Source organism: Streptomyces chryseus, from assembly GCF_014650755.1.
Taxonomy (GTDB): Bacteria; Actinomycetota; Actinomycetes; order Streptomycetales; family Streptomycetaceae; genus Streptomyces; species Streptomyces chryseus.
Window position 1 is genome coordinate 1 of record NZ_BMVO01000017.1, and the last position, 57,671, is coordinate 57,671.

The 57,671-nt window shown below is 70.9% G+C and carries 48 protein-coding genes and 1 pseudogene (1 of these 49 running past the window's edge); 21 read left to right on the forward strand and 28 right to left on the reverse strand.

Annotated features, from left to right (window positions below; genetic code table 11):
• The 3 genes from IE185_RS22775 to mhpA form a co-directional block, all read left to right on the forward strand.
• Positions 1-863, forward strand: an 863-nt coding sequence (locus IE185_RS22775; protein ID WP_189715863.1) for an acyltransferase domain-containing protein, incomplete at its 5' end; no start/stop codon positions are given.
• 76 nt (positions 864-939) lie between these two features.
• Positions 940-1,737 (forward strand): arylamine N-acetyltransferase family protein, encoded by a 798-nt coding sequence (locus IE185_RS22780; protein WP_138898992.1) that lies wholly within the window; start codon positions 940-942, stop codon positions 1,735-1,737.
• 133 nt (positions 1,738-1,870) lie between these two features.
• The gene (gene mhpA / locus IE185_RS22785) at positions 1,871-3,394 is read left to right on the forward strand and encodes a bifunctional 3-(3-hydroxy-phenyl)propionate/3-hydroxycinnamic acid hydroxylase MhpA (protein ID WP_373303748.1); all 1,524 of its coding nucleotides are present in this window, start codon (positions 1,871-1,873) and stop codon (positions 3,392-3,394) included.
• 74 nt (positions 3,395-3,468) lie between these two features.
• On the opposite strand, the gene IE185_RS22790 is transcribed toward mhpA, so the two are convergent.
• On the reverse strand, positions 3,469-3,915 hold the full coding sequence (locus tag IE185_RS22790) for a winged helix-turn-helix transcriptional regulator (RefSeq protein ID WP_138896962.1): 447 nt from the start codon (positions 3,913-3,915) through the stop codon (positions 3,469-3,471).
• Between the two features lie 205 nt (positions 3,916-4,120).
• Between IE185_RS22790 and IE185_RS22795 the strand changes: the two genes are divergently transcribed.
• Together IE185_RS22795 and IE185_RS22800 are read left to right on the forward strand one after the other, a co-directional pair.
• Entirely contained in the window at positions 4,121-5,548 is a 1,428-nt protein-coding gene (locus IE185_RS22795; RefSeq protein ID WP_138896965.1) for an MFS transporter, read from the forward strand.
• A 140-nt stretch (positions 5,549-5,688) separates the two neighbouring features.
• A complete protein-coding gene (locus IE185_RS22800; RefSeq protein ID WP_138896961.1) occupies positions 5,689-6,789 on the forward strand; it encodes a Gfo/Idh/MocA family protein in 1,101 nt (366 codons plus the stop codon).
• Between the two features lie 86 nt (positions 6,790-6,875).
• Here the strand turns inward: IE185_RS22800 and IE185_RS22805 are convergent, their stop codons facing one another.
• The 4 genes from IE185_RS22805 to IE185_RS22820 are packed head-to-tail and all read right to left on the reverse strand — an operon-like array spanning position 6,876 to position 10,723.
• Positions 6,876-7,640: a DUF2306 domain-containing protein gene (locus IE185_RS22805; protein ID WP_208766344.1), complete on the reverse strand. Its 765-nt coding sequence runs from the start codon at positions 7,638-7,640 to the stop codon at positions 6,876-6,878.
• Positions 7,641-7,687: 47 nt separating this feature from the next.
• The gene (locus tag IE185_RS22810; protein WP_308432796.1) at positions 7,688-7,909 is read right to left on the reverse strand and encodes a ferredoxin; all 222 of its coding nucleotides are present in this window, start codon (positions 7,907-7,909) and stop codon (positions 7,688-7,690) included.
• A 5-nt stretch (positions 7,910-7,914) separates the two neighbouring features.
• Positions 7,915-9,180 carry a cytochrome P450 gene (locus IE185_RS22815; protein ID WP_138896959.1) on the reverse strand — a complete coding sequence of 422 codons (1,266 nt, stop codon included), beginning with the start codon at positions 9,178-9,180 and terminating at the stop codon, positions 7,915-7,917.
• 37 nt (positions 9,181-9,217) lie between these two features.
• Positions 9,218-10,723: an FAD-binding oxidoreductase gene (locus IE185_RS22820; protein WP_138896958.1), complete on the reverse strand. Its 1,506-nt coding sequence runs from the start codon at positions 10,721-10,723 to the stop codon at positions 9,218-9,220.
• Positions 10,724-10,959: 236 nt separating this feature from the next.
• On the opposite strand from IE185_RS22820, the gene IE185_RS22825 reads away from it, so the two are divergent.
• Complete coding sequence (locus IE185_RS22825) at positions 10,960-12,204, forward strand: acyltransferase family protein (protein WP_229843645.1); 1,245 nt, start codon at positions 10,960-10,962, stop codon at positions 12,202-12,204.
• A 110-nt stretch (positions 12,205-12,314) separates the two neighbouring features.
• Here the strand turns inward: IE185_RS22825 and IE185_RS22830 are convergent, their stop codons facing one another.
• The 6 genes from IE185_RS22830 to IE185_RS22855 form a co-directional block, all read right to left on the reverse strand.
• The gene (locus IE185_RS22830) at positions 12,315-13,712 is read right to left on the reverse strand and encodes a class II 3-deoxy-7-phosphoheptulonate synthase (protein WP_189715866.1); all 1,398 of its coding nucleotides are present in this window, start codon (positions 13,710-13,712) and stop codon (positions 12,315-12,317) included.
• A gap of 67 nt (positions 13,713-13,779) precedes the next feature.
• Positions 13,780-14,595, reverse strand: coding sequence for a shikimate dehydrogenase family protein (locus IE185_RS22835; protein ID WP_138895090.1), 816 nt, complete (start codon positions 14,593-14,595; stop codon positions 13,780-13,782).
• Positions 14,592-15,986, reverse strand: a complete 1,395-nt coding sequence (locus IE185_RS22840) for an MFS transporter (RefSeq protein ID WP_138895089.1) — start codon at positions 15,984-15,986, stop codon at positions 14,592-14,594. Before IE185_RS22840 ends, IE185_RS22835 begins: the two co-directional genes overlap by 4 nt.
• A 4-nt stretch (positions 15,987-15,990) precedes the next feature.
• A complete protein-coding gene (locus IE185_RS22845; RefSeq protein WP_138895088.1) occupies positions 15,991-17,109 on the reverse strand; it encodes a SagB/ThcOx family dehydrogenase in 1,119 nt (372 codons plus the stop codon).
• A gap of 375 nt (positions 17,110-17,484) precedes the next feature.
• Positions 17,485-18,141, reverse strand: a complete 657-nt coding sequence (locus IE185_RS22850; RefSeq protein ID WP_170198287.1) for a ScbR family autoregulator-binding transcription factor — start codon at positions 18,139-18,141, stop codon at positions 17,485-17,487.
• A gap of 93 nt (positions 18,142-18,234) precedes the next feature.
• A complete protein-coding gene (locus tag IE185_RS22855) occupies positions 18,235-19,482 on the reverse strand; it encodes an NAD(P)/FAD-dependent oxidoreductase (protein WP_229843646.1) in 1,248 nt (415 codons plus the stop codon).
• A 194-nt stretch (positions 19,483-19,676) separates the two neighbouring features.
• Between IE185_RS22855 and IE185_RS22860 the strand changes: the two genes are divergently transcribed.
• Entirely contained in the window at positions 19,677-21,257 is a 1,581-nt protein-coding gene (locus IE185_RS22860; RefSeq protein WP_189715868.1) for an acyl-CoA mutase large subunit family protein, read from the forward strand.
• A gap of 35 nt (positions 21,258-21,292) precedes the next feature.
• The gene (gene icmB / locus IE185_RS22865; protein WP_138897935.1) at positions 21,293-21,703 is read left to right on the forward strand and encodes a coenzyme B12-dependent isobutyryl CoA mutase small subunit; all 411 of its coding nucleotides are present in this window, start codon (positions 21,293-21,295) and stop codon (positions 21,701-21,703) included.
• A gap of 247 nt (positions 21,704-21,950) precedes the next feature.
• Here icmB and IE185_RS22870 read toward each other — a convergent pair whose 3' ends face one another.
• Genes IE185_RS22870 through IE185_RS22880 form a run of 3 tightly spaced genes read right to left on the reverse strand, consistent with a single transcriptional unit; the run spans position 21,951 to position 25,999 of the window.
• On the reverse strand, positions 21,951-22,418 hold the full coding sequence (locus tag IE185_RS22870) for an anthrone oxygenase family protein (protein ID WP_138897936.1): 468 nt from the start codon (positions 22,416-22,418) through the stop codon (positions 21,951-21,953).
• Positions 22,419-22,442: 24 nt separating this feature from the next.
• Positions 22,443-23,360, reverse strand: coding sequence for an ABC transporter permease (locus IE185_RS22875; RefSeq protein ID WP_138897937.1), 918 nt, complete (start codon positions 23,358-23,360; stop codon positions 22,443-22,445).
• Positions 23,357-25,999 carry an alpha/beta fold hydrolase gene (locus IE185_RS22880; protein ID WP_138897938.1) on the reverse strand — a complete coding sequence of 881 codons (2,643 nt, stop codon included), beginning with the start codon at positions 25,997-25,999 and terminating at the stop codon, positions 23,357-23,359. The genes IE185_RS22875 and IE185_RS22880 overlap by 4 nt, the downstream gene beginning before the upstream one ends.
• A 121-nt stretch (positions 26,000-26,120) precedes the next feature.
• On the opposite strand from IE185_RS22880, the gene IE185_RS22885 reads away from it, so the two are divergent.
• The 3 genes from IE185_RS22885 (at position 26,121) to IE185_RS22895 (ending at position 28,840) form a co-directional block, all read left to right on the forward strand.
• On the forward strand, positions 26,121-26,543 hold the full coding sequence (locus tag IE185_RS22885) for a GNAT family N-acetyltransferase (protein WP_138897939.1): 423 nt from the start codon (positions 26,121-26,123) through the stop codon (positions 26,541-26,543).
• Positions 26,544-26,726: 183 nt separating this feature from the next.
• Positions 26,727-27,905 (forward strand): S8 family peptidase, encoded by a 1,179-nt coding sequence (locus IE185_RS22890; RefSeq protein WP_138894909.1) that lies wholly within the window; start codon positions 26,727-26,729, stop codon positions 27,903-27,905.
• 158 nt (positions 27,906-28,063) lie between these two features.
• Positions 28,064-28,840: a hypothetical protein gene (locus tag IE185_RS22895; protein WP_138894910.1), complete on the forward strand. Its 777-nt coding sequence runs from the start codon at positions 28,064-28,066 to the stop codon at positions 28,838-28,840.
• Between the two features lie 267 nt (positions 28,841-29,107).
• Here the strand turns inward: IE185_RS22895 and IE185_RS22900 are convergent, their stop codons facing one another.
• Positions 29,108-30,226 carry a methyltransferase domain-containing protein gene (locus IE185_RS22900; RefSeq protein ID WP_138894911.1) on the reverse strand — a complete coding sequence of 373 codons (1,119 nt, stop codon included), beginning with the start codon at positions 30,224-30,226 and terminating at the stop codon, positions 29,108-29,110.
• A 681-nt stretch (positions 30,227-30,907) separates the two neighbouring features.
• Here IE185_RS22900 and IE185_RS22905 point away from each other — a divergent pair.
• The 3 genes from IE185_RS22905 to IE185_RS22915 are packed head-to-tail and all read left to right on the forward strand — an operon-like array spanning position 30,908 to position 32,539.
• Positions 30,908-31,168, forward strand: a complete 261-nt coding sequence (locus tag IE185_RS22905; protein ID WP_138894912.1) for a hypothetical protein — start codon at positions 30,908-30,910, stop codon at positions 31,166-31,168.
• On the forward strand, positions 31,140-31,667 hold the full coding sequence (locus tag IE185_RS22910) for a DUF6879 family protein (protein ID WP_138894913.1): 528 nt from the start codon (positions 31,140-31,142) through the stop codon (positions 31,665-31,667). Before IE185_RS22905 ends, IE185_RS22910 begins: the two co-directional genes overlap by 29 nt.
• A 23-nt stretch (positions 31,668-31,690) precedes the next feature.
• A complete protein-coding gene (locus tag IE185_RS22915) occupies positions 31,691-32,539 on the forward strand; it encodes a helix-turn-helix domain-containing protein (protein ID WP_138894914.1) in 849 nt (282 codons plus the stop codon).
• 91 nt (positions 32,540-32,630) lie between these two features.
• Here IE185_RS22915 and IE185_RS22920 read toward each other — a convergent pair whose 3' ends face one another.
• Positions 32,631-33,131, reverse strand: coding sequence for a DUF4291 domain-containing protein (locus IE185_RS22920; protein ID WP_229843647.1), 501 nt, complete (start codon positions 33,129-33,131; stop codon positions 32,631-32,633).
• A gap of 199 nt (positions 33,132-33,330) precedes the next feature.
• Here IE185_RS22920 and IE185_RS22925 point away from each other — a divergent pair, with 199 nt between their 5' ends.
• On the forward strand, positions 33,331-37,068 hold the full coding sequence (locus IE185_RS22925; RefSeq protein ID WP_138894915.1) for an AAA family ATPase: 3,738 nt from the start codon (positions 33,331-33,333) through the stop codon (positions 37,066-37,068).
• A 56-nt stretch (positions 37,069-37,124) separates the two neighbouring features.
• On the opposite strand, the pseudogene IE185_RS22930 reads toward IE185_RS22925, so the two are convergent.
• The 6 genes and pseudogenes from IE185_RS22930 to iolC all read right to left on the reverse strand — a co-directional run.
• Positions 37,125-37,283: pseudogene (locus IE185_RS22930) on the reverse strand (DUF4291 family protein); the annotation flags it as partial.
• A 264-nt stretch (positions 37,284-37,547) separates the two neighbouring features.
• The gene (locus tag IE185_RS22935; RefSeq protein ID WP_138894917.1) at positions 37,548-39,047 is read right to left on the reverse strand and encodes a CoA-acylating methylmalonate-semialdehyde dehydrogenase; all 1,500 of its coding nucleotides are present in this window, start codon (positions 39,045-39,047) and stop codon (positions 37,548-37,550) included.
• A 31-nt stretch (positions 39,048-39,078) separates the two neighbouring features.
• Positions 39,079-40,959 carry a 3D-(3,5/4)-trihydroxycyclohexane-1,2-dione acylhydrolase (decyclizing) gene (iolD, locus tag IE185_RS22940; RefSeq protein ID WP_138894918.1) on the reverse strand — a complete coding sequence of 627 codons (1,881 nt, stop codon included), beginning with the start codon at positions 40,957-40,959 and terminating at the stop codon, positions 39,079-39,081.
• Complete coding sequence (gene iolB, locus IE185_RS22945) at positions 40,956-41,831, reverse strand: 5-deoxy-glucuronate isomerase (protein ID WP_138894919.1); 876 nt, start codon at positions 41,829-41,831, stop codon at positions 40,956-40,958. Before iolB ends, iolD begins: the two co-directional genes overlap by 4 nt.
• Positions 41,832-41,858: 27 nt before the next feature.
• Positions 41,859-42,725 (reverse strand): Cgl0159 family (beta/alpha)8-fold protein, encoded by an 867-nt coding sequence (locus IE185_RS22950; protein WP_439333876.1) that lies wholly within the window; start codon positions 42,723-42,725, stop codon positions 41,859-41,861.
• Between the two features lie 14 nt (positions 42,726-42,739).
• Positions 42,740-43,744, reverse strand: coding sequence for a 5-dehydro-2-deoxygluconokinase (gene iolC / locus IE185_RS22955; protein ID WP_138894921.1), 1,005 nt, complete (start codon positions 43,742-43,744; stop codon positions 42,740-42,742).
• A gap of 126 nt (positions 43,745-43,870) precedes the next feature.
• On the opposite strand from iolC, the gene IE185_RS22960 reads away from it, so the two are divergent.
• The 5 genes from IE185_RS22960 (at position 43,871) to IE185_RS22980 (ending at position 48,674) form a co-directional block, all read left to right on the forward strand.
• Positions 43,871-44,782, forward strand: a complete 912-nt coding sequence (locus IE185_RS22960; RefSeq protein WP_138894922.1) for a sugar phosphate isomerase/epimerase family protein — start codon at positions 43,871-43,873, stop codon at positions 44,780-44,782.
• A gap of 230 nt (positions 44,783-45,012) precedes the next feature.
• Positions 45,013-45,210, forward strand: a complete 198-nt coding sequence (locus IE185_RS22965) for a helix-turn-helix transcriptional regulator (protein ID WP_138894923.1) — start codon at positions 45,013-45,015, stop codon at positions 45,208-45,210.
• Positions 45,211-45,471: 261 nt separating this feature from the next.
• The gene (locus IE185_RS22970) at positions 45,472-45,690 is read left to right on the forward strand and encodes a hypothetical protein (protein ID WP_167518847.1); all 219 of its coding nucleotides are present in this window, start codon (positions 45,472-45,474) and stop codon (positions 45,688-45,690) included.
• Positions 45,691-45,938: 248 nt separating this feature from the next.
• On the forward strand, positions 45,939-46,247 hold the full coding sequence (locus IE185_RS22975; protein ID WP_138894925.1) for a heavy-metal-associated domain-containing protein: 309 nt from the start codon (positions 45,939-45,941) through the stop codon (positions 46,245-46,247).
• A gap of 114 nt (positions 46,248-46,361) precedes the next feature.
• The gene (locus IE185_RS22980; RefSeq protein ID WP_189715870.1) at positions 46,362-48,674 is read left to right on the forward strand and encodes a heavy metal translocating P-type ATPase; all 2,313 of its coding nucleotides are present in this window, start codon (positions 46,362-46,364) and stop codon (positions 48,672-48,674) included.
• A 340-nt stretch (positions 48,675-49,014) separates the two neighbouring features.
• On the opposite strand, the gene IE185_RS22985 is transcribed toward IE185_RS22980, so the two are convergent.
• From IE185_RS22985 to IE185_RS23005, 5 genes are all read right to left on the reverse strand, one after another.
• Positions 49,015-50,304: a citrate synthase gene (locus IE185_RS22985; RefSeq protein ID WP_138897941.1), complete on the reverse strand. Its 1,290-nt coding sequence runs from the start codon at positions 50,302-50,304 to the stop codon at positions 49,015-49,017.
• Between the two features lie 196 nt (positions 50,305-50,500).
• On the reverse strand, positions 50,501-52,768 hold the full coding sequence (gene recD2, locus IE185_RS22990; RefSeq protein WP_138897940.1) for an SF1B family DNA helicase RecD2: 2,268 nt from the start codon (positions 52,766-52,768) through the stop codon (positions 50,501-50,503).
• A gap of 268 nt (positions 52,769-53,036) precedes the next feature.
• Positions 53,037-53,858 carry a sugar phosphate isomerase/epimerase family protein gene (locus tag IE185_RS22995; protein WP_189715874.1) on the reverse strand — a complete coding sequence of 274 codons (822 nt, stop codon included), beginning with the start codon at positions 53,856-53,858 and terminating at the stop codon, positions 53,037-53,039.
• On the reverse strand, positions 53,855-55,000 hold the full coding sequence (locus tag IE185_RS23000) for a dihydrodipicolinate synthase family protein (protein ID WP_138898916.1): 1,146 nt from the start codon (positions 54,998-55,000) through the stop codon (positions 53,855-53,857). Before IE185_RS23000 ends, IE185_RS22995 begins: the two co-directional genes overlap by 4 nt.
• Positions 54,997-56,148 (reverse strand): Gfo/Idh/MocA family protein, encoded by a 1,152-nt coding sequence (locus IE185_RS23005; RefSeq protein WP_138898917.1) that lies wholly within the window; start codon positions 56,146-56,148, stop codon positions 54,997-54,999. Before IE185_RS23005 ends, IE185_RS23000 begins: the two co-directional genes overlap by 4 nt.
• A 94-nt stretch (positions 56,149-56,242) precedes the next feature.
• Here IE185_RS23005 and IE185_RS23010 point away from each other — a divergent pair, with 94 nt between their 5' ends.
• Positions 56,243-57,319 (forward strand): LacI family DNA-binding transcriptional regulator, encoded by a 1,077-nt coding sequence (locus tag IE185_RS23010; protein WP_189715876.1) that lies wholly within the window; start codon positions 56,243-56,245, stop codon positions 57,317-57,319.
• Between the two features lie 67 nt (positions 57,320-57,386).
• Here the strand turns inward: IE185_RS23010 and IE185_RS23015 are convergent, their stop codons facing one another.
• Positions 57,387-57,671 carry the 3' end of an ABC transporter substrate-binding protein gene (locus tag IE185_RS23015; RefSeq protein ID WP_138899211.1) on the reverse strand. Its footprint extends 549 nt past the window's final position, so only the last 285 of its 834 coding nucleotides appear in the window; its start codon lies beyond the right edge, outside the window; the stop codon is at positions 57,387-57,389.

Genomic DNA, 57,671 nt, shown 5'->3' on the forward strand with positions numbered 1-57,671 from the left:
ACTACGCCTCCCACACCAGCCACGTCGAACGCATCGAAGACGAACTCGCCCTCGTCCTCGACGGCCTGCGGCCCAGCGTTCCCACCATCCCGATGTTCTCCACCCTCCGGGCCGAGTGGCTCGACACCACACCCGTCGACAGCCGCTACTGGTACGACAACCTCCGCCACCAGGTCCGCTTCAGCGAATCCATCGAACAACTCGTCACCGAAGACTTCCGCGTGTTCGTCGAGATCAGCGCCCACCCCGTACTCAGCATGCCGGTGCGCGAGATCGTCGAGGGACTGGCCGGCGCCCCCACCGTCGTGGGCGGGACGCTGCGGCGCGAGGACGGTGGCCTCCAGCGGTTCCTGCTGTCGGCGGCCGAGCTGCACGTGCGCGGCGTACGGCTCGACTGGCGGCCGGCCTTCGGGGACGCGCGGCCCGCGCGGGTCGAGCTGCCCACCTACCCCTTCCAGCGCCGGCACTACTGGCTCGCGCAGGTGCAGCCCACCGGGGCCGCCGACGAGCTGACGGCCGCCGGTTTCACCGACCCTGACGAGGAGACCGAAATGACGTCGTCCAAGGAATCGTTCGCCGAGCGGATCGCCGGCCTCTCCGGCGAGGAGCGGGCCGACGCCCTGCTCGAACTGGTACGGGCCGAGACCGCGGCCGTGCTCGGCCACGCGACGGCGGACGCGGTCGACGACGACGAGGCGTTCTTCGACGTGGGGTTCAACTCGCTGACCGCCGTGGAGCTGCGCAACCGGCTGGCCGAGAAGATCGGCGTCGAGCTGCCCGTGATGCTGCTGTTCGACCAGCCGACGCCCGCGATGGTCGCGGAGTACCTGGTCGGCAAGGTCGCGGTCCCCGCCGAGGCCTGAGCCTTCCCACCTCCGCCGCCCCGCCGACAGCCCGGCGAACCCCTTGAACATCCTTCCGAAAGGCACGGACCACGCCATGTTCGACATCGATCACTACCTCACCGCACTCGGCCACAGCGGCCCGCCGCCCGCCGCGACGCTGGAGACGCTGCGCGTCCTCCACAAGGCGCACCTGATGACCGTCCCCTTCGACAACTTCCTCAACGAGGAGCGCGGCACGGCGATCTGGGACGGTGTCGACATCGACGTCGACACCGTCTTCAAGGAGGTCGTCGTCGGCGGTCGCGGTGGCGTCTGCTACGAACTGAACGGCCTCTTCCGTGAGTTGCTCGGCAGGCTCGGCTTCGAGGTCGTCGTCTTCTCGGCCGGTGTGCGCGGCCCCGACGGCAGCTTCGGCCCGGAGCTGGAGCACCTCTTCAACGGCGTACGGATCGACGGCGACTGGTACCTGGCCGACGTCGGCTACTCGGGTCCCTCGCTGATCGAGCCGGTACGGGTGTCCCCCGAGGCGCAGGAGCAGTACGGCAGCCAGTTCCGGGTCGTCGAGCAGTCCGCCGCCGATCCGGACGGTACGGGCTTCCACTACCTGGAGCGCAAACCGCGCGACGGCGAGTGGAGCACCATCCACCGCTTCCGGCTCAAGGCGCGGAGCTTCTCGGAGTGGCTCGACCACGACAACCCGGTCCTCGACGAGTACGCCCGGATGCTGGCCGCCAATGTCACGTACATCCGGGGCCGGGCGCTGGAGAACGGGCAGATGACGCTGACCGGCCGCCGTCTGCTGACCGTCGAGGACGGGCGTGAGCAGGTGCGGGTGCTGGTGAAGCAGCCCGACCTGGACGCCGTGATCAAGCACATCCTGCTGCAGGACTGACCCTGCACCGCCACTCACGAAGGAGGAGTACACGATGTCTGCGTCGGCCGAGAGTCCGTTGTGGTGGCCCGACGAGGTGGCGGATCTGCTCGTCGTCGGCTACGGCCCGGTGGGGCAGGTGCTGGCCAATCTGATGGCCCAGCGCGGCCGCCGGGTGATCGTCGTCGAGCGGCACCCCAGGCCGTACACGATGCCGCGCGCCGTCGCCTTCGACGGCGAGGCGGCCCGCATCCTGGCCGCGGCCGGGGTCGCCGGCCACCTCGCCTCGGTGGGCGAGGCGTCGGGCGACTACATGTGGCGCAACGGCGCCGGGCAGGACCTGCTCTACATCGGCGCCGCCGAGGAGCACGGCCGCAACGGCTGGCCCGAGTCGACGTCCATGTACCAGCCGGGCCTGGAGGAGGCGCTGATCGCGCGCGGCAAGCGGCTCCCGGAGCTGACCGTGCTGCGCGGGTACGAGGCGGTCGACCTGGCCGAGACGGACGACGGTGTCGAACTGGCCGTGCGCAGCGCGGACGGGACGCGCCGCCGGTTGCGCTCGCGCTGGATCGTGGGCTGCGACGGGGCGAACAGCTTCGTACGCCGTCACATCGGCACCCCGGCCACCGATCTGGGCTTCCACCACGAGTGGCTGATCTGCGATCTCGTCCTGCACGACCGGCGCGAGTTCACGCCGAACAACCTGCAGATCTGCGACCCGGCCCGGCCCCGCACCCAGGTGTCGGCCGGTCCCGGGCACCGGCGGTGGGAGTTCATGCTGCTGCCGGGCGAGACCAAGGAGGAGATGGACACGGCCGAGACCGCGTGGCGTCTCCTGGAGCTGTGCGGGATCACTCCGGACGACGGGGTGATGGAGCGGCACGCCGTGTACGCCTTCCAGGCCGCGACCTGCCGGCAGTGGCGCTCCGGGCGGCTGTTGATCGCCGGGGACGCGGCACACCTGATGCCGCCGTTCGCGGGGCAGGGCATGAGTTCGGGATTCCGGGACGCCGCCAATCTCGTGTGGAAGCTGGATCTGGTGCTCGCGGGTCTCGCCGACGAGTCGCTGCTCGACTCGTACACCGAGGAGCGGCGTACGCACGTGCAGCACGCGATCGGGATGTCGGTGAACCTCGGCAAGGTCATCTGCCAGACCGACGCCAAGGCCGCCGCCGACAGGGACGCGGTGATGATCGCGGCCCGGGAGCGCAACCTGGCCCGGCCGCAGCAGTCGCCGTTCCATCCGCTCACCAAGGGCCTGCTGGACCGCGACGAGAAGGGCAGGCGGCGGCCCGGGTCCGGTGACCAGGTGCCGCAGCCGAGGGTTTCGGGGGCGGGCGGCGAGGGGCTGTTCGACGAAGTCGTCGGACGGGGCTTCGTGTTCGTCTCCCGGGACGATCCGAACGAGCTGCTCGACGCCGGGGACCGGGAGTTCCTGGCCGGCCTGGGGACGCGCCTGGTGTGGCTGCGCGACGCCGACGGCACGGACACCGCAGGCCACCGCGACGCCGCGGTCGACGTCGAGGGCACGTACGGGGCGTACCTGGACGGGATCGGGGCGCGGAGCGTTCTGGTGCGGCCCGACACGTACGTCTACGGCGCGGCGTCCGACGGCGCTTCGGCGGCGCGGCTCGTGGACGGCCTGCGGGAGCACCTGGCTCCCGTGCGGGTGGCATGAGGACGCGGCGCGGGGCGTCCGGCACCCGGTCCGCCCCGGGCGCCCCGCGCCGCACGCGCGGGGCGCCGCGGTGGTCAGCCGGCCAGGGCGGGCGCGCGGTCGGCCTCGGCGGCGGCCAGGACGTCGTCGTAGTCGGCGCGGGCCCGGTCGATCTCGTGCAGGTGGCGCTCGGCCCAACCGGTCAGCAGGACGAGCGAGTCGTACAGCTCGCAGGCCATCGGTGTGGCGGTGTACTCGACCTTCGGCGGCACCGTCGGGTACACGGTGCGGGTCAGCAGGCCGTCCCGTTCCAGGTTGCGCAGGGTCAGCGTCAGCATGCGGCGGCTGATGCCCTTCACCTGGCGCTCCAGTTCGGTGAAGCGGGCCGGGCCCTGCGTGGTGACCAGCAGGATGCCGATGCTCCACTTCCCGCTCACCCGGCCGAGGACCTCAAGAACCGAACAGGCGGACTGCGCGGCAGGAGTTTCGCACTGCTTCACGGCGCTGACCTCGGTGGTCACACCGGTGTTCCCCTGAGACATAAAAGTGCCTCCTTCCCATCGAGTTCATGGTCCCAGACCATGAACTCTGTAACAAGACGTGCACTTAGGCAGCCGCCCTGAGTCAGCCGCACTCGTCAGCCCATGTGCAGCACTCCCCTTCCGTTGCCGGACAAGAAAGTTGAGATCCGTGACCTCACAAACGAAATCCAGCTCGCGCGGGCTGGCGCTCGCCATTCTCTGCGCGATGCAGCTGATGATCGTCCTGGACGGGACGATCGTGACCGTCGCCCTGCCGACCATCCAGAACGACCTGGACTTCTCCCAGAGCGGTCTGTCCTGGGTGGTCAACTCCTACCTCATCGCGTTCGCCGGACTCCTCCTCCTGTCCGGCCGGCTCGGTGACCTGATCGGCACCAAGAAGGTGTTCCTGGCGGGTCTGGTCACCTTCACCGCCGCCTCGTTCCTCTGCGGCGTCGCCACCACCTCGGAGCTGCTGATCGCCGGCCGCTTCCTCCAGGGCGTGGGAGCCGCACTGGCGTCCGCCGTGGTGCTCGGCATGATCGTCGGCCTGTACCCCGAGCCGGGCGAGCAGGCCAAGGCGATGGGCATCTACGGCTTCGTCTCGGCCGGTGGCGCCTCGGTCGGCCTGATCGCCGGCGGTGTCATCACCGAGACGCTGGGCTGGCACTGGGTGTTCCTGATCAACCTGCCGATCGGCGCGGTGGCGCTGGTCGCCGGTCTGCGCCTGCTCACCGGACGGCCGGGTCTCGGACTGCGTGCCGGTGCCGACGCGATCGGCGCCGTCCTGGTCACCGCGGGCCTCTCGCTCGGTGTCTTCACCATCTCGCAGGTCGCCGAGGACAAGTACAGCAACGGTGAGCTCGGCCTGTACGGCGCGATCTCGGTACTGCTGCTGGTCGCGTTCGTACTCCGCCAGGCCAAGGCCGCCAAGCCGCTGCTCGCCCTGCGCATCTTCCGCAACCGGGAGATCTCCGGCGCCAACATCGCGGTGGTGCTGCTCTTCGCGGCCGGTTTCGGCTTCCAGTTCCTCAACGCCCTGTACCTCCAGCGCGTCCTCGGCTTCGACTCGATGCAGACCGGCCTGGCGTTCCTGCCGGCGCCCATCGTCATCGGCACCATGTCGCTGTTCTTCACGGCGAAGCTCACCGCCCGCTACGGCACCCGCCGGGTGCTGCTGACCGGTCTGCTGTTCCTGGGCGTCGGCCTGCTGCTGCTCAGCCGGGCGCCCGTCGACGGCAACTACGCCACGGACGTCCTGCCGACCCTCGTCATCCAGGGCTTCGGCATGGGCCTCACGGTCCCGGCGGTCATCATGCGGGCCATGTCGGGCGCCGCGCCGGCCGACGCCGGTCTGGCGTCGGGCCTGAACACCACCGCCCAGCAGGCGGGCGCCGCGGTCGGTCTCGCGGTCCTGGCCACGGTGGCCACGTCGTACAGCAACTCGCTGGTCAGCAAGGGCACCGAGCAGGTCGAGGCGCTGCGGGACGGTTACGGGCTCGGGTTCCAGTTCTCGGCCGGGTTCGTCTTCCTCGCCTGGCTCGTCACCTTCTTCGTCCTGCGGGACAAGCCGGCCGCGCAGGAGCCGGGCACGTCGGAGCAGCCGTCCGACCAGGCGGCCTCCCCCAGCGCCGCGGCGGTGACCGTGCACTGACCCGCTGAGCCAACGGACGGGAGCGCGGCCGGTGTTGTCTGCCGGCCGCGCTCCGGTCCGTTGGCCGTCGCCGTGGTGCCACCGGCACCCGTTGAGACAGACCAGCAAGCAAGAACGCGACAGACCGAGAGGTGTTCACCATGGCGGACAGGATCCGAGTGGGAGTGGTAGGGGCGCACGCCGAGCGGGGCTGGGGGCGGGGAATCCATCTGCCCGCCCTGGCCGCTTCCCGCGACGACTACGAGATCACGGCGGTCGCCGGCACGAGCCAGGAGTCGGCGCGGGCCGCGGCCGGCGTGTGGGGCGCCCGGCACGCGTTCGACGACGCCCGTCAGCTGATGGCGCACCCGGAGGTCGACCTCGTCACCATCGCCGTGCAACTCCCCCAGCGCGACGGCCTGGTGGACGCGGCGATCGCGGCGGGCAAGCACGTGTACAGCGAGTGGCCGCTGGCGCTCGACGCGGACACCGCCGAGCGGCTGCGTACGAGCGCGGACAAGGCCGGGGTCCGGCACGCCGTGGGACTCCAGTCCCGGCACCACCCGGCGATCCGCCTGCTGCGCGACCTGCTCGCGGACGGCCTGGTCGGCGAGGTGCTCTCGACCTCGCTCAGCTACTCGCTCGCGGCCCCCGAGGTCTGGTCGCAGCGGTACGCCGCCCTGTTCGACCACACCAAGGGCGTCAACCACGTCGCGGTCGTCGGCGGTCACGCCCTCGACATGTACGGGTCGGCGGTGGGCGGCTTCGCCGAGCTGTCCGCGACCCTGACGACCCGGATCGGCCGCGTGACGATGCAGGAGACGGGCGAGGAGATCGAGGTGACCTCGCCGGACCAGATCGTGGTGGCGGGCCTGCTGGAGTCGGGGGCGGCGGCCTCCGCGCACTTCATGACGGGCGGCCCCCGCGGCGACGGCTTCCGGATCGAGGTGCACGGGCGGGCGGGCCGGCTCGTCCTGCGGTCGACGGACGACTCGCTGGTCGGCCCCGAGTTCGTCCTCACCCACGCCCGGGCCAACGGCGCCCCCGCCGAGGAGATCGCACTGCCCGCGGCCTACCGCCCCGCACTGGACGGCGTACCGTCCCCGGTGAGCAACGTGCACCGGGTGTACGCGGACCTCGCGCGGGCGATCCGCACGGGTGACTCCTTCGAGCCGGACTTCGGCACGGCGGCCCGCACGCACCGCCTCCTGGACGCGGTCAAGCGGTCCGCCGCCACGGGCGAGCGGCAGCGCCTCGGCTGACCGGCGGCCCTCCCCCGCTCACGCACGTGACGGAGGCCGCCCCCCGGAGTTCGGGGGGGCGGCCTCCGTCGTGCGCGGTACGGGGATCAGGAGGGCATCGCGGCCTTGCGCCGGGCGGCCCGTGCCTTGTGGCGGGCGGCCGCGCCGCGTTCGATCAGCCACCACTCGGCGATGAGCAGCGGAATGATCCAGCCCGGCCAGGACGCGAGCCCCGCCCGCGCCTGCCCCCACGCGATGAGGGTCGGGATGTCCTGGGTGACGGGCATGGGCAGGATGGTGTGGTCGTAGATCACGCCGAGGATGCGGCTGAAGATGATCGACAGTGTCAGCGCGAAGCTGCGCACCATCCACCGGCGGTGCTCGTCCTGCCGGCGCTGCCGGGCCATCCGGATGCCCGCGATCGCCGTACCGGCCCACAGCACCGAGGTGGTGACGGTGCTGACCTGCATCGACAGTCCCGACGGGCTGACCATGGCGACGGCGACGCCCGCGACGGCGCCGGGCAGGACGCCCGCGAGGACGTACAGCCGGCCGCTGATCCGGTGGACCTTCGGGTGCTTCTTGCGCAGGGCCGGCCAGACCTGGAGGCAGCAGGTGACCAGGGCGACCGTGCCGAAGACGACATGGGCGACCAGGACCGGGTAGTGCCACGCATGGCCGGGCGCCAGCGGGATCTTGCTGTCCGCGGGGTCGAAGGTGAGGTAGCGCGGCACGTTGTACGCGATGAACACCGCGGCCACGGTCGCGAGCGGGCCGACCCAGGGGCGTCTCCACCAGCGTACGGACGGGCCGGCCGCGGCCGGCCGTCCTGGGCCGGAGGTGCGCTCCGGCTCGGTCGTCGTGATCGTCACGACCGTTCTCCTGTCTTCATGGTCAAGGCGTGATCAGGACGTGAGGGTCAGTCGACCGCGACGAGGGAGTCGCCGGTGGTCAGGTCGGTGACGTCGATGGCCCGGTAGGGGCAGTAGTCGGCGGCGTCGAGCACGTCCTCGTCCGGCTCGATCCGGGCCTCCACGGGTACGGCCTTGCCGCCCGCCAGCCGGAACCGGTCGGGCAGGTTGCCGTTGCACAGACCGGCGCCCATGCAGGCGTGCTGGTCCACCTCGATGTGCCAGGTCACGGCGGTCACCACCGCACGGGCAGACCGGCGACGCCGCGTACGACGTTGTCGGTCTTCCAGGGCACGTCCTCGGCGGGCACCGCGAGTTCGACCTCCGGCAGCCGGCGCAGCAGCGTGCCGAGCGCCACCTGGAGCTCCAGGCGGGCCAGCGGGGCGCCCAGGCAGTGGTGGATGCCGTGGCCGAAGGCGATGTGCGGGTTGTGCTCGCGGGTGAGGTCGAGGTCCTCGGGGTTCTCGAAGACGCGCGGGTCGCGGTTTCCGACGGCCGGGAAGATCATGACGGCCTCGCCGGCCTTCACGAGCTGGCCGCCGAGTTCGAGGTCCTCGGTGGCGATGCGGGTGTTCTCCGAGTACGGGCTGAGCGGGGTGACGCGCAGCAGCTCCTCGATGGCGGTGTTGAGCAGCTCCGGCCGGTCGACCAGCTTCTGCCACTCCTCACGGCGGCTGAGCAGGATGTACAGGTGGTTGGCGAGCTGGTTGGCCGTGGTGTGGTGGCCGGTGGCGAGGAGCGCGATCGACATGGTGATCAGCTCCTCCTCGCTCAGCTTGTCCTGCTCGTCGCGGGCGGCGACGAGGGCGGACAGCAGGTCGTCGCCGGGCTGGGCGCGCCGCTTGGCGATCAGCGAGGACATGTACTCGGGCAGCTTCTCGAAGCGTGCCTCGTTCATCTCCTCGAGGGTGTGCTCGTCGCCGAGGGTCAGCCAGGTGTCGATCCAGGCGCGGAACTTGTAGTGGTCCTCCAGCGGCACGTCGAGCATTTCGCAGATGACGGTGATCGGCAGCATCCAGGCGTACTGGGCGGCCAGGTCACCGGTGTTGCCGGAGGCGAGCATCTTGTCGAGCAGCTCGTCGGCTATCTCCTGGGCGCGCGGGCGCATCTGCTCGACCCGGCGGACGGTGAACGCCTTGGCGACCAGCTTGCGCAGCCGGCCGTGCTCGGGGTCGTCCATGCTGACGATGTTGAGTTCCTCGACGGCCTTGCGCACCCGCGGCACGTCCTTGCCGACGGTTGCCTCGCGGCTGAACCGGCGGTCGGCGAGGACGGTCTTGACGTCGGCGTGCCGGGTGGCGAGCCACGCCTCGCCGCCGTACTGCATGTTGACGCGGGTGAGCGCGGCCTGCTCGCGGATCTCGGCGTACTTGGGGTGCAGTTCGGTGGTGACCGGCTCCCCGAAGGGGTAGCCGGGCACGAGGCCGTGCATGGGGCAGCCCGGCGGGGGTGCGGCGGCCTCGCCGGGCTGCCCGCTGGATTCGTTCTCGGTGACCGTCATCGCGATTGCCTTTCTGCGTGCGTGGGAGGGGGCGGTGTCAGTTGCCGATGGCGCGCGGGTGGTTGAAGAACCGCGTCGGGTCGTAGGCCTTCTTGACCGACACCAGGCGGGCGTAGTTCTCGCCGTAGTAGGCGTGCTGCCAGTCCTTGAGGTACGTGTCGGGGAAGTTGATGTACGAGTGGCCCGTGGACAGCGGGTCGATGGTGTTGAAGCCGTTGGTGGCCCAGGCGACGGCGGCGGACGAGTCCTCGGCGGCCGGAGCGGCGCTGCCGAGCGCGACGCCGAACCCGACGTGGAACAGCGCGTCGCGGTGGACGAAGGCGTTGGCGCGCGGAGACAGGTCGGCGACGGCGCCGCCGAGGCCCATGAAGCTCAGGTAGCGGGTCTGCCCGGCTGTCGGGGTGGCCTCGAACGCGGCGAGCGCGGCGGCGGTGCCGCTGGTGCCGAGCGGCTTGCTGATCATGCGGGCGCGCATCCGCTGCCACTGGGTGCGCGGCGGGTGGGGGGCGCCGTCGGCGATCCCGTACACGTGCTCCATGCCCTCGGCGAACGTCAGGTCCAGCACCTTGCTGCTGGCGGGGGTGGCGCCGACCCGGGAGTTGAGCTCGGCGAGGCCGGCGTCGGCCTGCTCCTTGGTGCCGTAGTACGCGCCCTGCTGGAGGATGAGCGGCGGGTTGCCGGAGCCGGCGTCCGGCTGGATCACGATGACCTGGGCGTTGCTGCGGCGCGGGGTGGTGACGTACCACTCCTGCCAGGCGGCGAGGAACGCGTCGGCGTCGTCCCAGTTCCAGAACTGCTCGTAGAAGACCATGCGCGGGGCCGAGACGGGCCGCACCTCGAAGTCGACGACGACACCGAAGTTGCCGCCGCCGCTGCCGCGCAGCGCCCAGAAGAGGTCGGGGTTGCAGGTCTCGGAGGCGCGCACCTGGCGGCCGTCGGCGAGCACGACCTGCGCGGAGACGACCCGGTCCGAGCCGATGCCGAACGCCCGGCTCTGGTAGCCGACGCCACCGCCGGACAGGTATCCGCCGACGGCCACGTCGGGGCAGGTGCCGGTCACGAACTGCTGGTTGTACGGCTTGAGGGCCGCCAGCGCCTCGATGCTGTGGACACCGGGACCCAGGTGCACGGTCGGCCGGCCGCCGCCCTTGATGTGCTTGATGCGGCGTACGTCGAGGACGATGCCGTCACCGGTCGACCAGCCCGCGAAGTTGTGGCCGCCGCTGCGGGTGCGCAGCGTGAGGCCGTTGTCGCGGGCGAAGCGGACCACGGCGCTGACGTCGTCGGCGGTCTCGCCGTAGACGACGCCGGCCGGACGGATCGCGTCGTACTCGCCGATCGCCAGCTGCTTGGACGCGTCGTACGTGGCCTCGCCGGGCAGCACGACGTCGCCCTGGATGCGGGAGCGCAGCGCCGCCCAGTCCGGGGCGGTGGCGGCGCGTCCGCCGCCGCCGTCCGCGTAGGCCGAGGTGCCGGTGCCGGCGACCGCGGCGGTGGCGGCGAGGGCGCCGCCGGCGCGGAGCAGATTCCTTCTGTCGAGCATGGGTCCTCCGGGGAAAGTACGTGCTGTCACATGAGGTAAGGCAGTAATGCAGGGAAACCGTATTCAGTGCCTCCGGCCCAGCGCATTCCCCTGAATACCCCCTTATTCGAGGGGACTTGGAACACAGGGGGCGCTAAGGGTGTGCACGGGTCGGCGTTCTTCCTAATGTCGCCGTGCCGCCACCTATCGCTTCGGCCCCGAAATGGAGACACGACGTGTCCGCAACCATGCCGACCGTGGATTCCGATCCAGACATACGAAGAGAGCGCAAGGCGCTCCCGTCACTGACGGGCGTCCGGTTCTTCGCCGCGCTTCTGGTGTTCTTCATCCACGCACTTCAGCCCATCGGCCCGGTCGACCACTCGGGGCCCGTCAACCCGTTCGGCGACAAGGACGTCGCGGACGGGCTGTACACGTTCTTCGGACCCGCCGGCTTCCTGGGCGTGTCCTTCTTCTTCCTGCTCAGCGGATTCGTCATCACCTGGTCGGTGAAGCCGGGCGAGCGGCTCACCGCCTATTGGCGCCGACGACTCGTGAAGATCTTCCCGAACCACCTCGTGATGTGGACCCTGGCACTCGGTCTCTTCGCGTACGCCTACACCTCGGTGACCACCGGATTCCTCAGCCTTTTCCTGGTGAATTCCTGGGTCAACGCACTCGACGTGCAGATGAGCGTCAACGCGCCTTCCTGGTCGCTCTGCGCCGAGATGCTGTTCTACCTGAGCTTCCCGCTGCTGCTGCACTTCGTACGGAGGATTCCGGCCCGCCGCCTGTACTGGTACGCCGCCGGCACCATCGTGGGCATGATCGGCGTCGGCCTGGTGACGACGTACGTGATCACGGACTCGCCGAGCAACCCGATGATCCCGCTCTCGCCGTCGCAGATGTGGTTCAACTACACGCTGCCGCCCACCCGCATGTTCGAGTTCGTCCTCGGCATGCTGCTGGCGCGGATCGTGCTCGCGGGCCGCTGGCCGAAGATCGGGGCGGTGCCCGTCATCGCCCTGGTGGCCGCCGGCTACGTCGCCGCCATCTACGTGCCGGCGCCGTACAACTTCGTCGCGACCACGGCGATTCCCTTCAGCGTGGCGATCGCCTCGCTCGCCGCGGCCGACGTGCGCGGTGCCAACACCCGTCTCCGGGGCCCGGTCATGCAGTGGCTGGGCAATGTCTCCTTCGGCTTCTATCTGGCCCAGGGTGTGGTGATCTTCTGGGGCCGGCAGGCGCTGCTCGGCAACGGCACGTTCAGCACCCCGGTGGCGATCCTGGTCATGCTCGGGATGTTCGCTGCCACGCTGCTGGCCGGCTGGCTGCTCTACACCTTCGTGGAGATGCCGGCCATGCGCCGCTGGAGCCGGCCGCGTCCGCGCCCCGCCCCGGCGCCCCGGGCCGAGGAGAGCCCGGCCCTGGTCTCCGTGCCGCGTGAGGCGGCCCGTACGGCGGCCTGGACTCCCGGGGCCGAGCCGGCCGTACGCCCCTGAACCCCTCCCGGCCCGGTCATCCCCCGCCCGGGACCGGGAGGCCCGCGTCCGGCGGGCACGGCAGACGCCGTGCCCGCCGGACGTACGACGTCCGCGGCCGGACGGCGGACTCATCCGCGCATCAGCTCGGCGACCATGAACGCGAGTTCCACGGACTGCTCGGAGTTGAGGCGCGGGTCGCAGTTGGTCTCGTACCGGGCCACGAGCCCCGCGTCGTCCAGGCCCCGCGCGCCGCCGAGGCACTCGGTGACGTGGTCGCCGGTGAGCTCGATGTGCAGGCCGCCCGGGTGGGTGCCGAGCTCCCGGTGGACCTGGAAGAAGCCCTTCACCTCGTCGAGGATGTCGTCGAAGTGCCGCGACTTGTAACCGCTGGCGGTCTCCTTGGTGTTGCCGTGCATCGGGTCGCACTGCCAGATCACCCGGTGGCCGGTGGCGGTGACCTTCTCCACGATGGCCGGCAGGACCTCGCGCACCCGGCCGCAGCCCATTCGGCTGATGAAGGTGAGGCGGCCGGGGACGCCGTCCGGGTCGAGCCGCTCGACGTACTCGGCGGCCTGCTCGGGCGTCGTACCCGGGCCGATCTTGATGCCGATCGGGTTGGCCAGCATCGACGCGAACGCCACATGGGCGTCGTCGAGTCCGCGGGTGCGCTCGCCGATCCACAGGAAGTGGCCGGACAGGCCGTACAGGCGCTCGGGTCCTCCCTGTGCCGCGCCGCCGCCGGCCCTCAGCAGTCCGCGCTCGTAGTCGAGCAGCAGCGCCTCGTGGCTCGCGTAGATCTCGGTGGTGTGCAGGGCGCTGTGGTCGGCCCGGCAGGCGGACATGAAGCGCAGGCCGCTGTCGATCTCGGCGGCCAGGGCGGCGAAGCGCTCACCGGCCGGGGAGTCGCGGACGAAGTTCTGGTTCCAGCCCTGGACGCGCTGGAGGTCGGCCACGCCGGAGTCGACCATGGCGCGGACGTGGTTGAGGCTCGCGCTGGAGTGGGCGTACGCCTGGAGCATGCGGGCGGGGTCGGCGACGCGGGCCGCGGGGGTGGGCGTCGCGGAGTTGACGATGTCGCCGCGGTAGACGGGCAGGGTGAGGTCGTCGGTGGGCTTCGACCGGGGCTTGGCGTACTGGCCGGCGATCCGGCCCACCTTGACGACCGGCAGGCTCGCGCCGTAGGTGAGGACGACCGCCATCTGCAGCAGGGTGCGGATGTTCGAGTGGACGTGCTCCTCGGTGTTGCCCGCGAAGGTCTCCGCGCAGTCGCCGCCGTGCAGCAGGAAGGCCTGCCCGTGGGCGACCTCGGCGAGGCGCCGGTGCAGCCGGTCGACCTCGCCGGGCAGCACGAGCGACGGCATGCGTTCCAGGGTGGTGCGTACGTCGGCCACGGCCTGCGGGTCCGGGTAGTCGGGCTGCTGGGCCGCGGGTCTGGCGAGCGCGTCGGCGACGCCCGCGGCCAGGGCGGGCGGCAGGCCCCCGGACTCCGCGCCGGGGCGGGTGGTGTTCTGCATGAGTGCTGGCATGCCGAGGAGAGTAGGGACGAGCGCGGCGGCGTCGGCCATCCGCCGGTAATCGGCGCTCCACTGCTCCCTACGGGCAGTCGGCGCGCTCGTCCAGGCGGAAGAACTCCCGGTAGAGGTCAAGCTGTTGGGCCAGCATCGGCGCCCCGTAGTGCACCCTGAGGCCGCGTGCCTCCGCCGCCTCGATCAGGGCGGTGCGGCGCGGCTTCATGATGATGTCGGCCACGACGGTGCCCGGGTCCAGCGCCGCCGGGTCGAAGGCGAGCGGGTCCTGCGGGCGCAGCCCCATCGGGGTGGCGTTCACCGCGATGTCGGCGGGGACCGGGGCCCGCGCCCCGGCGATCCGCCCGCTCCCGTACCCGGCGAGCCGCCGCACGAGCCGCTCGACCCGGTCCTGCTCCGTGTCCCACACGGTGACGTGGGCGCCCGCGCCGACCAGTGCCACGGCGATGGCGCAGCCGGCCCCGCCCGCTCCGGCCAGCGACACCCGCCGGCCGCGCGGGTCGTGTCCGGCCACGCGCAGGCCGCGTACGAAGCCGGCTCCGTCGAAGTTCTCCGCCTGCCAGCGGCCTTCGGGGGTGCGGCGCATCGCGTTGGTGGAGCCGCTCAGCGCGGCGGCCGGGCTGATGTCGTCGGCGAACGCCAGGCAGGCCGCCTTGTGCGGGACGGTGATCAGAAGCCCGTCCAGGTTCCTGACGCGCTTCAGTCCCCGTACGACGTCGGCGAGGTCGTCCGGGCGGGCGTGGACGGGCACCAGGACGGCGTCGGCGCCGAGGCGCGTGAACAGGGGGTTGAGCATCGCCGGGGCCTGCACCTGGGCCACCGGGTCGCCGATGACCGCGAACAGGCGGGTGGTTCCGGAGATCACCGGGCCGGTGGCGCTCATGCCGGTCTGCCGCGCGGGCCGGTCCACAGGATCCGCAGCAGGACCGCGAGGACGGCGGCTCCGCCGAGCGCCGCGAGTACGGCGTACGACAGCTGCGCGACCACGAGGCCCGCGGCGAGCGCGCCGACGGCGGAGGCGGCCTGGATGATCAGGTCGCAGGCGCCCTGGGCCGGGACCCGCTGCGAGATGGGGAGCGCCTCGCTCAGGGCGGCGGATCCGGCGACGAACCCGGCCGCCCAGCCGGCGCCCAGGAGCAGCAGGCCGGCGCCGACACCGGCTTCGGAGTGCGGGGGCGAGGCGAAGAGCACCCCGGCGGCGGCGAACTGCAGGGCGAGGCCGGTGACGAACAGCCGGTAGGACCCGTACGTGTCGACGAGGTAGCCGACCAGGGGGCTCGGCAGGTACATCCCGGCGACGTGGACGCTGATGACGATGCCGATGAGCCCGACGGAGACGCCGCCGTGGTGCATGTGGAGGGCGGCCATGTTCATCAGGGCGATCATCACGGCGTGCACGGTCGTCGAGACGACGACCGCCCGCCGTGCCTGGGCGTTGTGCCGCAGCGTCCGCAGGCCGGCCCGCAGCCCTGCCGGGCGGTCGGTGGCGCTCTTTTGGGCCGCGCCCGCGTCGGCGTGCTCCCGCTCGGTGTTCGCCCGCTCAGTGTTCGCCCGCTCGGCTTTCGCGTCCTCGGCTTTCGCGTCCTCGGCGTTCGCGTCCTCGGCGTTCGCGTTCTCGGCGGCGCGGGCCAGGAGCAGCGGGTCCGGCCGCAGGAACCCGTACGCGAGCAGGGAGGTCCCCACGAGCCCCGCCGCGATGACGATGAACGGCGAGGTGAACTCGGGGAGGGGGGAGCCGGGTACGAGCTTGTCGGTGATGCCGACGAGCGAGGGGCCGAGCACCCCGCCCGCCGTCGAGGCCCAGGTGACCATGCCCACCGCCCGGCCGTGCCGGCCGTCGGCGGCCAGGTCGGTGGCGGCGAACCGGATCTGGAACCCGGCGGCGATGGCGCCGCCGATGCCGAAGGAACCGATCACGACCAGCGGGAAGCTGTCGAGCAGCGCTCCGCAGACCACCACGCCCGCGGCCACCGCTCCCGTCAGCTGCCCCACGGCGAGGCCGACCCGTCTGCCGTACCGGGCGGACAGCGCCGCCAGCGGCACCGCGCAGGCGACCGAGCCGCAGAAGATGCTCGCCTGGGTGAAACCGGCCCGGGTCGCCGAGCCGGTGATGCGCTCGGCGAGCAGCGACACCACGGGACCGCTCATGGCGATCACCATGGAGAAGAGGATCTGCAGGCACAGCAGCACCCTGAGCACCCGCCGCTGGACCCGCGCGGGCACGGGTGCGGGCGGGCTGCCGGCGGGCGGCCTGGCGGAGGCGACGGTGGCCACGGGGTCAGTCCCGTGCGCCGGAGATCGGGAAGCTGGGAACGCCTTCCCCGCGTACGGCGGGGATGCCGGCCCCGAAGACGTACAGCGCGCTCTCCGAGATGCCGTCGAGGCCCAGGGCCGTCTCCAGCTCGGTGTCCCGGAACGCGTCGGTCTGGAACGGGCCGAGTCCCGCCGCGGTCGCGCACAGCGCGAACGTCTGGGCGAGGTGGCCGGCGTTCAGCAGAATCGTGCGCAGAATCCGGGAATTGCGGTACTTGTACATCGCACGGTTGACGTCGAAGGTCAGCAGGACGACGAATCCGGCGGAGGTCACCATGCGCTGCTCGAAACCGACCCGGTCCAGATCGACCTCGCCGTCGAGGAGTTCAAGACTGTGGTCTTCCGGACAGTAGCGGTAGAGCCCGGGAGCGATGGACTCCACATTGCGTACGACGATGTAGCACTCGCTCTCGTGGCGCGATCCGCCGCACGGACTCGTCCGCATCATCAACTGGCCGAAGTTCGGGACGTCGATGAAGTACATGGGCCCGAAGGCGAAATGCAGGACGGTCGAGAATTCTCGCAGCCCGACCGGCTCGTCGGCGAATTCACGGGTCGTGCGGCGCGAGACGAGTACGTCCTCGAAGTCCCGGCGCAGCGGCACGAAGCTCCGCGGCAGCCGGAGTTTGGGGCCGCCGCTGCGGCGTCCGAACACCGACGGGGGCGGGCCCTCTTCGAGCAGTTCGCTGACGAGCTCGGTGCGCCCGGTGTCGGCGCCGTTCTCCTCCGTCACGTACGAGACGTTCTTGGTGGCGAAGTGGAAGTAGCGGGCGGCGTCGCCCCAGTGGCGCCACGCCTCGTCGAGCTTGTCCTCGCGCTCCGCCTCGTCGCGGGTGCGCAGCAGGCCCACGTCGGCGAGCTGCTTGACGGCTCCGCGCACGGACGCCGGGTCGTAGCCCTCGAACCGGTCGAGGACGGTCTCGGGGTCGGTCCAGTCCTCGAAGTGACCGAGGATGTCGAGCGCCGTGCCGTCGATCTGGACGCCGGTGCGTCCCTCGTCGCCGGGCTCCGCGAGATAGTCCTCGACGGTGAGGCCGCCGTTCTGCCAGCCGGCCATCAGAGTGCGAGAGCGTCGCAGCTCCATAAGAATTCTCCCGTTCTACGGTGCGTTTCGCGGACTGGATTCCCGTCGCGCACCCCGTTGTGGAAAACGGGGCCGCGCATGACCGTGCGCCCGGAGGGAATCCCTCCGGGCGCACGTACGGATCAAGAGGCCTTACAGGCGAGCATCTTGTTCTGGGTGACCTGAACGGCCTTCACAGTGATGGCGATCTTCTTCATGGTGTCCATCTCCTCACACGGTGGGATTTCACGGCCCCGGCACGGATGCACCGAACCCTGCCGACCCGGTGAACTCCTCGCTGTTCGCGGCGAATTCCCTGCGTCGGCCACACCCAGAACATTAGGAGCCGATCCGCTGGACGCACATCCCCTGAATCACCCCTAACGCGGGAGAGGGTCAGAGCTGATAACTGAATTCCCGGTGCTCGCAGTTCTCCGGAGCGGTCGTACGGAAGGTGCCGGTCACGCCCGTGGGGGTGATCGCCGGCAGCAGTACGTCCCACAGGTCCGTCAGCCGCCGGGCGGTCTCGTCCGTGGACATGCCCATCCAGCTGAGCGCTTCCATGGAGAACAGCGTGGTCGAGGCCAGCACGCGCGGCGACGCGGCGGGGATGTCGCTGCGCAGTTCCCGGCGCTTCGCCGCCTGGCAGAACAGCTGCCCCACCGTCTCGTACCAGAGCGTGTAGTGGTCGAACTCCGGCTGCTCGGCGCCCGTCCACTCCCGGTGGAACCGCACGACGGCACGCGTGGCCGGCTCCAGGTGCAGCAGCGAGTTGAGCCGGTGCGTCAGGTCGATCACGTGCTGGAGCGGGGAGTCCGCCGGGGTGCAGGGCTCCGTGATGGCGTCCTCGAAGAGCGACTGCGAGTGCTCGACGACGGCCGTGGCCACTTGGCCCTTCGAGGCGAAGTGGAAGTAGAACGCCCCCTTCGACACACCTGCCGCACGCGTGATGTCGTCCAGACTCGTCCCGGCGTACCCGTGCTGGACGAACTGCTCCGCCGCCGCGGTGACGATCCGGCGAAGGGTCCTCTCCGCGCGTTCCTGCTTGGCCATCCGATGCCCTCCTGAACCCCCCGCCCAAGCCCACATTGTAAACCGGTCGATTGGTATGTCACCGGGTGGGGTCAGCCTTGTTTCAGCCCGACTTCAGCCGGACCTCGGCGCGGGCTTCAACGCGGACTTGAGGGGGACGTCCGGGTCGGCGACGCGCTCGGCCGCCAGCGGCGCCCCCGAGGCGATGAGCCTGCGGCCCTGCGCGAGATCGCGGGCCCGCCCCACGGCCAGTACGGCGACCATGCGTTCCCCGCGCAGCCAGCACACGCTCCAGGAGTCGCCGCCGGGATCGCCGCGCCGCACCACCGTGTCGGCCGCCGCGTGCCGGCCCGCGTACTGCACGAAGCGCCCGAACTGCTCGGACCAGAAGTAGGGCACGGGATCGTACGCGGCCGGGCTCGGGCCGACGATGTTCGCCGCGACGGTACGCGGCCCGTGCAGCGCGTTGTCCCAGTGGTGCACCAGCAGCCGCTCGCCGAAGCGGGCCGACGGGAAGGAGGCGCAGTCCCCCACCGCGTACACATCGTCGGCGGAGGTGCGCAGCAACGCGTCGGCCAGCACCTCCCCGTGAGCGCCGAGAGCGATGCCGCTGCCGTCCAGCCACCCGGTGGCGGGCCGCGCGCCGATGCCGACGACGACCGCGCCGGCGGGCAGCCGGGTGCCGTCGGTGAGCACCACGGCGCCCGGCTCGACGCGTTCCACCCGCGCGCCGGTACGCAGTTCCGCACCGGCCTGCGCGTACCAGGCCGCCATCGGGGCGGCCACGTCACCGGGCAACGCCCCCGCCAGCGGCAGGCCGGCGGCCTCGACCACGGTGACCAGGCAGCCCGCCTCGCGCGCCGCGGTGGTGAACTCCGCGCCGATCCACCCGGCGCCCACGACCACGACGTCGAGCCGCCCGTCGAGCACGGGCCGCAGCGCCTGCGCGTCGTCGAGGGTACGCAGCAGATGCACCCCCGGCACGCCCTCGGTGCCGGGCAGCCGGACCGGCTCCGCGCCGGTCGCCAGGACCAGGCAGTCGTAGTCGACCGGGCCCCCCGTGGTCTCCAGCCGGTGCAGGTCCGGCCGGATCCCGGTCGCGGTGCGCCCCAGGTCCAGGGTGATGCCGAGCTTCTCGAAGTCGACGTCGAAGGTCGCGTCCTCGGGCCTGCCGCCCAGCAGGACGGCCTTGGACAGCGGCGGCCGGTCGTACGGGCGGTGGCGTTCCGCACCGATCAGCCGTACCCCTCCGTCGAACCCCTGCTCGCGCAGGGCGACCGCCGTCTGCACCCCTGCCGCGCCCGCGCCGACGACGACGACCGAGGACGGCCGATGCCTCGCCTCTGCCTGCTGTGGTGACACCTGACCTCCTGTTGGGCCGTCCGCGTGTTCGCCGGATCGGCCCTCATCGTGGCGGTACCGACCGCCGGTGGTCATCGCCGCCGCGAGGAGTCAGGGGCGCAGTAGGGGGTGGTTGGTCCACAAAGGGCTCAATAGCGTCTGCCGGGGCGGCGCGACAGGTACCAGTCGACGAGTGAGAGAAGGTGAGGAAGGTCATGGCGCGTGATTCTGAGTCCGGACTGCCCATCGAGCCGGTGTACGGACCGGACGCCCTGGAGGGCTGGGACCCCCGTGAGAAGCTGGGCGAGCCCGGCTCGTACCCCTTCACGCGCGGTGTCTACCCGTCCATGTACACCGGACGGCCCTGGACGATGCGGCAGTACGCCGGTTTCGGCACCGCCGCCGAGTCCAACGCCCGGTACAAGCAGCTGATCGCCAACGGCACGATGGGTCTGTCGGTCGCCTTCGACCTGCCGACCCAGATGGGCCACGACAGCGACGCGGCGATCGCGAGCGGCGAGGTCGGCAAGGTCGGCGTGGCGATCGACTCGATCGACGACATGCGGGTCCTGTTCGGCGGCATCCCGCTCGACAAGGTCTCCACTTCGATGACGATCAACGCACCGGCGGCGCTGCTGCTGCTCCTGTACCAGCTGGTCGCCGAGGAGCAAGGTGTCCCGGCGGACCAGCTGACGGGCACGATCCAGAACGACGTGCTGAAGGAGTACATCGCGCGCGGGACGTACATCTTCCCGCCCAAGCCGTCGCTGCGCCTGATCGCGGATATCTTCAAGTACTGCAGGGCCGAGATCCCGAAGTGGAACACGATCTCGATCTCCGGCTACCACATGGCCGAGGCCGGCGCCTCGCCCGCGCAGGAGATCGCCTTCACGCTGGCCGACGGCATCGAGTACGTGCGTACCGCCGTCGCGGCCGGCATGGACGTCGACGACTTCGCGCCGCGCCTGTCGTTCTTCTTCGTCTCGCGCACGACGATCCTCGAAGAAGTGGCCAAGTTCCGTGCCGCGCGCCGGATCTGGGCCAAGGTCATGCGCGACGAGTTCGGCGCGAAGAACCCCAAGTCCCTCATGCTGCGCTTCCACACCCAGACCGCCGGCGTGCAGCTCACCGCCCAGCAGCCCGAGGTCAACCTGGTGCGCGTCGCCGTCCAGGGCCTGGCCGCCGTCCTAGGCGGAACCCAGTCCCTGCACACCAACTCCTTCGACGAGGCCATCGCCCTGCCCACCGACAAGTCCGCCCGCCTGGCCCTGCGCACCCAGCAGGTCCTCGCCTACGAGACGGACGTCACCGCCACCGTCGACCCCTTCGCCGGCTCCTACGTCGTCGAGAAGATGACCGACGAGGTCGAAGCCGCCACCCTGGAGCTCATGCGCAAGCTGGAGGATCTCGGCGGCGCCGTACAGGGCATCGAGCACGGCTTCCAGAAGGCCGAGATCGAGCGCAACGCGTACCGCATCGCCCTGGAGACCGACAGCGCCGAGCGCGTCGTCGTCGGCGTCAACCGTTACCAGCTGGACGCCGAGGAGCCGTACGAGCCGCTGCGCGTCGACCCCGCCATCGAGAAGCAGCAGGCGGAGCGGCTGTGCAAGCTGCGCGCCTGGCGGGAGCAGTCCCGCGTCGACGACGCCCTGGCCCTGCTCAAGAAGGCCGCCGACGGCGACGACAACGTGCTCTATCCCATGAAGGAAGCGCTGGCGGCCCGCGCCACGATCGGCGAGGTGTGCGACGCGCTGCGCGAGGTGTGGGGCACGTACGCCCCGACCGACGCCTACTGAGCAGATCCCCGGAACCGACGCGAGGAGCGAACAACGTGGACAGACCCATCCGAGTCCTGGTGGCCAAACCCGGGCTCGACGGACACGACCGGGGCGCCAAGGTGATCGCGCGGGCCCTGCGCGACGCCGGCATGGAGGTCGTCTACACCGGACTCCACCAGACACCCGAGCAGATCGTGCACGCCGCCATCCAGGAGGACGCCGACGCCATCGGCCTGTCCGTCCTGTCCGGCGCGCACCTCACCCTCTTTCCCCGGGTGGTGGAGCTGCTGCGCGAGCGCGACGCCGAGGACATCACCGTGTTCGGTGGCGGCATCATCCCGGCGGCGGACGTCGTGGTGCTGAAGGAACAGGGCGTGGCCGAGCTGTTCACCCCGGGCACGCCCACGGCACAGGTCGTGCAATGGGTCAGGGCCAGGGTGCGGCCGGCCGCGACTGCCGCCTGACTCTCCGGGCCGGACCCGTACCGGCAGTGCCCCGCCGCGGCGTCGTCACGGCGGGGCACCGCCTTCCCGTGGAGGGGTCAGCGGTTGAACCAGGAGCCCGGGGCGGCTCCGACTGCGCCTTCCGTGCGCGGCGGGACGGCGAACGGCGAACGGCTCCGTACACACCTCACCAGACACTCGGGCTCCGTGAATGGTTGCCCTGCGGCTGGGCTCCGCACCAAGGAGCGGCTTCCGGCCGGACCCGCCGTCACACCAGCGCGGCGCTCACGACGAGGGCGAACCCCGCCGTGACCAGCAGGGTCCGTACCAGGTGCAGCCGGTTCCACCGCGTCTCGAAGGCCGCGCGGGCCTCGCGGTCGGCAGCGCCTGCCTGCTCGGACGCGGCCAGGGCGTTGTTCAGCGGGATGTTGCCGGTGACCGTGACCAGGTGGTTGAGGACCACCAGGGCGAGGCCGGCGCCGAGCAGCGCCCACCGCGCGCCCGGCCGGTCGTCCTCCGGGACGGCCAGCGCGGCCGCCGGGAAGGCCACCGAGGCGAGCATGACCGACACGAACACGCCGCGCGGGACCTCCTCGTTGATACGCCGCATCGCCGCCGTGAACTGCTCGTCCGTCAGCCGCCCCAGGGCGGGCATGACGCCGGTGAGGAAGATCAGCATGAATCCGGCGTACAGCCCCGTGGCGACTACGGCGAGGGCGATCAGGAGGGTGGCCATGCCCACATCATGGCCGACCCTCCGTCAGGACACGACGTCTTTGCGCGCGAAGCCGCGGAAGGCCAGGGCGAAGAGCACGACGGCGTACGTCACCGACACGGCCGCGCCCTTCAGCATCCCGCCCCACTCCAGTTGCGGTTGCAGCGCGTCCGCCCACGCGAACTGCCAGTGCGCCGGCAGGAACTCGCGCCAGGACCCCAGCGCCGTCACCGCGTCCAGCACATTGCCCACGATCGTCAGGCCCACCGCGCCGCCGACCGCGCCCAGCGGGGCGTCCGTCTTCGTCGACAGCCAGAAGGCGAGCGCGGCGGTGACCAGTTGGGAGACGAAGATGAACGCGACGACGAGCGTGAGCCGGGGCACGGCGTCCCCGGCCGGCAGCGACCCGCCCGTCGGCAGCTCCAGCGGACCCCAGCCGTACGCGACCGATCCGGCCGCCAGCGCCACCACCGGCAGCAGCACCATCGCCGCCAGGCTGAACGCCAGGGCCACGACGAGCTTGCTCCACAGCAACCGGGCACGCGGCACGGGAGCCGCCAGCAGGTAGCGCAGCGAGGACCAGTTGGCCTCGGAGGCCACCGTGTCCCCGCAGAACAGCGCCACCGGCACGACCAGCAGGAAGCCGGCCGACACGAACAGGCAGGTCGCCGCGAAGTTGGCGCCGGACGCGGTGGCGGTGTCCATCAGCGTCACCCGGCCGCCTTCGCGGTCGGGCCCGCCGCCGATGGCGAACGCGGCGATCAGGACGAAGGGCAGTGCGCCCAGGACCAGCGCCATGACCATGGTGCGGCGCCTGCGCCACTGCCGCATCGCCTCGACGCGCAGCGGCAGGGTGCGGCCGGCCCGGTAACCGGGGGCCGACGCGGTGGCCGGTCCGGCGGCCCGCGCGGGGGCCGGTGCGGCCGGTTCGGTGACGGCTGCCACGCCGTTGCTGCTGCTCATGCTCGGGAGCCTCCGATCAGGGTGAGGAACGCGTCCTCGAGGCGACGGTTCGGCCCGACGCCCGTCAACGGCACGTCCAGGCGGACCAGTTCGCCGATGAGTGCGCTGGGCGACGCCCCGTCCAGCCGTACGAGCAGACCTTCGTCGGTGCGTACGGCGGACCCGATGCCCGGCAGCGAGCCCACCTTCTCGGCCAGCGCCTCGGTCACCTCGCCGTCCGTCGTGACGAGCAGGGTGTCCGTGCCGCCGGTGATCTCCGCGACGGGCCCGGCCCGCATCAGCCGCCCCCGGTCCATGACGACGAGGTGCGTGCAGGACTGCTCGACCTCGGAGAGGAGGTGGCTGGAGACGATGACGGTGCGTCCCGCCGCCGCGTAGCGGATCATCACGTCGCGCATCTCGCGGATCTGGGGCGGGTCGAGGCCGTTCGTCGGCTCGTCGAGGATGAGCAGGTCCGGCATGCCGAGCATGGCCTGGGCGATCGCGAGGCGCTGGCGCATGCCCTGGGAGTACGTCCGTACGGCGCGGTCCAGCGCGTCGCCGAGCCCTGCGATCTCCAGGGCCTCCTCGGTGCGGGAGTCCTCGGCGGGCCGGCCGGTGGCCCGCCAGTACAGCTCCAGGTTGGCGCGCCCGGTCAGGTGCGGCAGGAAGCCCGCGCCCTCCACGAACGAGCCGACCCGCGACAGCACGGGCGCGCCCGGCCTGATCGCGTGGCCGAAGACCCGGATCTCGCCGCCGTCCGGCGTGATGAGGCCCATCAGCATCCGCAGGGTGGTGGTCTTGCCCGCGCCGTTCGGCCCGAGGAGTCCGAGCACCTGCCCCTTCTCGACGCGGAAGGACAGGTCCCGTACGGCGTACCGGTCGGCCGACCTGGCGTACTTCTTGGTCAGGTCCGTGATCTGCAGCGGCACCTCGGCCAGCGCCGGGTCCGGCGCGGGCGCGGTGCTCCGCCGCCGGGCGGTGAGCAGCAGCGCGGCGGCCAGAACGACGCCGATGGCGGGGAGCCCCCAGACCCACCAGGGCAGCGGGGCCGCCTCGGTCCTGACGCCGGGCGCGGTGGGCACGGCGAGCGTGCCGTCGCCCTGGAGGGAGACGGTGTACGCCGCCGGCTCGGCCGGGGACGCGTAGGCGAGGTCGGTGGCGGCGAGGACGACGCGCAGCCGGTGCCCGGCCCTGACCTCGTGGTCGATCGCCGGGAGCCGCAGGTCGACGGTGGCGCCGGCCTTGCCGCCGGCGCCGGTGACGCGGACGGGCGCGACGAGCTGGGAGGGCAGCACCTTCCGCTCCCCGTCCGCGCTCACGTCGTACACCTTGCCGAACAGGACGGCGTCGTCGCGGTCCGACTTCACCGTGACCCGCACGGTCGGCGAGCCCGTGACGCGCAGGTCGGAGGTGAGCCGCGCCGTCTGGAAGCTCGCGTTCTGGCCGGGGAAGTCGAGGGACAGCCCCATGCCGAGCCCGGAGAGCTGGGAAAGCGCCCCGACGCCCGGGACGGCGGAGATGGCGGGCGGGTTCGCCCCCGCCGGGCTGGCGAAGTGCTGCTCGGGCCGGCCCGCCACGAGCTTCAGCCGCCGCTGCCCGGCCTCCAGGCCCGGGTACCGGTCGCCCGTGGCGCCCCGCAGCCGGGCCGCGCCGTCTGTGGAGTCGATGCCTCCGGTCCGCGTGACGCGGAAGGCGGGCCCGGTGTCCGTGCCCTTCTCGTCCTTCAGGTAGCGGTCGAACCAGTCGGTGATCCGGCCCTCGACCCTGGCCTTCTCGCGGTCCCCGCCGTCGTGGCCGCCGGCGATCCAGTCGACGGCGACGGGCGCCCCGTTGCCCGCGACCGCCTTCGCGATCGCGTCGGCGTGGTCGAGCGGGAAGAGCGAGTCGTTCTGCCCCTGCACGACGAGCGCGGGCACCTTGATGCGGTCGCCCACGGCGGACGGGCTGTGCGAGGCCAGGAGGTCTCGGGCGGCGGCGTCCGGCTGCCCGGCGACGGCGACCCGTTCGTACATCTCGCACAGCCGCTTCTCGAACCGGTCGCAGCCGCCGCCCGTGTTGATGAACAGCCCGGCCCAGAGCTTCTTGAAGACGCCGTCGGGGAAGAGCGCGTCGGCCAGGTTCCAGTAGGTGATCTGCGGTGCCACGGCGTCGACGCGCTGGTCGTGCCCCGCCGCGAGGAGCGAGATCGCGCCGCCGTACGACGATCCGCTGACGCCGACGCGCGGGTCGCCCTCGGCGTCGAGCCGCACCTCCGGCCGCTTCGCGAGCCAGTCGATGAGCCGCGAGACGTCCGCGACCTCGCCGTCAGGATCGTTCAGCCCGATCTTCCCCGTGGACTTCCCGAAGCCGCGCGCGGACCAGGTCAGCACGGTGTACCCGTCGCGGGCCAGCTGCTCGGCCTGCGCCCGCACGTCGCGCTTGCTGCCGCCGAAACCGTGGCCGAGCAGGACGGCGGGGCGACGCCCGCTCCCCGCGCCGGCGGTGAAGAACGAGGTGTCGATTCTCACCCCGTCCATGCTCATGATCCGTTCCTCGCGGTGCACGGCGGGCCCGTCGCCGCCGGAGGCGGCGGCCGTCCACGTACCGCCCCCGAGGAGGACGGCGAACGCGGCGGCCGCGCCGGCGAGCGCCCGGCTGCGGGGAATGCGTAGCTTCATGACTGAACCCTAGGTGCCGGGTACGACAACCGAACCGGCCCCCCGGATGGAAGTCTGTGGGGTACTCAAGGAGTACGGGGGCAGCGCCCCGTACCGCACCGGGAGTACCCGAAGGAGCCGCATGGAAACGCGACCGGTCGTCCGGCAGGCGACGACAGTGCCGGAACTGACCGCCGCCGAGCACCTCTTCGACGGTCCGGTCCGCCCGGATTGGGCGGAGCGCTTCCTGACCGCGCCCGGCCATGTGATGCTCGTCGCATACGTCGGCGGGGAGCCGGCCGGGATGGTCTCGGGCATCGAGATGAGCCGCCCGGACAAGGGCACCGAGATGTGCCTGTACGAATTGTCCGTGGACGAGGCGTTCCGGCGGCGCGGTATCGGCCGGGCCCTGACGCTGGCGCTGGCGGAGGTCGCCCGGGAGCGCGGCTGTTACGACATGTGGGTGGGCGTGGAGCGCGACAACGACGCGGCGCTGGCGACGTACCGCTCGGCGCGCGGGCGGGACGACGGTGATTTCGCCATGTTGACCTGGACGTTCGCGTAGGCGCGCGCCCGCAGACCCGCTGCCTGCGCGCGGCGGGCCCCTCTTTGGCTTGATCCCGCCCGTAACACGACCTTGTGCCCTTGTGCGCCGCACGAGACCCTGTGCTGCGCATCCGCACCACCCCGCACCCCGCACCCCGCCATTGCCCGCGATCCGGTCAACGAAAGGTCAGGTGCACGACACATGAGAGCTACGTTCCGCCGCGCAGGGGCCCTGATACCCGTCATAGCCCTCGCAGCCGGTCTCCAGCTCGCCGGCCCTCCCACCGCACAGAGCGCGCCCACCGGAGACCTCCGCCTGGCCCCGGCCTCGACGGCGGTCGAGGACAGCTGGATCGTCGTCCTGAAGGACGGCACGACACGCGCCGCCGACCTGGGCGTCACGCCGAAGCACGTCTACCGCAGCGCCCTCAAGGGCTTCTCCGCCACGATGTCCAAGGCGCGGGCCGCGAAGCTCGCCTCGGACCCGAAGGTCGCGTACGTCGAGCAGGACTCCCGGGTCCGGCTCAGCGAGACGCAGCCGAACGCCACCTGGGGCATCGACCGCGTGGACCAGCGCAACCTCCCGCTCTCCACGACGTACACCTACAACACCACCGCGTCGAACGTCTCGGCGTACATCATCGACACCGGGATCCGCACCACCCACAGCGAGTTCGGCGGCCGCGCCACGGTCGGCACGGACACGGTGGGCGGCGGACAGAACGGCCAGGACTGCCAAGGCCACGGCACGCACGTGGCGGGCACGGTCGGCGGCAGGACGTACGGCGTCGCCAAGGCCGTCAGGCTCGTCGCGGTGCGCGTCCTGGACTGCGCCGGATCCGGTACGAACGCGGGCGTCATCGCCGGCGTCGACTGGGTGACGGCGAACGCGCAGAAGCCGGCCGTGGCCAACATGAGCCTGGGCGGCGGCGCGAACACCTCCCTCGACAACGCGGTGAAGCGGTCCATCGCCTCCGGCGTCAGCTACGCCGTCGCCGCCGGCAACGGCAACTTCCTCGGCTGGCCGGCCAACGCGTGCAACTACTCCCCCGCCCGCGTCCCCGAGGCCATCACCGTCGGCGCGACGGACAGCGGCGACCGCCGCGCGTCCTTCTCCAACTACGGCACGTGCCTGGACGTCTTCGCACCGGGTGTGAAGGTCACCTCGGCGTGGAAGGACAGCGACACGGCGACGAACACCATCTCCGGCACGTCGATGGCGGCGCCCCACACGGCCGGCGTGGCCGCCCTGCACCTGGCGGCCAACCCCGCCGCGACCCCGGCGCAGGTCCGCGACGCCCTGGTCGCCAACGCCACCCCCAACAAGGTCCAGGACCCGCGCACCGGCTCCCCGAACCGGCTCCTGCACTCCCTGTTCTGAACCGCGTGACCCCTGCCCCGGGCGCGGCGGCGCCCCGGGGCGGGGACCACCCGGATGCGGGCCCGGTCCCGCGCGCTATCCTCACGCGCACTCTGTCATGCCTGTGACCGGGGGGTTTGGAGATCGGTCACGGGCGGCTCGAACCACAATGGGGACTCATGCGCGCAGCATCCATAGGTGCCGTTCTCTCCGGCGCCTTGGTACTTTCCGGCTCCGCTCTCACCGCCGCTCCGGCGGCGTCGGCGGCGGAGACCGGTGTGGAGATCAAGAAGGTCTCCGTCAACGGCGGCAAGGCCGTCGTCTTCGGCACCTCGCGTACAGAGTCGTTCACCATCTCGGTGACGGCGTCCGACGACTCGGGGATCAACCCCCGCGGCCACCGCTTCCTCGGCATCGACCGTGAAGTGGGCGACGACTTCTGGACGTTCCACGGCACCCCGACGTGCACGGCTTCCAGCACCACACCCACCACCTCGACCTGCAAGCTGACCGTCCGGCTCGAAAGCGACATCGACCTGCCCCGCAACACGCTCGCGGGGCCGTGGAAGGTCAAGGTCCAGCTCACGGCCAAGGACGGCGACTACTACGGGGAGACGTACGGCACCCACCCGGTGCAGCGGCGCTCCACGCTGAACGTCAACGCTTCCCCCGAACCGGTCACCAAGGGCGGCACGATCACGGTGACGGGCAAGCTGGCCCGCGCCAACTGGGACAAGTACGTCTACGCGGGCTACACGAACCAGCCCGTACGGCTGCAGTTCCGCCCGAAGAACAGCTCCACGTACACGACCGTCAAAACGGTGACGAGCAACAGCACGGGCAACCTCAAGACCACCACGCAGGCCACCGCCGACGGCTACTGGCGCTGGAACTTCGCGGGCACGTCCACGACCCCGGCCGTGGTCGCCACGGGCGACTACGTCGACGTGCGCTGACCCCGAAGGCACCAACCGCTCCCCCGGCCCGACGGCGCTTTTCCCCCCCGTCCGGGGGGAGTGAACTTTCCGCCGCTCCGGACGCCTGCTCGTCCGACAGCGTGTTCAATCAGGGGAACGAGCTGCCTGCACGGGCTACTCCTCAGGAACCTGATGGTGACGCCGACAGAGCCCCGCCCGTCCGAGGACGGCCGGGGCTCACTACACCTCGCGTGACCCTGGGGAGCCTCCCGGGATTCAGGTGGCCTCGGCCCAACGCGGCGGAGATCAGCGGTAGGCACCGCTCGCCATGGGGGACACGATCGCCCCCGGGTGACGCATCCAGACCTGTTGACCCTCGGCTGTGACCGTCAGGCCGAAGCTCTGGGCGTCAGGTCGGCCGAGGGTGACGTACTCGCGGTGCACGGCCTCGATTTCCGTCCACAGGGCGCGCGGCCCGTACTGCCACACGTCCTCGCCCTTCGCGGTGGACGTCGCCGACCCGTCCTCGCCACGGGCCCAGACCTTGACGGTGTCCTCGGTCCGGGAATGCTGCATCCAGACGCCCGGCAGACGAGCGCCCGCGTACAGGGCGAAGCCCAGGGACAGCAGCTCCTCTGGGTCCAGGCCGGCTGTACGGGAGCGGGCTGTGGAGGAGTCGACTTCCACGGTTGCCGCCGCCCGCTGGGAGCGCATGGGCATGTACGAAGCCCCACCCTGGAAGTGTCCCCAAGCCCGTCCGTCGGCATGGACAGTGAGCTGGACCAGAGCACCGCTCCAAAAGTCGCGGTACAGCGGGGCCACGATGATGCCGCCCGGCCTGACCTGCTCCACGAACGCGAACGGCATGTGCCGGAGCGAGCACGTGGAGATGATCCGGTCGAAGGGTGCCTCCTCCGGCCACCCCAGCTCTCCGTCACCGAGTCGGAGGTTCGGGGCATACCCCAAGGGCCGCAGGTGGTTGGTCGCCATGGCGGCCAGGAGCGGGTCGATCTCGACGCTGTAGACGTTCCGGTCCCCGAGGCGCTCGGACAGGAGAGCCGCCACGTACCCGGAGGTCGTGCCGATCTCCAGGATGCGGTCGTGGCTCTTGACCTGGAGGAGCCCGAGCATCCTGGCGACCATGGAGGGCATCGAGTTCGAGGAGGTGGCCACCCCCGGCCCGTCCTCCTTCCCATCGTCCACCTGGATGATCACCGGTTCGTCGCTGTTGACGAGATCGCACCAGTCGTCGTACGTCGTGACCGGCTCGCACCGGTCCGGACGCTGACGCCAGATGTCCTGCGGGATGAAGTGGTGCCGGGGCAGCTTCTCCCACACCTGACGCCAGGCCGGGGTCAGGAGGCCCTGCTCGTCCAACAACCGGACGAGGGCGGCGTGTCCTTCCCGCGCTCGCGTCGGGATCACTTCTTCGGCCCCGACCCGTCAGGGCTCGGCTCCGAGGGGCTCGGGGGAGTCCAGGGCTTGTCGGAGGGCTGACCGCCGTGCTTTCCGCTGTCGCTCATGTGAGTCTCCTGGTTCGGTGTGATGGATGGTCCCGCCTTGGCCGTTATCCAGGCAGCAGGCGCAGTCGTGCGAGCCTGTGGCACTGGCAGTCGCAGCGCAGGGTCTCGATGGGTACATCCGTGGGCGCCTGACTCGACAGCCGGATCGTCGCTGGCCCCCGCACTCGGCGTGCTCCCCGACGCGACAGGCGGGTGCCGTGTACGCGTCGCTGTGGGCGACGGGCAGGCCCCTCATTGATCACTCCTGCAGCGTGGGCAGGTGCAGGGCGGGAATGCCGAAGGCTCCGGGAGGCGCTCACGATCCCCTTCGGCGACGGTGAGTTGTACGCGCGGCGGAGACCGTCTGCCCGTCCGGGAGTCCGTCTCGTACACCTTGATCGTCATCATGGGGCCTGCCCCCGTCGTCAGCCAGCAGGGATGCCCCGACCGTAGACAGCCGATGTGCACCGACTCCAGCGATGTGCACCGATGTACACGGTGGTGACTCAACGCTGTTCCGGGGAGTGTGACGCCCTTGACCAACTTGCCACTGATGGCTCACGGTTGTGCACATCCATGCACACGGACGGCAGTGGAGGCGACCATGGCCTTACGCTTCATCGGCATCGACCCCAGCACAGGTGACGGCGAAAGTCCGACGGTGTGGGTCGACGAGACGCGGGAGGAACTCGTTTTCCAGGGATGGAAGCCGAGTGCGGAACTCGAAGCGGAGTGCGCGGCCACAGAGGTCCCTGGCCACTCCAAGGGAATCCCGGATCACGAGGCGGTGGTCCGTATCCCAGTCAGGATGGTGCCGATGATCAGGGAGGCGTGCGATGCCGTCGAGCGTCCCCACGTTCGCTGAACTGCTACGTTCCGCAAGCCGGTCGGCCGTTCACCTTGAGATGCGTGACTCATACGCAGTTGACAACGAAAAAGGTCCGTTCGCCGAGTGGCGGGCGGGACGCCGGCTCGACCCCGCTGACCGCTCCTCCTGGTGGAGGCCGTGGCTGGACCTCATCGCCGAGACCGTCGCGCGTGGCGTCGTTGTCCGCCGCGCCCGCATCGTCTCCGAGCCGGTCAGCGAGTACATCCGTTTCGAGCACTCCGGCACTTTCACAAACGTCGTGGCCGGTGAACAGGTGAGGTGGCTGCCACGCCGCCACGCTTCGGGCATCGCACTGCCGGGCAACGACTTCTGGCTGATCGACGGTCGGCTGATCCGATGGAACCACTTCACCGGGGACGGCGCTTCAGCGGGCGGAGAGATGAGCGACAACCCAGCCGAAGCGAAGTTGTGCGCCGGGGCCTTCGAAGCGGTGTGGGCGCGAGGCATCCCACACGACGAATACAAGATCGACTAGCGTGAAGAGGTCCCTGTCAGCTCATGCCCATATCCCCGTCGTCTGCCGCGCAGGCCGCCCGCGCCAACGTTGCGCAACGCCTGCGCGAGCTTCGCGCCGACGCCGGAATCACGGGGTCTGAGCTGGCCGCCCTCTGCGGATGGACTCACTCGAAGTCGTCTCGCATCGAGAACGCACGCACTCCCCCCTCCGCAGACGACATCCGGCTGTGGTGCCGCGCCTGCGGGGTGGAGGACCAGGCACCCGACATCATCGCCCAGTCCCGCAACGCTGAGTCCCTGTACGTGGAGTGGCGGCGCAAGGTCCGCACCGGGCTGAAGCAGCTTCAAGACAGCTACGTGCCGCTCTTCAAGGCGACGAAGGTCTTCCGCGTCTACTCGGGCACCCTCGTCCCCGGCCTGCTCCAGACGGAGGGGTACGCCACCGGCCTCATGTCACTGATCACCACGTTCCGCGAGATCCCGAACGATGTGGCGGAGGCCGTCACTGCGCGCCTTGAGCGTTCCCGGATCCTGCACGCACCTGGACACCGCTTCGTGCTCTTGGTCGAGGAGACGGCACTGCACCACCAGGTCGGTGACGCTAACGCCATGGCAGCTCAGCTGGGCTACCTGCTGACCGCCGGAGCACTGCCCGCGGTGTCGCTCGGGGTGATCCCGGCGGACTCACAACGGACCATCTGGCCCATGGAGACGTTCCACGTGTACGACGACACTCTCGTTTCGGTAGAGCTGCTCTCAGCACGAGTCACGGTCACTCAGCCCTCAGAGATCGCGATGTACTTGAAGGCATTCGAGGAGCTGCGCGGTATGGCCGTGTACGGAGCGTCGGCCCGCGCACTGATCGTGAAGGCCATCGAGAGCCTGCACTGACCCCAGACGCACTGAAGCGCCCCTCACGGACAGAGCCATGAGGGGGCGTAGTCGCGCATGGATCAGCTTTTCGGGATTCCGAGCGCTGCGGTCACGGCGTCGTGCCGCCCAGGTGCGCGAGTGCTTCCGCCCCCGCCGGGTAGACCCGCTCCCCCGGCAGCAGTCGTTCGGCCGTCGCCGTGTCGCCGGCCCGGACCAGCGCGTGGATCTCGTGGGTCAGGGGGGTCACGTCGGTGACGGACACCGTCCACTCGTCCGCGTACCGCCCCGCCGCCTCGCCCGCCAAGCCCAGTTGGAGCGAGCGGTACGGAAGCGGATTCAGGTGTACGTCGCGTTCCGGATCCCACTGCACGCGGGCCGGCGCCCGGCGCAGCGCGCGCTTCCAGGCGGCCTGGTCGGCGTGGAGGCCCGGTGCGTAGTGCGAGAGGCAGGCGTGGCGCAGGGCCCAGTCGAAGCCCTCGCGGGTGATCTCGACGGCCAGGACGGTCTCGTGGTCCTGCTTCAGGCCCCAGCCGCAGCGGTACATCATCCACAGGAACGACGGCTTGATCCAAGTCAAGTCGCGTTCATAGTCCTTTCTGGGTCTGTGCACACTGCTAGCTCGGTGCCGCTAGGAGCCACAGTGCTGGCACTGACCGCGTCATGCAGCCGCCACGCCTCAATCACGATGACCTTCAGCAAAAGTCGGGCCGGGTCGCTTGAAAGCGGCTTGATGACCATGTCGAGCCGGCTTGATGATCGTCCGCGGATTCCATGGACGAGGAGGCGCGATTGGCTGTACGAATGAAACCGTGCACTCACTGCGCCAGCGTGACAACCGACGGTCACTGACCGAGCGCCTATTGCTCTACATACTGCCGGGCCTGGCAGTTGCGATTGGGGCCTTGCTGGGGCTCCTCACGTCTGACCACGTCTCCCCTGTCCTGGTGGTCCTCACAGCCCTGGTCATGGTGTGCGGATTTGCGGTACCACCGGCGGTTGATGCGCTTAGCGATCGAGTTTCGCGGCGGGCGCAGCACCAGCAACTGCTGGCTCGTAGGTCTGATACCGCGGCTGCGCAGCGGGCGGAGCAGTTGCGCAGTCACTTCCACCCTAGAGGGCGTGGAATTCTGCCTTCGCTCGTGCGCGAGGGCTCATACTTCATGGGTCGGCTTCGAGTGCTGCGTGAGCTGGTGGACTGGATCAACGGCGCCGGTCTGGACGTTGCGTGGTCTCGTGTCGTGACCGGTGCCCCGGGATCCGGTAAGTCAGCGGTTCTCGGAAGGCTGGTGAGTCTGGCCGATGCCGGACAACCCAATGAGGTGCTTGCCACCGCACCAGCCGGGACACGACCGCCGGTCGGCTCCATCAGCATGGCGGTGCACGTACGTGGCCGCACGGCAGACGAAGTGGCCGCCGAGATCTCACAGGCCCTGACGATCGACGAGGGGACGTGCAGCGGTCTCCTCGCACATCTCCGCGAGGATTTCGAGCGTCGACCAACTGTGGTCGTCGTCGATGGGGTGGATGAGGCTGCCGACGCCCATCGGCTCATCGTTGACCTACTCGAGCCGCTGGCGGCGGCGTCGGAGCGGACGGGCATCCGTCTGCTCGTCGGCACGCGCCGAGGTGGCGAGGACCACCTGCTGCGGCTGTTCGGAGCTTCGGCGCTCGTACTCGATCTGGACGAGGAACAGTATCTGGATCGACGCGATGTTGCTGAGTACGTCTGCAGCACATTGCTGGCCGATCCGGACCCACAGGTCCGCACTCCCTACCGTGCCCGCCCTGCACTCGCGGAAAAGGTCGCTGCGGCCGTAGCAGCTCGTGCTGGCTCCAGCTTTCTCGTGGCACAGCTCACGGCGCTGTCCCTGATGGGATCTGACGAACCCGTGGATACAGGGAGCTCTGGGTGGGCGGAGACGTTTCCCACCACAGTGGGTGCCGCCATGGACCGATACCTTCGTGACGTTCAGCCAGGTGGGCCATGGTTACGCGATCTGCTGATGGCTCTGGCCTGGTCCCAGGGCGATGGCTTCAGCGACCCAGGAACCTGGGCGGCTGCGGCCACCATGCTGGGAACGGCCGCGTACTCCGAACGCGATGTCACCCGGCTGCTCCTGGACAGCGCCGCGGTGGACCTGCTCCACCGCAGCACCCACGGAGACCGTGTCGCCTTCCGGCTCTTCCACGAAGCGCTGGGCGAGCATCTGCGGCAGCTAAGCACTCGTCAGCGTCCGGCAGCCGAGGTCCACCGCCATCTCGCGGACATCCTCCTCGAGAAGCTGTCATCGTCTTCCTTTGACGGGCGGGACTGGGCTCACGCCGACGGGTACACGCGTACCTATCTGCCTTTCCATGCGGGGGAAGGCCAGGTGCTGGACCAGCTTCTCGATGACGCGGGCTTTTTGGCGGCCGTGGATCCGGCTCGCCTGCTGGCGGCACTCCCCGCCGCGCACACCGGGTCAGGCCGGCGAGTGGCTCGCATCATTCAACGAGTCGGCCAGCAGCTGCTTGTGGCACCGGAAGACGAGCGCATCTGTTACCTCGAGATGGCGGCCCACATGGCTGGCGACGTGCGCCTGGCGGGCGAACTGGCAGCTACAGCTCCCGATCGTCCCTGGTCGGTGCTCTGGGCTCGCTGGGACGCTCTCGTTGAGAGCCGCATGCTCGGACACCATGACGACTACGTCCTTGCCGTTGACACCGTTGAGACAGCGAGGGGAATCGTGGTGCTCTCGGCGAGCGCATGGGGCATTCAGGCGTGGCGCCTCGCCGATGGAGAACCCATGGTGACCGGCGTACGGGAGCCGGATTCACCCATCCTCGACATGGCTACCTTCCGACAGGGTGACGGCATCGCCATCGTTACCCTTCACGAGGATGGTCATTTGCTGCGGACGACGCCGGACGCGGCCGATCCGCAGAGGATTCTCGCGGAAGATCGTGCGCCAAACGGTGTCTGGTCGATAGACGTCGCAGGTCAATCCGCAGTGGCTACGGTCAGCCGAGATCACGTAGTCGAGGTCTTGTCCGTGCGGGACGGTCATGTGCTGGATCTGCCGCCCGTCGTGATCGGTCGAGAAGACCGAGTTCTCATGGTGGACAACATAGGCGGGCGGTGCCTTGCCGTGGTGAGCGGCAACAGGGGTGACACTACGACGTGGGACGTCACCGCCGGTCGCCCGCTCAGTGAACCGCTGCACCCCGGAGCACACGTGCCGGGCTGGCGGAGTGACAAGCGCTTCTGGGCAGCATCGCTCGCCGAGCGCCAGGACGGGCCCGTGATCCTTCTGGGAGACCGGGCAGGCCAGGTGATCGCTTGGGACCCGCTCCGTGGAGAGATTATCGGGGACCCGCATCATGGTGACGCGGGAGTGTTCACCACCCTCATTACGGGCCACGACAACGATGTGTGGTGTTGGGGCGATTGGAACGGCAACCTGTTCATACGTGGCGCCCCCCAAGAGGAGGTACGGCAACTGGCCGTTCATGACGGCGGGGTGCAATCGCTGGCACACTGCGAACTGAACGGTGCCCGCCTGCTTATCTCGGGAGGACGTGACGGCGCCGTACGTGCCTGGAACGTCCAAGCAGCCCGCCCGGTGGTCTCTGTCGGCGACCACCACAGCATCGTCACAGGCGCCGACTCCACCCGACAGAGCTGCATCGCGTCCATCAAGGCCAACGGCTCTCTCGTCATCTTCGAGGCGGACGGCGGTGACGTCCTCGCCGAACTGAGGCGATCGGCCGAGGAAGGCTTCCGCAGCGCAGCCGTGGTCCCGGGCGACCCGCGGTCCTTCGTCACCCTGGATAGGCAGAGGCACATCACGCTACGGGGCTTCCCGGACGGCCAACCGTCACACGACTTCCAGTTGGCCTCGGACGAGGAGTGGAAGTCCATCGCTGTCATCAACAGGGAGCGGCCACTACTCCTCGTCACTGCGACAAGCGGGCGACTGGGCTTCTTCGACCTAGCCACTTGTGATGCTATTCGGCCACCGCTGGCCTGCCACACCGGCAGCTTCATGGTGGCCCCGCTCCCAGAGCAACCGGACGAAGCACACCGGTTCGTCACATGGGACTGGGAATGCTTCCAGGCCCGGCTGTGGACCGTGACGAACGACGAGACGCGGCATCGCGACCTACCAGTCCTCAGAATGGAGGACGGCGTCACGGCTGTCTCCTTCAGCCACATAGGTGACATCCCGGTCGCCGTCGGAGTCGGCGGCTACTCTCGTCTGCACATCTGGAACACCGAAGACGGCTCCCTGATGATCGATGCCCAACTCGAGCAGGCCCATCACATGCAATTGGCCGACGTGGACACCATCCAGATCGACAGGCAGTCGCTCATCCTCTCCGGCGGACACACCTGCTCCGCTGCCCTGTGGTCCGCGGAAAGTCGACGAGAGCACCATCTACGGGTCGGATCACCGTTGTGGAGCACCAGGTTCCTTCCCGGCAACCGAGCCGTCGTGGCCGGGCCACGCGGCATCATGGTTCTCGAACTGGGCTCCCGCCTGCTCAGTCGATTCGAGCACCCCTGAGAAGCGATCAACGGAGTATTCCCACCCTCTTCAGCCCAGGAAAGAGGTCATGAACGCGGCTTGATGACCCACGTCATCTGGTCCCGCTTCCAGGCAGCGGGGAAACGGCCGTCGCGCGCGGCCGGGACGCCGATCGCGGGCGCGTACGCCTGGTAGACGGTGACGGTGTTGTCCGTGTGCAGCGCGCGTATCTCGCGCTGGGGGTGGTGCGTCATGCGGCCAGAATGCCGCCCGGGCAGGCGTGGCACCATCGCTTTTCGCGCCCGTGCGCGCCGAAACCCGGGCAGCGCGCACCCGCGGGGACATCGGCCTCGAAGGCCGTGCTGCGTGGGCGGCCCGAGCAGGTCCGCGCCGCGATGCGCGGAAGCACCGGCGCCCTGCACGCACCCCGGCCGCCACGCGCCGGACCCCCGTCGGCCGTGACGGCCGGCGGGGGTCCCGACGTGCGGTGAGCGGGGGCGCGGGGCGCGCTCGGGGGGTCAGTGGTTGCGCGGGAAGCCCAGATCGACGCCCGCCGGGGCGTCCGCCGGGTCGGGCCAGCGGGTCGTGGTGACCTTGCCGCGGGTGTAGAAGTGGATGCCGTCGTTGCCGTAGATGTGGTGGTCGCCGAAGAGCGAGTCCTTCCAGCCACCGAAGGAGTGGTAGCCGACCGGCACCGGGATCGGCACGTTGACGCCGACCATGCCGGCCTCGATCTCCAGCTGGAAGCGGCGCGCGGCGCCGCCGTCGCGGGTGAAGATCGCGGTGCCGTTGCCGAAGGGCGACGCGTTCATGAGGGCGACGCCCTCCTCGTACGTGTCGACGCGCAGCACGCACAGCACCGGGCCGAAGATCTCGTCGCGGTAGGCGTCGGAGTCCGTGGAGACCTCGTCCAGGAGGGACAGGCCGATCCAGTGGCCGTTCTCGAAGCCCTCGACCGTGTGGCCCGTGCCGTCCAGGACGACCTTCGCTCCCTGCGCGGCCGCGCCCGTGACGTACGAGGCGACCTTGTCGCGGTGGGCGGCGGTGATCAGCGGGCCCATCTCGGACGCCGGGTCGTTGCCGGGGCCGATCTTGATCTTCTCGGCGCGCTCGCGGATCTTGTCGACCAGTTCGTCGCCGATCGCGCCGACGGCCACCACCGCGGAGATCGCCATGCACCGCTCGCCCGCCGAGCCGTACGCCGCCGAGACCGCCGCGTCGGCGGCCGCGTCGAGGTCTGCGTCCGGCAGCACCAGCATGTGGTTCTTGGCACCGCCGAGCGCCTGGACCCGCTTGCCGTTGGCGGAGGCGCTCTGGTGGATGTAGCGGGCGATCGGGGTGGAGCCGACGAAGGAGATCGCCGCCACGTCCGGGTGGTTCAGCAGGGCGTCGACCGCGACCTTGTCACCGTGCAGGACGTTCAGTACGCCGTCGGGCAGCCCGGCCTCGGACGCCAGCTCGGCGAGCCGGACCGACGGGGAGGGGTCCTTCTCGCTCGGCTTGAGCACGAACGTGTTGCCGCACGCGATGGCCAGCGGGAACATCCACATCGGCACCATGGCCGGGAAGTTGAACGGCGTGATGCCCGCGACGACACCGATCGACTGGCGGATCGAGGACACGTCCACGCGGTTGGACACCTGCGTGGACAGCTCGCCCTTGAGCTGCGTCGTGATGCCGCACGCCAGCTCGACGATCTCCAGACCGCGCGCGACCTCGCCCAGCGCGTCCGAGTGGACCTTGCCGTGCTCGGCGGTGATCAGGGCGGCGATCTCGTCGCGGTGGGCGTCGAGCAGCGCGCGGTAGCGGAAGAGGACCGCGGTGCGGGCGGCGAGGGAGGAGGTGCCCCACGACGCGTACGCGGCCTTGGCCGACGCGACGGCGGCGTCGACCTCCTCGACGGAGGCGAGCGCGACCTGCGTGGTCACTTCACCGGTGGCCGGGTCGGTGACCGGGCCCCAGTTGCCCGACGCGCCCTCGACGGTCTTGCCGCCGATGAAGTGGTTGACGGTCTTCATCCCAGTACTCCTTGTAGTGCAGCGGGGGCGGTCAGAGATGGCGGCGTCGCGCAGCGGCTTGACGGTCGTACTCCTCCCGGGCCTTGACCGTCGACGGGCGGGTCGCGGTCTCGGCCACGGGAACATCCCACCACGCCTGGGAGGCGGGCGCGCCCGACACTGTGTCGGGCGTTCGCGTCTCGACGTAGACACATGTGGGCCCGTCCGACTTGCGCGCCTGTGCGAGGGCTTCCCGCAGGTCACGCACGGTGTGGGCGCGGATGACCCGCATGCCGAGGGACGCGGCGTTCGCGGCCAGGTCCACCGGGAGCGGCGCGCCGGTGTACGTGCCGTCGGGCGCCCGGAAGCGGTACTCCGTACCGAAGCGCTCGGCGCCGACGGACTCGGAGAGGCCGCCGATCGAGGCGTAGCCGTGGTTCTGCAGGACGACGACCTTGATCGGGAGGCGCTCCTGCACGGCGGTGACGATTTCGGTGGGATTCATCAGGTACGTACCGTCGCCGACCAGAGCCCACACCGGCCGGCCGGGCGCGGCGAGCTGCACGCCGATGGCGGCGGGGATCTCGTAGCCCATGCAGGAGTAGCCGTACTCGACGTGGTACTGGTCCCGGGAGCGGCAGCGCCACAGTTTGTGCAGGTCGCCGGGGAGGGAGCCGGCCGCGTTGATGAGGATGTCGTCGTGGGTGACGAGGCTGTCGAGTACGCCGAGCACCTGGACCTGGGTGGGCCGCGCGTCCCCGTCGGGCGCGGCGTACGCGTCGGTGACCCGGTACTCCCAGCGCGCCTTGGCCTCGCGGTACTCGGTGACGTAGGCGTCGGGGACGCGGTGGCCGGACAGGGCGTCGGTGAGGGCCAGCAGTGCGGCGCGCGCGTCGCCGACCACCTGCCGCGCTCCCATCTTGTGCGCGTCGAAGCCGGTGATGTTGAGGTTGATGAAGCGGACGTCCGGGTTCTGGAAGAGGGTCGCGGAGGCGGTGGTGAAGTCGGAGTAGCGGGTGCCGACGCCGATGACCAGGTCGGCGGTACGGGCCAGCTCGTCGGCGGTGGCGGTGCCGGTGTGCCCGATGCCGCCGACGTCCGCCAGGTGGTCGTACGGCAGCGAGCCCTTGCCCGCCTGCGTGGAGGCGACGGGGGTGCCGGTCGCCTCGGCGAAGGTCTCCAGGGCCTGTTCGGCGCCGCTGTGGTGGACGCCGCCGCCCGCGATCAGCAGGGGGCGGCGGGCGGCGCGGAGCGCTCGTACCGCCTCGGCGAGTTCGTGCCGGTCCGGCTCGGGGGCCCGTACCCGCCACACGCGTTCGGTGAAGAACTCCTGCGGCCAGTCGTACGCCTCGGCCTGCACGTCCTGCGGCAGCGCCAGCGTCACCGCGCCGGTCGCGGCGGGGTCGGTGAGGACCCGCACGGCGGCGAGGGCCGCCGGGATCAGGGCCTCGGGGCGGGTGACGCGGTCGAAGTAGCGGGAGACCGGACGCAGGCAGTCGTTCACGGACACGTCACCGGCGTACGGGACTTCGAGCTGCTGGAGCACGGGGTCGGCGGGGCGGCCGGCGAAGGTGTCGCCGGGCAGGAGGAGGACCGGGAGGTGGTTGATCGTGGCGAGGGCGGCGCCGGTGACGAGGTTCGTGGCGCCGGGGCCGATGGAGGTGGTGACGGCGTGCGCGGAGAGGCGGTCGCTCTGGCGGGCGAAACCGACCGCCGCGTGCACCATGGCCTGCTCGTTGCGGCCCTGGTAGTACGGCATGGCGTCGGAGCCGGGTTCGAGGAGCGCCTGGCCGATCCCGGCGACGTTGCCGTGGCCGAAGATGCCCCAGGTCCCGGCGATCAGGCGGTGGCGGGCGCCGTCGCGCTCGGTGTACTGGCGGGCGAGGAAGGCCACCAGGGCCTGGGCGGTGGTCAGCCGGCGGGTGGCACTCATGACGGCAGCTCCGGTCCGTAGAACGGCAGTCGGGGGTCGACGGGCTGGGACGGCCAGGTGTCGCGGATCCAGCCGTGGCCGGGGTGGTCGCGGATCAGCCACTCCCGTGTCTCGCCGGGGCCCGCCATCACGTTCAGGTAGTACAGGGTGCGACCGGGCGGGGCGATCGACGGGCCGTGCCAGCCGTCGGGGACGAGGACGGCGTCACCGGTGCCGACCTCGGCGAGGACGTCCGTACCGCCGGGGCGGGACGGCGAGACACGGTGGTAGCCGAGGCCGTCCCCGTCGACCTCGAAGTAGTAGATCTCTTCGAGCTCGGACTCGACGCCCGGGTGGTACTCGTCGTGTTTGTGGGGCGGGTACGACGACCAGTTGCCCCCGGGGGTCAGGACCTCGACGGCGATGAGGCGGTCGCACGCGAAGCTGTCGGCCGCCGCGAAGTTGTTGACCTGGCGCGAGCAGGCGCCGGCGCCGCGCAGCTCCACGGGTACCTCCGGCGCGGGGCCGTAGCGGGCGGGGAGTCGTCGCTCGCACCTCGCTCCTGCCAAAGCGAAGCGGCCTCCCGCGCCGGAGGAGATCTGGGCGTGGGCGTCACGGGGCACGTAGGCGAAGTCGGTCACGGACACGAACACGCTGTCCCGGCCCCGGAGTTCGAAGCTCTCGCCCTCCGTCCGCACCGTACAGCCACCGCTCAGCGGCAGCACGATCCACTCGCTGTCCCCGGCGGCGAGCGCGTGCGACCCACCGGGCGGCAGCTCCAGCACGCGCAGGCTCGAACGGCTCCAGCCGGCCCGCTTCGGATCGATGTCCAGGGCGTACGGCCGCTGCCCGGCGGCTGACGCCCGCAGGACGTGCGTGTCGTTGTCCGTCATGCCTTCTCCCTACCCCTCGGCCTCGCGCTACAGCAGTCCCACGGCCGTGTCGACCGCCGCCGCCACGTCCCCGTCGGCCGGATAGAGCAGCGACCGGCCGACGACCAGCCCCTGGACGGTCGGCAGCCGCAGCGCCTCGCGCCACTTCTCGTACGCCGCGTCCTGGTCGGCGCCGACCTCGCCGCCCAGCAGCACGGCGGGGAGCGTCGAGGTCTCCATGACCCGCGCCATGTCGTCGGGGTCCTCCGTCACCGGGACCTTCAGCCAGGTGTACGCCGAGGTGCCGGCGAGGCCGGAGGCGATGGCGATGGAGCGGGTGACGGCCCCGGCGCTCAGATCGTTGCGGACCTGCCCGGCCACGCGGCGGGAGATGAACGGCTCGACGAAGACGGGCAGCCGCCGCTCGGCCATCGCGTCGATAGTGCGGGCGGTGGCGTGGAGGGTGTCGAGCGATCCGGCGTCGTCGTAGTCGATGCGCAGGAGCAGCTTTCCCGCGTCGAACCCGCGGCGTTCCAGGTCCTGGGCGCGGGGGCCGGTGAAGCGGTCGTCGAGCTCGAAGGCGGCGCCCGCCAGGCCGCCTCGGTTCATCGAGCCGACGACGACCTTGCCGTCGAGGGCGCCGAGCAGCAGCAGGTCGTCGAGGATGTCGGCGGCGGCCAGGACACCGTCGACGCCGGGGCGGGACAGCGCGAGGCACAGCCGCTCCAGCAGATCGGGGCGGGCTGCCATGGCGAGGTCGCGGCCACCGACGCCGAGGGCGCCGCGGGCCGGGTGGTCGGCCGCGACGATCATGAGCCGTCCGCTCGCGCCGACCAGTGGTCTGCGCGGGCGGCGGGCGGCGGCCTCGGCGATCGCCTCGGGGTGGTGGGCCCGTACCCGGACGAGGTCGCGAATGCGCAGACGCGTGGTCACGCCGCGGGCTCCTGCGCGGGGACGGGTCCGCCCGCGAGGACCTGCTCCACCTCGGCGGGGCGGGGCATGGCGGACGAACAGGCGAGACGGGAGGCGACGATGGCGCCGGCGGCGTTGGCGTACCGCATGGTGTGCTCCAGGTCGCGGCCGGCGAGCAGCCCGTGGCACAGGGCCCCGCCGAAGGCGTCGCCCGCGCCGAGGCCGTTGAGCACCTCGACCGGTACGGGCGGCACTTCGGCGCTCGTGCCGTCGCGGTGTATCGCCAGCACCCCCTTGGGCCCCTGCTTGACGACGGCGAGTTCCACCCCGGCGGCGAGCAGGGCGCGGGCGGCGGCGTACGGTTCGCGCTCGCCGGTGGCGACCTCGCACTCGTCGAGGTTGCCGACCGCGACGGTGGCGCGGCGCAGGGCCTCGGCGTAGTACGGGCGGGCCTGGCCGGGGTCCCCGTCGCTCCAGAACATCGGCCGCCAGTCGAGGTCGAGGACCGTCACGCGGCCCGCGTCGTGCGCGTCGCCGCGCGCCTCCAGCGCCGCGAGGGTCGTCGAGCGGCTCGGCTCCTCGCACAGGCCGGTGCCCGTGGTCCAGAAGATCCGCGCCGAACGGATCGCGTCGAGGTCCAGCTCCTCGGTCCGCAGTTCCAGATCGGGCGCCTTCGGCCGCCGGTAGAAGTAGAGCGGGAAGTCGTCCGGCGGGAAGATCTCGCAGAACGTCACCGGAGTCGGCAGGTCCGCGACGCCGGTCACCCAGCGGTCGTCGACGCCGAACTCGCGGAGCTGCTGGTGGAGGTAGTCACCGAAGGGGTCGTTCCCGGTGCGGGTGACGAGGGCCGTGCGGCGGCCGAGCCGGGCCGCCGCGACCGCCACGTTCGCCGCCGAGCCGCCGAGGAACCTGCCGAACGTCTCGACCCGAGCCAGCGGGACACCGGCCCGCAGGGGATAGAGGTCCACCCCGATCCGGCCCATCGCGATCAGGTCGTACGGCTCGTACGAGTTGGGCGGCATGCGCGTCCCTCCGGTCCGGCGACTGCCCCCAGGTCTAGTGGCCTCCGCCGCGCCCTGTCAACACTTTGTCCTTACATTCGGACGAACGCTTGACACCCTTCGCGGACGGCCGGAAGGCTGGCGCCCATGACCTCTCCCGCAACCGCATCGCACCGCATCCGGGTGGGATCCGCCCCCGATTCCTGGGGAGTGTGGTTCCCCGAAGACCCGCTGCAGGTGCCCTGGGAACGCTTCCTCGACGAGGTCGCGGAGGCCGGTTACCCCTGGATCGAGCTCGGTCCGTACGGCTACCTCCCGACCGATCCCGCCCGGCTCGCCGACGAGACCGGCCGCCGCGGACTGTCGGTCTCGGCGGGCACCGTCTTCACCGGGCTGCACCGGGGGCCGGAGGTCTGGGACGCCACCTGGCGCCAGGTCGCGGACGTCGCCGAGCTGACCAGGGCCATGGGCGCGGAGCACCTGGTCGTCATCCCGTCGTTCTGGCGGGACGACAGGACCGGGGCGGTACTGGAGGAACGCACCCTCACGCCCGCCCAGTGGCGGACGCTCGCCCGGCAGACCGAGCGGCTCGGGCGCGAGGTGCGCGAGCGGTACGGGCTGAAGATCGTCGTCCACCCGCACGCGGACACCCACATCGACACCGAGGAGAACGTCACCCGCTTCCTGGACGCGACCGACGCCGACCTGGTGTCGCTGTGCCTGGACACCGGCCACTACGCCTACTGCGGCGGGGACAGTGTCGAGCTGATCGAGACGTACGGGGAGCGGATCGGCTACCTCCACCTCAAGCAGGTCGATCCCGCGATCCTCGCCGAAGTCGTCGCGAAGGAGGTGCCGTTCGGGCCCGCCGTCGGGCGGGGCGTGATGTGCGAGCCGCCGGCCGGGGTGCCGGCGCTGGAGCCCGTACTGGCGGCGGCCCGGCGGCTGGACGTCGACCTGTTCGCGATCGTCGAGCAGGACATGTACCCGTGCCCCCCCGACAAGCCGTTGCCCATCGCCCGGCGCACGCGCCGCTTCCTGCGCTCCTGCGGGGCCTGACGCGCGGCGGATCCCCGGCGGATCACCCGCCGCACTGTCACATTCGTTGAACTCCTGTCACACATGTCTCCGTTACGCGGGTCTTCCGTCACAGGCGTACGACAGCCCCTCTCCCCTCGTCACTCCGCGTCGTTCAACCGGCACAGGCTGAGTGATCGCCAGCGTTCGCGCCCCAGCCCCCCCGACGGCCCCCCGGCCGCCGCTGGGGCGGACGCAGGGAGGTGCCACAGATGACTGACCGCAGACTCTGGTCGTACAAGGAGATCGCCGCGCACATCCGGGTCCAGCCGGACACCGTGCGCTCCTACCGCAAGCACGGGCTGCTGCCCGCGCCCGACCACGTGGAGGACGGCAAGCCGTACTGGTACCCGGACACCATCCGGGTCTGGGTCTCACGCCGGCCAGGAAACAAAGGCCGTAAGGAATGAGCGGCTCCCACCGGTAAATGCCGTTTTCGCTTCCCCTGTACATGGATACACCGAAGATGCAGACATCTCACGTGATCTCATTTCTGATAGCCGCGCACATCTTTTGCGGGGCTATTTCGTGCGTGGAAAGCTGCACGTCAGGGGGATCTTGTGACGCTGAAGTGCACACGGGAAGGAGACCCGGCAGTAGGTTGCCGGTCGGTCGGCGGGCGTGATTGCATCCACTTCGGGAACCCCATCGCATTAATGAAAGGGCGAGTAATGCGCAACAACTTCACCTCCGGGATCGAGACCAGCGAGCTTTCCGACGACGCGCTGGACGGCGTGTCCGGCGGCCTGGCCCACGCCGGCGCCGACGTGGCCGGCCACAGCGCCTCCGTGTGCGTCGGCGACGTCGCCGGAGCCGCCGAGTCCGCCGCCGCCTCCCTGCCGCTCTCGCAGGTCACCGGCCTCGTCTCGGTACGGACCAGCGGCATCTGAGGACGCCCACCGCAGGAGCATTGCTCGACCCGCCGGCACGGGTGAACGCCGGCAGGTCCACCCGAACCCCGGAACTTCGCGTTCCGGGGTTCGTCGCGTTTCCCGGAGCGGTCCGACCCTCGCGCGGTGCGGCGAGCCGCTCGCATTAATACCCCCTAGGGGTATAGTGTGCAGTGTCGGGACGTCACGGTGTTCCCGTGGCTCTCCGGAGCACCACGACTGCGTACGCCTTCGAGAGGGAGAACGACATGACCGCCGAGACCAAGACCGAGGCCACCGCGACCGGCTCCTGCTGCTCGCCGTCCGGCTCCTGCCACGACACCTCGGCCGACGTACAGCTGGGCTCCGTCACCACCGTCTACCAGGTGACCGGGATGACCTGCGGCCACTGCGAGGGCGCGGTCTCCGCCGAGGTCTCGGAGATCCCCGGCGTCACCTCGGTGAAGGCGGTCGCCTCCACCGGGCAGGTGACGGTCGTGTCCGACGCGCCGCTGGACGTCGAGGCCGTGCGCGCCGCCGTCGACGAGGCGGGTTACGAGCTGACCGGCCAGGTCTGAGCACCGCCGGCCCGCCGACCGGGCCGGACCACCGCCGGACCGCCTTTTCCGGCCCGTACGGGACCAGCCCGTACCGGCCCCCTACGGCCCGGCCCGTTTCCTGGAGCGACGAAGATGACCAGCACCGCGCAAGAGGCCCCGACGCCGGCCGTGGGCACGTCCCGTGTCGAGCTGTCCATCGGCGGCATGACGTGCGCCTCCTGCGCCGCCCGGATCGAGAAGAAGCTCAACCGGATGGACGGCGTCCACGCCACCGTCAACTACGCGACGGCGAAGGCGAGGATCAGTCACGCCGAGGCGGTGAGCGTCGCGGACCTCATCTCCACCGTCGAGAAGACCGGGTACACCGCCGAGGAGCCCGCACCGCCCGCCCCCGCCCCCTCTCCCGCCCCGGCGGAGCGGCCGGCAGCCGAGCGGCGGCGGGACGACGATCCCGGGCTCGCCTCGCTGCGGCAGCGCCTCCTGGTCTCGCTCACGCTCGCCGTACCCGTCGTCGCCCTCGCGATGGTTCCCTCGCTCCAGTTCGACAACTGGCAGTGGCTGTCGCTGACCCTCGCCGCGCCGGTGGTCATCTGGGGCGGGCTGCCGTTCCACCGGGCCGCCTGGACCAACGTCCGGCACGGTGCGGCCACCATGGACACCCTCGTCTCGGTCGGCACGCTCGCCGCCTTCGGCTGGTCGCTGTGGGCCCTGTTCCTCGGGCACGCGGGCGAGCCCGGCATGCGCCACGGTTTCGAGTTCACCGCGTCGCGGCACGCCGGCGGCGCGTCGGCCGTCTACCTCGAAGTCGCCGCGGGAGTCGTCACGTTCATCCTCCTCGGCCGCTACCTGGAGGCGAAGGCCAAGCGGAAGGCCGGCTCCGCGCTGCGTGCCCTGATGGAGCTGGGCTCGAAGGACGTCACCGTGCTGCGCGGGGGCGGGGAGGTGCGCGTCCCGGTCGACGACCTCGGCGTCGGTGACCACTTCGTCGTACGGCCCGGCGAGAAGATCGCCACCGACGGCACCGTCGTCGAAGGAAGCTCGGCGGTCGACGCGTCCATGCTGACCGGAGAGTCCGTGCCGGTGGACGTGACGACCGGGGACAGTGTCACGGGCGCCACCGTGAACACCTTCGGCCGGATCGTCGTCGAGGCGACCCGGGTCGGCGCCGACACCCGGCTCGCCCGCATGGCCCGCCTCGTGGAGGACGCGCAGAACGGCAAGGCCGCCGTGCAGCGCCTGGCGGACCGCGTCTCGGCGGTCTTCGTGCCGGTGGTGCTGCTCCTCGCACTCGGCACGCTCGTCACCTGGCTGCTCGTCACGGACGACCCGACCGCCTCCTTCACGGCGGCCGTCGCGGTGCTGATCATCGCCTGTCCGTGCGCGCTGGGCCTGGCCACGCCGACCGCGCTCATGGTGGGCACGGGGCGGGGCGCCCAGCTCGGGATCCTGATCAAGGGTCCGGAGGTGCTGGAGTCGACCCGTCGCGTGGACACCGTCGTACTCGACAAGACGGGGACCGTCACGACGGGGCGGATGGAGCTCCAGGAGGTCCACGCGGCGCCCGGCACCGACGAGGCGCTGCTCCTGCGCCTCGCGGGCGCCGTGGAGCACGCCTCCGAGCACCCGGTCGCGCGGGCCGTCGCGGCGGGCGCCGCCGGGCGGACCGGCCCGCTGCCCGCCGTGGAGGGGTTCGAGAGCCTTCCGGGGCTCGGGGTGCGCGGTGTCGTCGACGGCCTCGAGGTGCTCGTCGGGCGCGAGGCGCTGCTCGCCGGGTCCGGGGTCGAGCTGCCGCCGGCGCTGGCCGGGGCCAGGGCCGCGGCCGAGGCCGGCGGGCGTACGGCGGTGCTCGTGGCCTGGGGCGGCGCGGCGCGCGGCGTACTGGGCGTCGCGGACGCGGTGAAGGAGACCAGCGCCGAGGCGGTGGCCCTGCTGCGCGGGCTCGGTCTCACCCCGGTCCTGCTGACCGGCGACAACCGGGCGGTGGCCGAGTCGGTGGCGCGCGCGGTGGGGATCGCGCGGGACGACGTGTACGCCGAGGTCCTGCCGGAGGACAAGGCCGACGTCGTGAAGCGGTTGCGGGCCCGGGGGCGCAGCGTGGCGATGGTCGGTGACGGCGTGAACGACGCCGCGGCGCTGGCCGCGGCGGATCTGGGTCTGGCGATGGGCACGGGGACGGACGCCGCCATCGAGGCGGGCGATCTGACGCTCGTCCGTGGAGATCTCAGAGTGGCGGCGGACGCGATCCTGCTGTCGCGCCGGACCCTGGCCACCATCAAGGGCAACTTGTTCTGGGCCTTCGGCTACAACGTGGCCGCCCTGCCGTTGGCGGCCGCCGGGCTGCTCAACCCCATGATCGCCGGATTTGCGATGGCGCTTTCCTCGGTGTTCGTAGTGACAAACAGCCTCAGGCTGCGTACCTTCACAGGACGCACACAAAGTGATTGACGTCACTGAGATTTGAGGGTAACCATTCGGCCGGCTCGCGAGTCTAAGTGGGCGATGCCAAGAACGTCTTGGGGGACGTTCGCGGACATGTCTTGGGGGACATTCCGGGCAAGCGTTGGCCGGGGCACGTGCACCGGGGAGCTATGAGCGGCCCTCCCGTACGTACGCGTCCCGGCAGACCGCGTGTGGAGCTTCTGTGCCCAACAGACGCCCGGCCGGATCCCGTGGGGGGAATCCGCTCCGGGGAAAGGGAAGCGCCCCGCCTCGCCGACCCGTGGGGGGATCGGCAGCGGGGCGCTTTCCGCTTTTCAGCGGGTGACGCGGTGCGGCGCGGTGGGCGTCAGCGGCCTTCGACCGGCACGAAGTCGCGCAGGACCTCGCCCGTGTAGATCTGGCGCGGGCGGCCGATGCGGGAACCGGGCTCCTTGATCATCTCGTGCCACTGGGCGATCCAGCCCGGCAGACGGCCCAGCGCGAAGAGCACCGTGAACATCTCGGTCGGGAAGCCCATGGCCCGGTAGATCAGGCCGGTGTAGAAGTCGACGTTCGGGTAGAGCTTGCGCTCCACGAAGTACTCGTCGGCCAGCGCGTGCTCTTCGAGCTTCAGCGCGATGTCGAGCAGCTCGTCGTCCTTGCCCAGGGCGGAGAGAACGTCGTGCGCCGCGGCCTTGATGATCTTCGCCCGGGGGTCGAAGTTCTTGTAGACGCGGTGCCCGAAGCCCATGAGCTTCACGCCGTCTTCCTTGTTCTTCACCTTGCGGATGAAGTTGTCGACGTCGCCGCCGTCGGCCTGGATGCCTTCCAGCATCTCCAGGACGGACTGGTTGGCGCCACCGTGCAGCGGGCCCCACAGGGCGCTGATGCCGGCGGAGATGGAGGCGAACATGTTCGCCTGCGAGGAGCCGACCAGACGCACGGTGGAGGTCGAACAGTTCTGCTCGTGGTCCGCGTGCAGGATCAGCAGCTTCTCCAGCGCCGCGACCACGACCGGGTCCGGCACGTACTCCTGCGCGGGGACCGAGAAGGTCATGCGCAGGAAGTTCTCGACGTACCCGAGGTCGTTGCTCGGGTAGACGAAGGGGTGGCCGATCGACTTCTTGTACGCGTACGCCGCGATGGTCGGCAGCTTGGCGAGGAGGCGGATCGTCGAAAGGTGACGCTGCTTCTCGTCGAACGGGTTGTGGCTGTCCTGGTAGAACGTCGACAGCGCGCTGACCACCGACGACAGCATGGCCATCGGGTGCGCGTCGCGCGGGAAGCCGTCGAAGAACCGCTTCACGTCCTCGTGCAGCAGCGTGTGCTGGGTGATCTCGTTCCTGAAGGCGGCGAGCTCGTCGACCTTGGGAAGCTCACCGTTGATCAGCAGGTACGCCACCTCGACGAAGGTGGAACCGTCGGCCAGCTGCTCGATGGGATATCCGCGGTAGCGCAGAATGCCCTGCTCACCGTCGAGGTAGGTGATCGCGGATTTATAGGCAGCCGTGTTGCCGTATCCGCTGTCGAGAGTCACCAGACCGGTCTGAGCCCGGAGCTTCCCGATGTCGAAGCCCTTGTCGCCGACGGTGCTGTCGATCACCGGGTAGGTGTACTCGTCATCGCCGTACCGCAGTACTACAGAGTTGTCGCTCACGTCATCCCTCACCGACGTAGTGCCTCTTCTTCGAGGTGCCCTGACTGTCTCTACCATCCCCCATTTGGCTCAGCAGAGTGCACTCGGGGTCGGCCATTAGGCCCATTCGCGGCACTCAGTGCCGCCAACCTGCTCATCCTGCCCCCTTACCCCCAGTTCTGGAAGTCGAGCGAGACGTTTGCCATGAACAGTCCCCCTATGGGGCGGTTTGCTCTGCAGGGTGGCTTCTCACGATCCGCCCCGCGAGCCGGTGATCCAGCGCCGTGCACCGCCTGCCCGCCGAAACCGTCCGGACGGCCTGGCCGATCGCCTTGCGGGAGCCGACGAGCACGACCAGCTTCTTGGCCCGGGTGACCGCCGTGTAGAGCAGATTGCGCTGGAGCATCATCCAGGCCCCGGTGGTGACGGGGATCACCACCGCCGGATACTCGCTGCCCTGCGAGCGGTGGATCGTGACGGCGTACGCGTGCGCCAGCTCGTCCAGCTCGTCGAAGTCGTACGGAACCTCCTCGTCCTCGTCGGTCAGCACGGTCAGGCGCTGGTCGTCCAGGCTGAGCGAGGTGACCACGCCGACGGTGCCGTTGAAGACCCCGTTCTGTCCCTTCTCGTAATTGTTGCGAATCTGGGTCACCTTGTCTCCGACGCGGAACACCCTGCCGCCGAACCTCTTCTCCGGCAGATCGGGCCGGGCGGGCGTGACCGCCTGCTGGAGCAGCCCGTTGAGCGCCCCGGCGCCGGCCGGGCCGCGGTGCATGGGGGCCAGCACCTGGACGTCGCGCCTCGGGTCGAGGCCGAACTTCGCCGGGATGCGGCGGGCGGCCACGTCGACCGTGACCCGCCCGGCGTCCTCGGTCTCGTCCTCGGCGAAGAGGAAGAAGTCCGGCAGGCCCTGCGTGATGGGATGGACGCCGGAGTTGATGCGGTGCGCGTTGGTCACCACGCCCGACTGCTGGGCCTGGCGGAAGATCCGCGTGAGGCGGACCGACGGCACCGGTCCGCCGTCGGCCAGGAGGTCGCGCAGCACCTCCCCGGCGCCCACCGAGGGCAGCTGGTCGACATCGCCCACCAGGAGCAGGTGCGCACCCGGCGCCACGGCCTTGACGAGTTTGTTGGCCAGCAACAGGTCGAGCATGGACGCCTCGTCGACGACGACCAGGTCGGCGTCCAGGGGCCGGTCCCTGTCGTACGCCGCGTCGCCGCCCGGCTTCAGCTCCAGGAGCCGGTGCACGGTGGACGCCTCGGCTCCGGTGAGTTCGGCCAGGCGCTTGGCCGCGCGCCCGGTGGGGGCGGCCAGCACGACCTTGGCCTTCTTGGCGCGGGCCAGCTCCACGATGGAGCGGACGGTGAACGACTTGCCGCAGCCGGGCCCGCCGGTCAGCACGGCGACCTTCTCGGTCAGCGCCAGCCTGACCGCCGCCTGCTGCTCGGGGGCCAGCTCGGCGCCCGTACGGCCCGCGAGCCACGCCAGCGCCTTGTCCCAGGCGACGTCCCGGAACGCCGGCATCCGGTCCTCCGGGGTGCGCAGGAGCCGCTGGGTCTGCGCGGCCAGGGACACCTCCGCCCGGTGGAAGGGGACCAGGTAGACGGCGGTGACGGGGTCTCCTTGGCCGCCCTCCGCCGACGGCACCTTCTCCCGTACGACGCCCTCCTCGTCGGCCAGTTCGGCCAGGCAGTCGATGACCAGGCCGGTGTCCACCTGGAGCAGCTTCACGGCGTCGCTGATCAGCTGCTCCTCGGGGAGGTAGCAGTGGCCCTGGTCGGTGGACTGCGACAGCGCGTACTGGAGGCCGGCCTTGACGCGCTCCGGGCTGTCGTGCGGGATGCCGACGGACTGGGCGATCTTGTCGGCGGTGAGGAACCCGATGCCCCAGACGTCGGCGGCCAGGCGGTACGGCTCGTTCTTGACCACCGCGATCGAGGAGTCGCCGTACTTCTTGTAGATGCGCACCGCGATGGAGGTCGAGACGCCCACGCCCTGGAGGAAGATCATGACCTCCTTGATCGCCTTCTGCTCCTCCCAGGCCGCCGCGATCATCTTCGTCCGCTTGGGGCCGAGCCCCGGCACCTCGATCAGCCGCTTCGGGGCGCTCTCGATCACGTCCAGGGTGTCGACCCCGAAGTGCGTGGTGATCCGGTCGGCCATGACCGGCCCGATGCCCTTGATCAGCCCGGAGCCGAGGTAGCGGCGGATGCCCTGGATCGTGGCCGGCAGCACGGTGGTGTAGTTCTCCACGGTGAACTGCTTGCCGTACTGCGCGTGGGAGCCCCAACGGCCCTCCATGCGCAGCGACTCGCCGGGCTGCGCGCCGAGCAGTGATCCGACGACGGTGAGGAGGTCGCCGCCGCGGCCGGTGTCGACACGGGCGACCGTGTAGCCGTTCTCCTCGTTGGCGTAGGTGATCCGCTCCAGGACGCCTTCGATCACCGCCGGGGCCGCCGCTGGAACACCTGTGGGACTGGACATGATCCGACGCTACCGCCAGGGTCCGACAGCGCGGCCCGGCTCCGGGAAAACCAAGGAGGCCCGGTCCGTCGACCGGGCCCCTCAGATCCCCCCCCCGTACAGGCCTCCCTGAATCCCCCCGGATCCCCACCCAGAAGCCCTGATGCCAAGTAGGACCCGCGAACCCCGGCAACGGTTGCACGGAGAGACGGATTCATTTGACGAGGACACGAGATGCTCGCGGGTGATCAAAGTCTGGTCACGAACACAGCATTTCGATCATGCGGTATCACGCCGGAAGGACATGGCCGGCATAGCGGTCCGCCACCTCCGCCAGCACGTCCGCGCCGTCCCGCGACCACAGTTCCTCGTTGAAGATCTCCACCTCGACCGGCCCCGCGTAGCCGGCCGCGTCCACCAGTTCCCGAAAGCGGCGGAAGTCGACCACCCCGTCCCCCAGCTGCCCCCGGCCCAGCAGCACCCCGGCGGGCAACGGAGTGACCCAGTCCGCCAGTTGGAAGGCGGCGACGCGACCTCCCGCGCGGGCGATGTCCTCGGCGAGGCGGTCGTCCCACCACAGGTGGTACGTGTCGACGACCACGCCCACCCGCTCCGCCGGGAAGCGCTCGGCCAGGTCGAGGGCCTGACCCAGGGACGACACCACACAGCGGTCCGAGGCGAACATCGGGTGCAGCGGTTCGATCGCCAGCCGTACCCCCCGGTCGGCGGCGTACGGCGCCAGCTCGGCCAGCGCCTCGGCGACGCGCTCGCGCGCCCCGTGGAGGTCCCGGCTGCCGGGCGGCAGGCCGCCCGAGACCAGGACCAGCGTGGCGGTGCCCAGGGCGGCGGCCTCGTCGACGGCCCGGCGGTTGTCGGCCAGGGCCGGCGCACGGTCGTCGCCGGTGAGGAACCCGCCCCGGCACAGGCTGGTGACGGCCAGCCCGGCGTCGCGCATCAGCCGGGCGGCGCGCTCGACGCCGTACTCCTGGACCGGCGCGCGCCACAGCCCCACGCCGGGAACGCCCGCCTTGACGCACCCCTCGGCGAGCTCGGGCAACGACCACTGCCTGATGGTCTCCTGGTTGATGCTGAGCCTGGACAGGTCGCTCACTGGTCCACTCCGTGCAGGGCGAGGAAGGTCTTCATCCGGGCTTCGGCACGGAGCGGGTCCGGGAACAGCCCCAGGCGGTCGGCCAGTTCGTACGCCCGCGACAGATGCGGCAGCGAACGGGCCGACTGGAGGCCGCCGACCATCGTGAAGTGCGCCTGGTGGCCCGCGAGCCAGGCGAGGAGGACCACCCCCGTCTTGTAGAAGCGGGTGGGCGGCTCGAACAGGTGGCGGGACAGCTCGACCGTCGGGTCGAGCAGGGCACGGAAGCCCTGCATGTCACCGGAGTCGAGGACGCGGACCGCTTCGGCCGCGAGCGGTCCCAGCGGGTCGAAGACGCCCAGCAGGGCGTGGCTGAAGCCGTGGTCGTCGCCCGCGATCAGCTCGGGGTAGTGGAAGTCGTCGCCCGTGTAGCACCGCACGCCCTGCGGCAGGCGGCGGCGCAGGCCGATCTCGCGCCGGGCGTCCAGGAGCGAGACCTTGACGCCGTCCACCTTGTCGGGGTGCGCGGCGATGAGCTCCAGGAAGGTCGCCGTGGCGGCGTCCAGGTCCGTACTGCCCCAGTAGCCGTCGAGCGCCGGGTCGAACATCGGGCCCAGCCAGTGCAGGATCACCGGCTCGGCAGCCTGGCGCAGCAGGTGCCCGTACGCCGCCAGGTAGTCCTCGGGGCCCCGGGCTGCCGCCGCCAGCGCCCGTGACGCCATGAGGACGGCGCGGGAGCCGCTCGACTCGACCAGCGCGAGCTGTTCCTCGTACGCGGCGATGACCTCGGCCAGGGTGGCGGGGCCGGGCGGCAGTTGGTCGGTGCCGGCGCCGCACACGATGGCGCCGCCGGCCGCCTTCGCCTCGGCGGCCGAGCGGCGGATCAGCTCGGACGCTCCGGACCAGTCGAGCCCCATGCCGCGCTGCGCGGTGTCCATCGCCTCCGCGACGCCCAGGCCGTGCGACCACAGATGGCGGCGGAAGGCGAGCGTGGCGTCCCAGTCGACGGCCGCCGGGCCGTCCGACGACACGTCGGCGTACGGGTCGGCCACCACGTGCGCGGCCGAGTAGACCGTGCGGGACGTGGGGGCGGCCCCGTGGGGGGCGAGCGCGAGAGGTACGGCGCGTGGCTCGTAGGTGCCGTGCGGGAGCCTGATCGTCACAGCGACAGCTCCGGTACGGCGTAACGGCGGCCCTCGGCGGACGACTTGAGGCCGAGCTCCGCGAGCTGGACGCCGCGCGCTCCGGCGAGCAGGTCCCAGCTGTACGGCTCGTCGAGCGCCACGTGCCGCAGGAACAGCTCCCACTGGGCCTTGAAGCCGTTGTCGAAGTCCGCGTTGTCGGGGACCTCCTGCCACTGGTCGCGGAAGGGATGCGTGACCGGCAGGTCCGGGTTCCACACCGGCTTGGGGGTCGAGGCCCGGTGCTGCACACGGCAGCCGCGCAGACCCGCGACGGCGGAGCCGTGCGTTCCGTCCACCTGGAACTCGACGAGCTCGTCGCGGTGGACGCGCACCGTCCAGGACGAGTTGATCTGCGCCACCGCGCCGCCCTCCAGCTGGAAGATGCCGTACGCCGCGTCGTCGGCGGTGGCGGCGTACGGCTTGCCGTGCTCGTCCCAGCGCTGCGGGATGTGCGTGGTGACGTGCGCCTGGACGCTGGTGACGCGGCCGAACAACTCGTGCAGCACGTACTCCCAGTGCGGGAACATGTCGACGACGATGCCGCCGCCGTCCTCCGCCCGGTAGTTCCAGGACGGCCGCTGCGCGTCCTGCCAGTCCCCCTCGAACACCCAGTAGCCGAACTCGCCCCGGACGGACAGGATCTCGCCGAAGAACCCGCCGTCGACCAGGCGCTTCAGCTTGAGCAGACCCGGCAGGAAGATCTTGTCCTGTACGACGCCGTGCTTGACGCCGGCGTCCCGGGCGAGGCGGGCCAGGCCGAGGGCGGCGTCGAGGCCGGTGGCCGAGGGCTTCTCCGTATAGACCTGCTTGCCCGCCGCCACGGCCTTCCTGATGGCCTCCTCGCGGGCGGACGTGACCTGTGCGTCGAAGTACACGTCGATCGTCCCGTCGGCGAGCACGGCGTCCAGGTCGGTGGACCACTCGGTGAGTCCGTGCCGTTCGGCGATCTCCCGGAGCGCGTGCTCACGGCGGCCGACCAGCACCGGCTCCGGCCACAGCACCGTGCCGTCACCGAGGTCCAGGCCGCCCTGCTCGCGGAGGGCGAGGACCGAGCGGACGAGGTGCTGGCGGTACCCCATCCGGCCCGTGACGCCGTTCATGGCGATGCGCACTGTCCTGCGTGTCACGAAAGTTCCTCCGTACGGCCGTAGCAAGCGCTTTCTATGCGCTATGAAGCTAGCCTGCGGACAGCGGCTCGTACAAGACCCGGAGGACGGCCAGATGACAGTGACCTTGGCGGACGTGGCGGCCCGCGCCCAGGTGTCGCCCGCCACGGTCTCCCGTGTGCTCAACGGCAACTACCCGGTCGCCGCCGCCACCCGGGAGCGGGTCCTGCGCGCCGTCGACGATCTCGACTACGTGCTGAACGGGCAGGCGAGCGCGCTCGCCGCGGCGACCTCCGACCTCGTCGGGATCCTGGTCAACGACATCGCCGACCCGTTCTTCGGGATCATGGCCGGGGCGGCCCAGTCGCAGATAGGCGGCCCCGAGGGGGCGGGCGCGGGACGGGCGGGCGGCGAGAAGCTCGCGATCGTCTGCAACACCGGCGGCTCCCCCGAGCGGGAACTCACGTACCTGACGCTGCTCCAGCGCCAGCGCGCCGCGGCGGTGATCCTGACCGGGGGCGCGATCGAGGACCCCGAGCACTCGGCGGCGGTCGCGGCGAAGCTCGCGAAACTGGCGGACGGGGGCGCGCGGGTGGTGCTCTGCGGCCGGCCACCGCTGGAGCTTCCGGGGGGCGGGGAGGCCGTGGCGGCGGCGCTGGCGTTCGACAACCGGGGCGGGGCGCGGCGGCTCACCGAGCATCTGCTGACACTCGGTCACCAAAGGATCGCGTACGTCGCCGGCCCCGTGGAGCGCACGACCACCCGGCACCGGCTGGAGAGCCACCGGGACGCCATGGAGGCGGCCGGGCTGGGCGACGCGGTGGACGCCCTCACCGTGCACGGGCCGTACGACCGCCGGTCGGGGTACGACGCGACGCTGGAACTGCTGCGACGGGAGCCGGCCCTGACGGCGGTGGTCGCGGCGAACGACACGGTGGCGCTGGGGGCGTGCGCGGCGCTGCGGGAGCAGGGCCGGAGCATCCCCGACGACGTGTCGGTGGCGGGCTTCGACGACCTCCCGTTCTCGGCGGACGCCATGCCGGCCCTGACGACCGTACGGCTGCCGCTGCACGAGGCGGGGGCGCGGGCGGGACGGCTGGCGATGGGGCGTGAGGCGGCGCCGGCCGGCGGCATCGCCACCGTCCCGGCGGACCTGGTGGTCCGGGGCTCCACGGCGGCGGCCAGGGGCTGAAGCCGCGTCAACCCGGACGGGCCGCTCCGGGGGCGGCGTCCGGACCACGGACCCCACCCCCTGCCGCTCACAGGTCCGCCAGCGCCTTGGCCACCCGGCCGAAGAAGCGGGCGTGTGCGGCGCTGCTGGCCGGGAGTTCCGGGTTCCAGGGGATCACCCGCGCGCTGCCGAGGCGGGTCGTGTCGACGGGGGCCGCGTTGGCACGGGTGTCCGCCAGGACGATGTGCGGGGCGAGCGACGCCGCTTGCGGCCAGGAGACGGTCGCCCAGTTGGCACCGCCCCCGGCGGGCGGCTCGACCAGGCGTACGCCCAGCCCGGCCAGCGCGCGCAGGTCGGGCCAGGACCCGGGACG

Bases quoted from the DNA above. Each gene is read 5' to 3' on its own strand.
- IE185_RS22890 (WP_138894909.1), top strand. From the start codon at position 26,727: ATGAGAGCTACGTTCCGCCGCGCAGGGGCCCTGATACCCGTCATAGCC.
- IE185_RS22895 (WP_138894910.1), top strand. From the start codon at position 28,064: ATGCGCGCAGCATCCATAGGTGCCGTTCTCTCCGGCGCCTTGGTACTT.
- iolD (WP_138894918.1), bottom strand. From the start codon at position 40,959: ATGAGTGCCACCCGCCGGCTGACCACCGCCCAGGCCCTGGTGGCCTTC.
- IE185_RS22910 (WP_138894913.1), top strand. From the start codon at position 31,140: ATGCCGTCGAGCGTCCCCACGTTCGCTGAACTGCTACGTTCCGCAAGC.
- IE185_RS22830 (WP_189715866.1), bottom strand. From the start codon at position 13,712: ATGCCAGCACTCATGCAGAACACCACCCGCCCCGGCGCGGAGTCCGGG.
- IE185_RS22960 (WP_138894922.1), top strand. From the start codon at position 43,871: ATGACCTCTCCCGCAACCGCATCGCACCGCATCCGGGTGGGATCCGCC.
- IE185_RS22800 (WP_138896961.1), top strand. From the start codon at position 5,689: ATGGCGGACAGGATCCGAGTGGGAGTGGTAGGGGCGCACGCCGAGCGG.
- IE185_RS22875 (WP_138897937.1), bottom strand. From the start codon at position 23,360: ATGAGCAGCAGCAACGGCGTGGCAGCCGTCACCGAACCGGCCGCACCG.
- recD2 (WP_138897940.1), bottom strand. From the start codon at position 52,768: ATGTCCAGTCCCACAGGTGTTCCAGCGGCGGCCCCGGCGGTGATCGAA.
- IE185_RS22850 (WP_170198287.1), bottom strand. From the start codon at position 18,141: ATGGCCAAGCAGGAACGCGCGGAGAGGACCCTTCGCCGGATCGTCACC.
- IE185_RS22835 (WP_138895090.1), bottom strand. From the start codon at position 14,595: ATGAGCGCCACCGGCCCGGTGATCTCCGGAACCACCCGCCTGTTCGCG.
- iolC (WP_138894921.1), bottom strand. From the start codon at position 43,744: ATGCCGCCCAACTCGTACGAGCCGTACGACCTGATCGCGATGGGCCGG.
- IE185_RS22980 (WP_189715870.1), top strand. From the start codon at position 46,362: ATGACCAGCACCGCGCAAGAGGCCCCGACGCCGGCCGTGGGCACGTCC.
- mhpA (WP_373303748.1), top strand. From the start codon at position 1,871: ATGGCCCAGCGCGGCCGCCGGGTGATCGTCGTCGAGCGGCACCCCAGG.
- IE185_RS22845 (WP_138895088.1), bottom strand. From the start codon at position 17,109: ATGGAGCTGCGACGCTCTCGCACTCTGATGGCCGGCTGGCAGAACGGC.
- IE185_RS23010 (WP_189715876.1), top strand. From the start codon at position 56,243: ATGACAGTGACCTTGGCGGACGTGGCGGCCCGCGCCCAGGTGTCGCCC.
- iolB (WP_138894919.1), bottom strand. From the start codon at position 41,831: ATGACGGACAACGACACGCACGTCCTGCGGGCGTCAGCCGCCGGGCAG.
- IE185_RS22915 (WP_138894914.1), top strand. From the start codon at position 31,691: ATGCCCATATCCCCGTCGTCTGCCGCGCAGGCCGCCCGCGCCAACGTT.
- IE185_RS22795 (WP_138896965.1), top strand. From the start codon at position 4,121: ATGCAGCTGATGATCGTCCTGGACGGGACGATCGTGACCGTCGCCCTG.
- IE185_RS22935 (WP_138894917.1), bottom strand. From the start codon at position 39,047: ATGAAGACCGTCAACCACTTCATCGGCGGCAAGACCGTCGAGGGCGCG.
- IE185_RS22885 (WP_138897939.1), top strand. From the start codon at position 26,121: ATGGAAACGCGACCGGTCGTCCGGCAGGCGACGACAGTGCCGGAACTG.
- IE185_RS22820 (WP_138896958.1), bottom strand. From the start codon at position 10,723: ATGCTCGACAGAAGGAATCTGCTCCGCGCCGGCGGCGCCCTCGCCGCC.
- IE185_RS22970 (WP_167518847.1), top strand. From the start codon at position 45,472: ATGCGCAACAACTTCACCTCCGGGATCGAGACCAGCGAGCTTTCCGAC.
- IE185_RS22790 (WP_138896962.1), bottom strand. From the start codon at position 3,915: ATGTCTCAGGGGAACACCGGTGTGACCACCGAGGTCAGCGCCGTGAAG.
- IE185_RS22975 (WP_138894925.1), top strand. From the start codon at position 45,939: ATGACCGCCGAGACCAAGACCGAGGCCACCGCGACCGGCTCCTGCTGC.
- IE185_RS22870 (WP_138897936.1), bottom strand. From the start codon at position 22,418: ATGGCCACCCTCCTGATCGCCCTCGCCGTAGTCGCCACGGGGCTGTAC.
- IE185_RS22965 (WP_138894923.1), top strand. From the start codon at position 45,013: ATGACTGACCGCAGACTCTGGTCGTACAAGGAGATCGCCGCGCACATC.
- IE185_RS22905 (WP_138894912.1), top strand. From the start codon at position 30,908: ATGGCCTTACGCTTCATCGGCATCGACCCCAGCACAGGTGACGGCGAA.
- IE185_RS22860 (WP_189715868.1), top strand. From the start codon at position 19,677: ATGGCGCGTGATTCTGAGTCCGGACTGCCCATCGAGCCGGTGTACGGA.
- IE185_RS22780 (WP_138898992.1), top strand. From the start codon at position 940: ATGTTCGACATCGATCACTACCTCACCGCACTCGGCCACAGCGGCCCG.
- IE185_RS22880 (WP_138897938.1), bottom strand. From the start codon at position 25,999: ATGAAGCTACGCATTCCCCGCAGCCGGGCGCTCGCCGGCGCGGCCGCC.
- IE185_RS22815 (WP_138896959.1), bottom strand. From the start codon at position 9,180: ATGACGGTCACCGAGAACGAATCCAGCGGGCAGCCCGGCGAGGCCGCC.